Raw genomic sequence first — 57,671 nt, 5'->3', positions numbered from 1 at the left:
TGCGGGTCCGTCTCTACCCGACCACCGCCTTCCCCGAGGAGGTGTGGGACGCCCTGCTCTCCCGTGAGTTCGCTCCCGAACTGCGCGAGACCGTCGTCATCGACACCCCCGAGAGCGTCCAGCCGCTCGACCGTTCCGCCCTGGAGCGCATGGGCCGCACCGAGGAGCAGGTCTACACGGAGGCGATCGCCCGCTCGGTGGCCGAGGAGGTCGAGGTCAGCGAGGTGGAACTCGGCGGCGTGGCGATCATCCACATCGGCGGAGCCCAGCCCTACACCTCCGCCCAGGCCCACGTCCTGTCCCGTCACCTGGGCGAGGCGCCCCACGGCGCGCTCGTCGCCTTCCCCGTGCCGCAGGTGATCCTGGCCAACCCGTTGGGCAAGGGCGACCCGATCATGGCGATGGACCGACTCCAGGAGCTCGCCGAGCGGTTCGTCTCCGACGCGGACCGGCCGATCAGCGCCCAGCTGTTCTGGTGGCACCCGGATTCGGCCGCGCGGGCCGAGGACGGGGTGCCCGACCTGCGCCCGGTGGGAGTCGAGATCGACCACGAGGAGCGGTCGGTGTCCCTGTACACCTCGGACGAGGAGTTCGGTCCGATGCTCGACGGGTTGATGGGGCAGGACTGAGGGACCTCCCCGGTGTGGCCGGATCCGGCCGCGCCTCCGCCCGCCCTCATAAAAATATTTCCGTATTATTTTTTCATGGCACGGACGGCTGATCACGAACGGCGGCGGCACCAGGTCGCCGAGGCCCTCATGGCGACGGTGGGGGAACGAGGGCTGGCCCGGACCACCCTCGCCGACGTCGCCGACCGTGCGGGGGTGTCCGTCGGACTGGTCCAGCGCTACTTCCGTTCCAAGGCGCAACTGCTGCGCTTCGGCGTGGAGCACATGTACCACCGCGCGGAACAGCGCCTGCGCGAGGTCTCCGCCGGCCCGGAGCCCGTCACCTCGGTGCGCGACTGGCTGGACCGGGCCACCGAGACCCTGCTGCCCCTCGACGAGGAGCGGGTCCGCGAGCTCACCGTCTGGCTCGAATTCCTGCCCGCCACCCTGGCCGACCCGGAGATGGCGCGCATGCACGGGGAGGCCACCGGCGCCCTCCTCGACGCCCTCTCCGAGGCGCTGGAGATGGCGATCGACCAGGGTGAACTCCCCGAAGACCGCGACCCCCGGGCCGAGGCGCGCGCCCTCGTCGCGTGCGTCGACGGACTGACCCTGCATCACCTCGTCACCGGTGAGGCCTTCGACGCGGAGACGATTCGCGCCGCCCTCACCACCCACCTCGACCGGCTCTTCGCGGGGCGCGAGAGCCCCTGAACCCCCGAACCCCTTGGACCCCCGACTCCGAAGACGGTGATCATGACCTCCCCGCCCGATGCCACCGGTGTGCCCGAACCCTCCGCGGCCCCGAGCGCCCCCGCCTCCGAGCCCCCGGTCACCCCCTCCCGGCGTCTGCCCCTGCTCGACGTCCTGCGCGGTGTCGCGATCCTGGGCACCCTGGCCACCAACGTGTGGCTGTTCACCGCGCCCGGCGGTGAGGCCAACATGCTGTTCGGCGAGGAGCTGAGCCCGTTGGCCGCCGCGCTGGCCGACCCCTCCCCGGGCACCGTCACCCAGGGCGTCCTGTTGCTGTTCTCCAACGGCAAGTTCCTGGCGCTGCTCACGCTCCTCTTCGGAGTGGGCCTGGCCATCCGGTTCCGGTCCGCGGAGCGGAGGGGCGAACGCCGGCCCGGCCCCTACACGTGGCGGGCGCTGTTCCTGTTCGTCGAGGGCCTGGTGCACTTCACCCTGGTGTTCGCCGCCGACGTCCTCATGGGCTACGCCGTCACCTCCCTCGTGGTGGCCTGGCTGCTCAACCGCTCACCACGGGTCCGGGACGCGGTGATGTGGTGCTCGGCCGCCCTGCACCTGGCCGTGATCGGCCTGCTCACGGTCGCGTTGGCGTACCTGCCGCAGCCGGGCGAGCAGTCGGCCGACGGCGGGGTCCCGACCGAGGTCGTCGACCTGTACGCACACGGCACCTACCTCGAACAGATCGCGTTCCGTTTCGACAACGCGCTCGCGATGCGCTCCGAACCGATCATCACGTTCGCGTTCATGGTGTTCATGTTCCTGCTGGGGGTGCGCCTGTTCCGGGCCGGCGCCTTCGAAGCCGGTGAGACCGGGCGGCGGCTGCGCGACCGCCTGCTCGCCTGGGGGATCGGAGTGGGCGTCCCGTTGAACCTCGCCACCGCGCTGGCCGGACCCGAGTGGTTCTTCGTGGAGCGCTATGTCGCGGCCCCCGTCGTCGCCCTGGGTCTGGTCGGCGCGATCGGGTGGCTGGTGGACCGGGCGGACCCGGCCGGGTGGGGGATCGTCTCCCTGTCCTCCCTGGGGCGCGTGGCGATGACGGGTTACGTGGCGCAGAACCTCATCTGCGTGCTCGCCTGCTACGGCATCGGCCTCGGCCTGGCCGCCCGCTTCGCCGACACCGGGCCGTGGTGGGTGATGGGGCTGTGGGCGGCGGTCTCCGCACTGCTCCTGATCGGTTCCACCCTGTGGCTGCGCCGGTTCCGACTCGGTCCGTTGGAGGCGTTGCAGAAGGCGGTGCTGGGCCGGATCCCCGCCCGCCGCCCCTGAGGCCCGGTGGTGTGCGAGACGACCCGCACACCACCGCCGACCGTTCAGCCGTCGGACCCCCGGGCCCGCCACGCCGCCTCGAACATCTCGTGCGACGGGGCGAGGGGGAGCTGGGCGGAGGTGGGGGAGACGAGCACCTTCTTGTCGGTGAGCACCGCGAAGTGGGTCTCCAGCTTGGCCGCCTCCAACGGCAGGTCCGGTGCCTTGGGCGCCACCCATCCGTCGAGCGCGAACAGGGTCCGCCCGGCCCGAGGCCGCTTGCCCTGCTCCACCGCGCCCGTCTCCAACAGCCGCGCGACCGCCTTCTTGTGCCGCGCGGACGACCAGCCGTTCCACCGGCGCACGTTCTGGTCGGTGGGCCGGGACAGGGTGATCAGCTGGAGGTACAGCGCCGCGGCGTCGGCGTCGGCGCCCAGGTCCGCGGCGACCTCCTCCACCAGCTCCGGAACGCTCAGTCGCGGGTCGGCCTCGTATCCGCCGACCGGGACCGGGGTGTTCCCGGTCCGTTCCACCAGCCGCCCCAGCGACCCGTCGCAGATCTCCTTGAGGCCGCGCAGCTCCAGGGCCAGCCCGTCCTTGTCCTCGGGCCTCTCGAAGGCCCGGGAGGACAGGGCCTTCTCCGTCGTCTCGTACACGCCGGACTCGAAGAACCCGGCGGTGCGGACGTAGAGGCGCTCCCTTCCCCTGCCGCGGTCCGGCATGACCAGCAACGGCCCGCCGTACACCTCGGCCGTCCCGCGTTCGGGGTCATGGGATTCGTGCGGCGCGCAGGGGAACCGCTCGTACCCGGTCGCCTCCAGCAGCGGAAGCACGTCGTCGACCCGGAAGAGGGAGCCCACCGGGAGCAGGAACCCGGGGGCCCGCAACCGGTCGACCAACCGCCGGTACAGCTCCGGCACCCCCGCGGCGCACGGGTGGCCCACCGGCAGCCGGGCGGACGGCCACGCCACGAGCGAGGTCGCCACGCGGTACGGGTAGCGGGTGATCGGGTCGTAGTGGAAGACCCGGCCGCCCGGCCGCCCGTCCCCGGACGCCGAGAACAGGGCGGGGGTGTTGTACGTGTCCTCGGCGATGACACGATCCATGTCGACGGTGCAGAAGTCGGAGGAGGACGGGTCCATGAGCGTCTCCGCCCACTCCCGGCCCAGCTTGAGCTCCTTGTCGAGCAGGGAGACGGCCTCCTCGTCCAGCACGGCGCGCACCCCGACCAGCTCCGCCCACACCCGGGCCGCCCGCTCGGCGGCGCGCACGTCCCCGTCCGGCTCCCACAGGTCGGCCGGGTCCTCGGGGACGGCCGCGCCCAGGAGTCGGTTCAGGCCGTCCGGGCCCAGGGCCCGGACCGCCTTCTCGTACTCCTCGGCGAGGTGCTTGCGCACGGTGCCGCCCGGCTTCGCGCCGGGGAGCCCGAGGCGGCCGTTCAACACCAGCGCTGCGAGGGGCTCCGGGGCCCCGGTCCGGTCGATGAACGCGCGCACGGCCCGCTCCCCGGCCCGGACCGGCCCCCGCCCGCCGAGGAGTTCCAGGAGGCGCCGGACACGCGCGGACTGGTCGAGGTCCACGGACACCGTGTCCGTCTCGGTCGCGCCCTCCGGCACCGGCTCCCCGGCCTCTTGGACGAAGTGGTACAGCCCTCCGGGTCGCAGCGGCTCTCCCGGGGAGGGGGCGGGCCCCGGACGGGCGGTGCGGCGCGTCACCTTCCGGCTCCCGGTGACGACGGTGCCGCCCCGCTCGCACAGCGGCGCGAGCGCGCGGCCCGGGGCCAGACCCCTGCGCCAGCGGGTGCCCCGCTCGGCGAAGGGACGGTCGGCCCAGACGCGCAGGAGTTCGGTGAGCGCCCCGCGCGCCTCCTCCGAGGAGGTGACGGCCAGCCGCCACAGGGCGGCGTCGATCCGGTCCAGCAGGAATCCCCAGTGCCGGGAGGGCACGGGCGGGGAGACCCGTCGGGTCGCCTCCGTGATGTCCCCGCGCAGGAAGGCGCCGTCGGCCGCGACGGCGGTCAGCGCGGCGGGGGCGCCCCCTTCCGGGAAACCGGGCGGGAGCAGGCCCTCCAGCGCCGACCGCAGGGCGTCATCGGAGGTCCGGGCGGGCGGCACCAGCTTCTCCACCTCCACGGTGGAGATGAGCCGCGACAGCGCGGCGCGGCGCCCCTCCAGGTCGGCCGCGCGCAGGACGAGTTCGACGAGCCCGCCCGGGCCGTCGATGAGGCGATCGTCGGTGACCTCGGGCAGCACCCGGGCGAGGGCCTCGCGGACGGCGGTCCGGCGGACGCCGTCGTCCCCGGCGGACCGGGCCGCCCGGATCAGCTCCCGGGCCGGATCGGTGTCGGCCTTCCGCAGCGCCCGCGACCCCTCCGGGTCGCGCGGGACCAGGAAGTGCCAGAACGCCGGCGGGGGATAGAGCATGCGGTCGCCCGCGCCCTCCGGGTCCCCGGACTCGCTCTTGAGGTGGGAGTACACCTCCCACCACGGGCCGTCGTCCTCGGCGGCCTGGCATCGGGTGACGCGGAGGTGCGTGCGCCGCCGCTCCATGAGGAGGCCGTGGTCCCCGCCGGGCATGCGGATGACGCCCCAAGGGGCGTGGCCGAGATCGTCGCGGGTGGCGCACCTGCGACCGTCGACGCCCTCGACGACCGTCCGCCGGTCCTCGCCGTCCCCCTCGGAGTACACGCGAAAGCCCGTGAGTCCGTCGGCCGCGCCGAGGGGGGAGTCCGCCATCCCCTCCGGCAGCGGTGCCAGGGTCGACCGGTCGAGGACCCAGGAGCGGTCCCCGGCGGGAAGGAAGGACGGTCGGGAGTACCGGCCGGTGGGCGTCCCGTCGGCCGGGTCGAGTTCCTCGAAGGGTCCTCCGCCCGGGTCGTCGTCGGAGAGGACCCGCCAGAGGGTGGTGCCGTCGCTCAGCAGGTCCGGCGACGACCCCACCCCCGAGGCGTCGCCGGGGAGGGTGAGGCGGTCCGTGTCGTGGCGGCCGCGGTCGTCGCCGAAGGTGTAGCCGAGGGCCGGCCGGTCGGAGTGACCGGAGTAACAGCTCGCGTCGAAGCCCGTGTCGGCGAGGACCCGGTCGGGGTCCGAGCACCAGAAGGCCCGGTGGTTCCGCCAACCGTCCGCGTTCCACGTGACGAGGAAGTCGTCGCCCACGCGGTGGACCGCGTACCGTGCCACGCCCTCGGGGATGGCGTACGACGCCCGCGCCGTCCCGCCCCGGGGGTCGACCGCGACGGCGGTCGAGCGCCCGTAGACGGTGAGCACCGGCCAGGTGGAGCTCATACCGGTGACGGCCTCGCCCCGGGCGGCGAACTCCGCGACCACCTCCTCGAACGCGGGCCAGGTGTACTCCGCGGGGACACCGAACCGCAGCGCCCGGGCCAGGGGCACGGCCGGGTCCGGTCCGTCGGGGAGGCGCCCGGCTCGGGCGAGCGCCACGGTCGCGGTGTGGTCGAGCGTCCCCTCGACGGCGTCCATCGCCTCCTCACCGGCCCCCGGGGTGCCCGAGGTGAGGGCCCGGACCAGGGTGTCCATGCGCTTCGCGGCCTCCGCCGGCAGACCCGGGACGTCGGCCCAGTCCGACGCGTGGTCCGGGGCGGTCCCCTTCGGTCCCGGCGGAGTCGGGTCCGTCGCCGAGGTGTGGCGGACGAACCGGGGGTCGGCGGCCAGGGCCGAGGACGGTCCGGGGCGCCACCCCCAGGAGCGAGTCTCGGCCTTCGGGGCGGGATCGGCCACCCGTATCCCGGCGGCCAGACAGGCGTCGAGGAACGCCAGGTCCAGGAGGGGGCGGTACCGCCCCGGGTCCACGGCGACCTCGGTCCCCTCGGCCGCGATCCGCTCGGCGAGGCGGGGGAGCAGCGCGTGCAGTTCCGGGGCCATCGGCTGGATCTTCAGGTACCGGCCGTCCACGACCTGGGAGTACGTGCGGGGGAAGGAGGACAGCCAGGCCGTGTACCCGCCTTCGGGCACGGCCTCGCCGTCCACCAGGTCGTCGAGCAGCCCCAGGGAGTCCAGCAGCCGCAGCCAGGCACCGCCGTCGGTCGTCGCCTCCGGGAACAGGTTCACCAGGGCCGCCCGGTCGGCCTCCTCCGGCGGGTGCTTCGCGAACACCTTCGCGGCGGCGTCCAGCAGTTTGTCGGAGGCCCGGGCCCCCGGAGCGCGCACGGTGAGGAGCCGCCCCAGCCGCCGGCCGACCTCGTCGGGGCCGTGCCCGGCGTGCGCGGCCGCCGACCGCAGCCGGGTGACCAGGTCGGCGGGTAGGTTCGCGGAGCCCCGGGCCCAGGCCTCCAGGAAGGTCAGGAACTCCCCGTACGCCTCCTCGGCGGGCAACAGATCGGTCAGCCGGTCCCAGTGGAGGCGCACCTCCTTGGCGGGCAGTGCGCCGTGCCGGGCGAACAGCAGCGGGTTCTCGACCGCGTGCACCACGGACACCGGAAGCCGGTGCCGCGCCTCGGCGTCCCGGGCCGCGGAGTAGGCCGCCCCCGCCTTCCTGGAGTGACCGGGGGCCAGCCGGTGGCCGATGGTGTCCCAGAGCCAGGGCAGGTGGTCGAGGGGCAGGCCGGCCCGTGAGGACCGGGACTCGATCCACTCCAGGTCTCCGGCGAGCTCGCGGGAGGACCGAGGCAGCTTCTCGAAGAACTCGGCTGCGGCCTGCGCGTTGGCCGGGTCGTTGAGGCGGACCCAGTCGAGGTAGAGCGTCGATCGGGAGGCGTGTTCCGGAAGGGAGGGAAGAGGGTGGGGCATACGGGGAGTATTCCAGCGGGTGCGGACACCGGCGCGGTCCGGCCGGGGCCGGGTGACGACCCCGGGGCGTGGAACACCCGCGCACCGGGGCCGGATGACGCCCCCGGGCCCGCCGGGGGTTCGCCGGCGGGGGCCCCGGGCACGGGGAGTGAACGATCCACCCGCGAGGACAGGGGGAGACCATGGACACCGTCGAGGCGGTCGAGGCCGTGGGAACGGCGATCGAGGTGGCCGGTGTCGCGGTGATCGTCGTCGGTATGGTCGCGGCGACCGCCGTGTTCTTCCACCGGCTCGTCCGCCGCGTACCCTTCGCCGAGGTCTACCGTCCCTACCGGCAGGGTTTGGGCCGGGCCATCCTGCTGGGCCTGGAGTTCCTGGTGGCCGGGGACATCATCCGCACGGTCGCCATCGAGCCGACCTTCGGCAGTGTCGGCGTGCTGGCCGGGATCGTCCTGATCCGCACGTTCCTCAGCTTCTCGCTGGAGGCCGAGCTGGAGAACCGGTGGCCCTGGCAGCGGCGCCGGACGGCCGCCGAACCGCCCTCCGCGCGGGAGCGGGGGTGAGCCGGTCGGCGGGGCCCAGGTCGATCGCGGTGTCCTCGGTGGCACCGCCCCGGGGCAGAATGACCACGACGGGGCAACGGAGGTTTTTCGGCCGCCCCTCCGGGCCCCGGGGGGCCGGTTCCTCGACGGTGAGGATCGGCGCGTCCCTGACCCTGCTGAGCGACGCCCGCCAGGGCCGCAAGGGAGGCCTGCCGCCCTGGAGTCTGCTGATCATCGGGTCCGCTGCCTCATGGGCAGCCAACGTCGCGGTGGCCGGCCCCACGGTGTGGTCGCGGATCATCCACGCCTGGCCGAGCTTCGCTCTGATCGGTGCGTACGCACTGCTCATGAGCGAGTTCCGCACGGCCGCGCGCAGCGTACGCACCCCGAAGACGCCTCCCCGGTTCCCGAAGCCCGAGGGCAGGCGGAGGGGACAGGGCTGTACGTCGTCCGCGAACGGCATGTCGGAACACTCGATGGGGGCGAACCGAGTCACCCTGCGCCGCCTGAAAACCAGGTACACGCATGGCGATGGGCCCTGGATCACCGGAAGAAGCACGGGTCACCGCCCACGGGCGACCAGATTGCGACAGCCTTCGGCCGTAAGCCTCGGTGGGGCAGGTTGATCAGCCAGTGGGGTCGCCAAAGGCGGTTCGATCACACCCTGCTCAACCTCGGGAGCGAAGCGAACAGATGCGAGTTGAGTGTTCACGATCAAGAAGTCGAGAGCGATACCGCTACTTAGCGTGCGCTGGGAAGCCTTCTTGGTCCCCTATGAGAAACGCGTGGTGTCTCCGTACTCCGGGCTCGCTATGTCGAAGACTCCCACGAGGTCGTGTGAGGGTTCCAGGTCCCGGCAGCGGTCCGGTTCAGCAGCGGGTCGAGGAAGGGCTCGGTGAGTGCGAGCGCCTGGTCCAGGGCGCCGGCCGGCAGTGCCAGGGCACGTCCCGCCTCTGCGGCGTAGCCGGGCTCCCACAAGCCGCGGTCCGGGACGGAGAACCTGCGGGGGAGTGCCAGGCCCCTGCGTTCGGCTTCGGAGTACAGGGCATGGCGCTGTTCATCAGCAGGCAGGGGCGTCCGGCTGACGACGGAGACCAGGTCGACGAGGTCTTTGAAGCGGGTGGAAGGGCGTTGCTCCGGGCCGTGCCGTTCCAGGATGGCGCAGGTCTTGTCGGCGATGTGATCGACCAGAGGGTAGACGCGGTACCCGGAGCGTTCCAGGCCGGGGACGTCGAGGGGTGGAAGGGGCGGGACGTCCTCGGCGATCCCGGTCATGCGGATATTCTCGGCGACGACGTCCACGTGGAACTTCGTCCACACGGTGGTTCCCAATCGGGAGGTGACGGGCACACGTACACCGTTGGCACCGTCGGAGATGGGCGTGGACCGTCCCGTCTCGAAGCGGAACCAGTCCCCGAGGTCTTGCGCGGACGCTGCCCGCAGGTCGTGCTCCGCCGCCTCGCGCCCGGTGTTCCGGTAGATGTCGATGTCGACGGTTCGGCGTACCGCTAGTTCTCGGGCCAGCAGCGCGGTCGCCCCTTTGACGATCCAGTCGTTGTCGACCAGGTAGAGCCGGGCGAGCAGTCGGTCGTAGGCGAACTGACGCTGCAACTCCGACAGCGGCCATGGACCGTGGGGGTGCGCCTGCGAACGGAGACGGTCGGTCAGAGCACGGCGGAAGGCCGCCGGGGTCTTGTAGGGCAGCGTCATGACGAGAAGGTCTCGGTTTTCGTTTCGGAGATCTGCTTGAGCCAGTGTTCGCGTTCGGGAGCGGCGGCCAGGTCGAGGAGCCAGCGGAGCAGGGCGGGTCCGTCTCCGCGACGCAGGCCGAACCGCCCCGCGTGTCCGGACAGTGCACGGGCCACCGATGCGGGGTCGTCGTCACCGGCGCGTAGAGCGTCCGCCGCGATATGCCCCACCGCTCCCGGGTCCTCGCGGGCGGACAGCAGGTCCGAGACGATGCGCCGTGGCCGGGTCAACGGCAGACCGTCAAGAGAGGTCCAGTCGGTGTCCGGGAGGCGGCCTCGGTGCAGTCGCAGGTCCGGGCGCCGGGATTGTCTGCGTTCGGGCAGTGTGAACTCGTGGACGTCGGCGGGAAGGTGCCCGAGCCCGTAGAGCGCGGCGGCTGAGCGGTGGGAGACGACGCCTTCTTCCGGTGGGCGTTCCCAGGCCGGTGTGTCCGGGGAGAGTTGCAGCCATGCGGCACGCAGTTCCAGATGCTCCGGTGGTGGGCCGCCTCTCAGCCGGTAGACGCCGTGGGCCACGCGTTCCACGGTGGCCGCGTCCGAGGCATGGCGGGCGAGGGTGCTCCAGGCCATCCCTGTGGCCTCGGCCTGGCGGCGGGTGAACAGCCCCCACTGCTCTTCTGCGAGGTCGGCCAGTGAAGCCATCGTTGTTGAGCGCGACATGACTGCATCGTATAGCCCAAACGCTACATATCGCAGTAACAAGTTTTGAGATGTACTGCGAAGCTACCACTTGCGCTATACGGTGCAGCATTGCTGGACATGCTCTCGTGTGATCCGCGTCGTGAAGCGGTTGGAGGCCGGCGCGGAGTGTGATCGCGCTGTTCGGAAGGCTCCCATGATCCGTTTCGCCTTGCTGGGGCGGGTGCTGACGGAAGACCTACAAGATCCTGCGGCGTCATGGCAGTGGCAGTGGAGACGGGCGCGGCAACCGGTGGAGGGTCGAGGCGAGATCGTCGCGGAGTTCTTCGACATCGGCCGGAGCCGGGCCGTGGCGTGGCAGCGGAGACCGGAGTCGGCACGTCTGTTGGAGGCTTTGGAGGGCCCGGTCCGCGGGTTCGACGCCGTAGTGGTCGGCGAGCCCCAACGCGTGTTCTACGACAACCGGTACGGGTTGACGTGTTCCGTGTCGGGTGTGATGGAGGCGATCCGCCGCACATGCTCCGCGTGGCCGCGCGGCGGGGGAGCGGTTCGTGTCCGAGTGGGAGTCGAAGGCCCCGGGTCCGGATCTGCGGTGACGTTCTGCGTGCCGTGGCCGTGCGGGTCGGTACAACGCGAGGTCCCCAGGTCGGCGACCCGGGGACCTTCGGTGTCCGGTGTTCAAGGAGGGCTCGAACCCCCTGGTCCTTGAGGTCGGGGGAGAGGAAAAGCGCAGATGAACAATGCCGTGACCAGGGAGAGAGAGGTCCGTCCCACCGTTTCGTACGGGTTGAAGCGGGGTCTTTCGGGTTCGCCGGAAACCCGGCCGCACCGTTGCCGCACTTCAGGGGGTGGGTCCTGCCCGGGAATTTCCAGGGCGGGGTCTTCGTCGTGAGGCGGCTCGATGAGGTCTCCCCGCCGGTGGGACTCGTCGCCATGATCGTCGAAGCCGAGGCGATGCCCGGGAATGATAGCGAACCAGCTTTTTCGCTACGCTTGTCGTCGATTGGTGGGTTATGATTCCCGGTCGGTCGAGGAGCGATCGCCGCTCTGCGTCATTGGCGACTCCATGTCAGAATCCCTTCCACGTATGAGCAGAAAGAATAGATGGCGGCATGTTCGAATCTCCCAAAGATCATCTGCGGAACATCGATAACTCGACCGCGAAAAGCGCGGAGCACCTGAGAAATATCGATCGATCGTCCGCGAACGCCGCCCGGTCAGCGGCCCAGAACACGAGTCTTTTGAAGGGAATCGCCTTCACCAGTGGTGCCAGCATGGTCTTCAACGGCATCACCGCCGCGAACACCGCGCGAATGGCGAGGACGCAGGAGCAACAATTCGCACTCCAACGAGAGCAGCATGCGCTTCAGCAGGCCATAGCCGAACAGACCGCCCGGCATGAGTTCTCGATGTGGCGGCAGACGCCGGAGGGTGCGGCGTTCGTCGACTGGCAGCGACGTGCCGCTGTCCTCATACCTTTCCTGCGCAACCGCGAACGGGTCTGGAACGCCGTGTGGGCGGATGCGATCAGGCGAGCACAGGACGAGACCCCCCCTGACGAGAGGCAGCGTTTCGCGAGTCATCCTGCGCGATTGCGGCAGACCGGACTCAAGGTCGCTTTCCTCATCAGTTTCGCCCTTTCCGGCTTGTTCGCGCTCATGATGCTCTTCCAGATCATGAACGGGGCGCTTTCGGAGTCCCTCTCGCAGGCCGCGGACAACGACCGATTCACCTACGCGGAATGCCTTGAGATCCTCGACGACCCCGACAACTTCATCATGAGCGAGGCCGACTGCGAGGCCATCAACCCCAACCCCTCCGGACCGATCGTCCAACGAGCCGTACCACTGGTGCTGTTCGCCGGGCTGGGGATCACGTTCTTCGTCATGCGCAAGGTCAGACAGCGAGCGGCGATGGCCGATCCGATCGTGGAGAACGAGACCGCGGCAAGGATCGCCAAGTGGGGGTTCGACCCGCTGACCACGCGGGGCGCGTGGTACCCATGGCACGAATCGCAGGGATTCACCGGCTACCCCGACCACATCGAACACATGGTGCACAGCGGCCCCTCCCAGCGCCCGCAGCCCTCACAGCTCATTCCGCTCCAGGTGCCGACCCCCAGGTCGCCGTCCCAGGGGCTCCCCGACGAGGTCAACGGTGTCCTGGCTTCGTTCCAGCAGGAGAACGAGAGCTTCTCCCCCTGACCGCGAAGAGGTGGCACCACACCTCGGGACACCCTCGTCAGAGGCGAAGCGCGTCCTCGGGGAGCCGGTGACGTCTCCAGGGCCGGGGCGGGGTGGGCGCGTCGGCGCCGGCCGCCGCTTCGGGCCCCGGGGCGGCCGGTTCCTCGATGATGAGGATCGGCGCGTCCCTCGCCCTGGATCGACCCCTGCGATCCGGGCAACGAAAAGGCCCTGCGAACAGGGCCCTCGTTGGTGTCCGAGGGGGGACTTGAACCCCCACGCGCTTCCAGAGCACGAAGGAGAGTAAGAGCAGGTGAGACCGCGTATGAGCAGGCGTTACCGGGGGAGGTCAATCCCCGTTCATACCGGTTGAATCGGGCTCTGTCGGGTTGGGTTGCAACCCGGTTGCACCCCGGAAGAGTTGCAACCCGGTTGCACCCCGGAAGAGAGGTCTTGTCCCGCATCACTGGGGCAGGGCCTCTGTCATGTCCGGGGACAGTCACCTCAACAGGTCATCCCGGACGACTCGCCCCTGTTGGGTGCCCCCTTGATAAGGCCCCCTCACTGTCAGGCCCTCTCTGTGGCTCTCAGGCCCTCTCAGGTGGACAGTGGTCAGCGTTGCCAGCAAGGCCCCTCTAGTAAGGCCCCTGTGTGTACAGCGTGCCCTCTGCGTGCTGCCTCTCCTGTGCTTGTGCTGAACACGTGCTGACCTTTCCTGTCGCTGCCCTCACTGACTCCTGACGAGTCCACAGCTTCCAGACCTGCACACGTGTTGACCTTGTGTCCTTGAGTGCTGCTACGCGCTGACGTGGCTTCTCACAGGACCATCTATCCGTGTTCACTCCTGAGGAGAAGAACAGGCACAAGAAGCCCTGTCCATGCAGGTAAGCAACAAGGTCCAAGAAGAACACCACACGCTCAAGGGCTTTTCATATGTGCTGTTCTTGGCTGTGGTCTCTCTGAGAGAAGAGGCAGAAGATGTCAGCCTCAGGCAGAGATATAAAGCCCGAGGAGAGAGTCAATGCGCAGGCCGAGGGGAGATATCTTATAAGGCCCCGTTGCAAACCTGGGGTAACACCTATTAGAAAACTTCTCAGACCCCGCCGGGGTTGGGTTTTCTATGTGAATACGAGTCTGGAGAAATTAGTAGGATCTTCCCATGGCTGGATTTTTACTCCTTCCTAGACCTCCTTGCTTGGATGTCCTTGTGATCTGGATGGATCTAGGTGATGATGGGGAACATGGACTTCAGCAAGTATCCCAGCATGTCAGATGGTGACTATCCCATTGTCGGGGCAGGCGAAGACATTCCCCTATATGTCGGCCCCCTTGATGTAATCAGAGAGGGAGAATCCTACTCTGGGGAAGGCGTCCTGCGCTGGACGTGGTTCCCGTTCCCCCAAGTTGAATATGAAGTCTTCTGTGATCAGGTTGAGGCCGGGCGGATCTTCTATGAAGATGACTTCAAGGTGAAGATTCCAGATCAAGCTGACTTCTCGCGTACGCAAGAACAGAAAGAACGGACCAATGATACTTTTGTAGTCCACAGTATTGGCCACATGGGAAGCGTGGTTGAAGGGTCTGAGGCTGGCGTTGAAAAAGTACAATTCTTTGTTCCCAACATGCTCAATGTTTACGGGTCGCCCCTGACGGATGGGAAAGGTGCCTGGAAGGGAAAAATTGAGCTTCACGGAGGCGACTGGGAGGTCACTCTTGAAGCTCGGCGTGATTTGAACATTCAGGAGAAAAAGATCAAAAAGGAGGGGAGGTATGTTGTGACTCACGTCGGTTACCTGTCACGTTCAGACGGGTATGCCATGGAGGATGGGGAAGTGACCCGGGCTCTGCAACTACTGAAGTACTGCCTGAGCTTCGGGGTTGGCCGATATATTTCTCCAATGCTGGCAACGGGATATCTGGATGGCGAAATTGTGTGGCGCGACTTCCGCGTTCCAGAGATTTCTGAATGGCGCGCAACAATACCGGCAATCGACACATTTAATAGCAGTTCACTGCAAGAGCTTTTCGCATGTTTTGCGAAGCTCTGGGGAGATGAGTTCGAACGTGAAGTTCTGATTCGCGCAGTTCAGTACAGCATGGCAGCGAATAATCCTCATCCAGTTGAGATTGCGACATCAATCGCGCAATCAGCACTAGAGATGCTTGCGTATGAGAAATTCGTGGAGGAAGAAAAAAAATTTAAGCCTGGAGATTTCGAAAGAAGAGGGGCAGGGCTAAAGATTGAAGAACTTTTGGATGCCATGGAGATACCGAATGAGATAACTGATCAGTTTGAACAGCTAAAGGAAGTTTCGAATCACGAAAATTGCCAAGGAGTCCTCGGGCCAAGCGTTATTGCTTGGATGAGGCAAGGTGTGATTCATCCATCACGAAATAAAGTAAAACATTCCGCCAGGGCATGGATTGAAGCATGGGAGCTAATTCGCCATTATCTACTCTTGGTAGTGCTGCGGAGGATTGACTATCATGGTTTTTATAGGAGTCCTACTGATCAAGATCCCCAAACCGGAAAGATGGACAGGGTTCCTTGGGCAGTAGCTAAGAAATAGATAGATCCCGTTGAAGGCTGGGCCTTCTGTCAGCATACGAGTCTGGGGTTTTCATTTTTTGAAGACTACATACGCCTTGACCAGGTCCTATGAGTTTCTGCCGGGGTGGAAAAACTGATGGTTGAATACAGAAACCCACCAAGGGGGCGGGGCCAAGGTGGGCATTCTGCTTGAGGGGGTGAATCTGGGGGAGTTAGAGTCGCCCGTCCTTCACTTCCTGAAGGAAGTTCGTCCATTCGGGAGAGTTGAAGCTCAGGTGTCCGAGTTCCCTATTCTGGGTATCCCGAATCAGAACACTGTGAGAGCCTTCCTTGACTTCCACACAGCTAGTTTCTCCCTGGCTGTAGCTGGACTTATGCCACTCGTTCACAGTGCTTCCTTTATTTCGGTCATCTTCGCTAGAGAGGCGTCGGGGGGTAGAGCCCACGACAGAAGCTTATTATACGCGACTTCTAGCCTGCGCACTTGCGGGGCCTCATCGGTGATGTGCTCTCCTGTGGTGTGTTCTGAGCACACAAGGGGACTTCGGTCACCAATGTATATGAGGCGGAAGGCTCCTGCTGTCCAGGTGAAGTCATTCAAGCCTAAGGGTAGTAGCTGAATTGTCACTCCCTCTGCTGTCGCCTCTTTCGTCAAGCGCTCAAGCTGTTCTCTCATGACATCAGAGCCCCAACCCTTTGGGTCAAAACAAGTTCGGGGATGACAGCACTTAGCATGAGTGAATCATCCGTGCGAAGTCGTTCACGCCAAGCCTTGCGGGCTGCGATGGTTTTTTGGATGCGGGCCTCATCGGCCATGGGGACTGTGTGGGAGATGAGAACTCGGGCGTACTCTTCTGTCTGAAAGAAGCCCGGAACTACGAACGGGTGAAAAAAGCGGATTTCCTCTGCTTCCTTCTCGTACTCGCCAGACTGTTCGTACCAGCCTGACCCGCTCTCTGAGCGTTCCACATCACGCCACATCCTGAGCAAGGCCCCGTTTGTACCAAAGGCGGAGTCCATTGCTTCCACGATGCCCTGTTTAGGGGAGCGGACAGCACGCTCAACCTTGCTGTGGTAGGTCGCTGAGTAGTTGGTCAACTTGGCTAAATGCTGGAGGGACCAACCTTCTTGCCTGCGCAAACTCCTGACGTGGTCCCCAAAACTGACCCATGCGGGTTGCTTCTGGTCCGCCATGTACCAAGCGTGTCACAGCAGTGGTACACGCTTGTACTCGATAAGCCCATTCGTGATCGTTCTGTATCCCACCTTCCAAGGGCTCTATGCAGGTGGCAGCCTCAACGGCATGACCAGTACAAGCCCGTTGAAGGAAAGCGTGACGCCCGGGGACATCCGACATTGGCAGCTTCTCAAGTTGAAGGAGTTGCAAAAGGGACTTATGGGGCGACAGGTGATTGCTGTTGTCCGTGCTCAGGACCTCAACGCCCTTGAGTCCGACAGCCCCGGAGACTGGCAGGCCGGGGAGTCCCCGGAACTGCATGTGTCCATTCCGGGTACCAAGAGCCCTGTTGTCGTCAGGGTGTCGGAAGACCTCTATGTGTGGCAGCGCGCGAACGGGGAAGAGCGCGCCTGTCCGGTGGTTCTCTACCCCAAGGCCCTTGAGATGGTCATCTACACGGTGAACGTGTCATGAGAGCCGTGATGGTCGGTAGACAGGTTCAGGCCCTTACCGGCCTGTACAGAGCCCTTGAGAAGAACAGGGTTCCCGGAGCTTCCTTCAGCAGAAGTGAAACGGACCCCGCCGTCTACACACAGGACACCTGTACTCGGGTCCGTGAAGGCATGTTCTTCATCAAAAGGGTTTCCCCCTATGGCGCGGTTCTCGAAACCGCTTCCATCTCCGTTGACCGGGTAACCATGGCTGCCGCAATGGTCCATGCCATGACAACCCGTCCGGGTATTCCCGAGTAAGGGAGAGCACATGTCACGAGACTCCCGAGAAACGTCCCTCGCTTGGCTCCGTGATGAGTTGGCCAAAGCCGGGGTCCGAAGCTACATCCTCCCCGCGAACAACACACAGGATCCGAGCCTGCATTGTGGCTGGGGAGAAAGCATGGTCACCGTGAACATGTGCTACGGAAGCTATCTCTTCCGTGACTCCTCTGAGCAGTGGGTGAAGGTTCCCGGGAATCGCGCCCAGGAGTGCGCGGACAAGATCCTTGCAGGAGGAAATCGGGGAGGTGGTAGAGGGATCTAGCAACCTGGCTTCCTTCTGAGGGATTTCCGGCCTTGAAAGCGGTCGGTTCTATTAGGCGTGCCCTGATTCAAAAAAGGTAAGAAAAGCCTCCCTTCGAGGCTAGGTGTCATCGGATTCCGAGTGAGGGAACCTCAGGGTGCAGGAAGAAGGTTCAGCGGTTCAGCAGAGACTTCACGTGGTCTCGGATCGGATGTTCAAGATGGGAATGGAAACCGGCTCGGATGCCACTCATGACCATCTCTGCCATGTAGAGCTGAACTAGGAATCCCTGCTTGCCCGAGAGGACATCAGAGAAGACTTCACGGACACGGTCAGCGGTAGGGGGATGGCTGAGGCTGTACGTCAGGAGGGTTGCAGCATCAAGGCCCACAGGGGCGAACCCGTAGCCCTCCCAATCAACAATCACTAGATCAGGTGTCGAGAGGAGGTTAACCCAATGAAAGTCGCCATGGCTTGCACACCACTTCAGTCCTGTGGTGTCAACGGTAGCCCCGGCGACCTTGCGAATTCGGGAGAGAACTCCGAACTTTGCCCTTCCCGGGCCTGCCCCCTCGGACATCTGGATAATGTCGTGGGCTTTCCGAAGCTGACGCCACCACTCGTCCGAGACATTCGGAGCTTCCGTGATGGCTGGTTCCTTGGATATGGGGCTTGCTTCGATGTACTCGAAAGCCTCTCCCCGGACCTGCCGGATATTCCCCTGTTCGGGGTCTGTCTCCTCCCACTCGGTTCGGTTGATGATCCGAGGCATGGGAACCCTGTCGGTCAGAACTTGGGCTTCCTCGTTGGCGTTCGGACGAACCCAAGTGGTCGCATCCTTAACCAGGGCTACACGAACCCAATATTGATCTCCGAAACCAGATTCGGCACGAACGGAAGCAGTGACATCAAGAAGGCCAATCCTCACAGGTCCGCTCTTGATCAACCCCATGCGGGAAAGAGCCTGATTCAAATGCTGCTCAGTCATCTTCATGGTCGCGCTCCGCCTTCCTTCTGTGAAGTTGCAGGCAGGCTAACACTCGAAAGAGCGCCATACACGCGAGAAGGGTTAATCAATGAAGAACGAGACGACCAGGTACACGGGCACGCACGAGAAGGACGAGTCCGAGGACAACACGAACATCCTGGGGTCGTGCTCCTGCGGCTGCGGTGAGAACGTCGGCTGGTGCAACGGGTCGGTCTAGTCCCCGGTTCTCCGGAACTGATGATCTGGCCTGACTCCTGAAAGGAGGGTTCTCCGGCCTTCCCCGGTTGGGGAACCCTCCCCGGGTTCGGGTATCGTCCCTATGACAACCACAAATGAAGCGGCCCCGGTAGGCGCGCCAACGCCAGTCCGGGGCCTTACTCTCAACCTGCTATCACCAGGAAGAAGAGCTATGAGCGACCTTATCAGTCGTGCCATGGCAGCGTTCGCCGCTACGCTGCTCTCCCTTGCCTAACCGGGCGTGTCCCTAGAGGCCCTGACAGCCTCTCAGGAGGCTTCCGAGAGGGAAGGCCTTCCCCCGGCCTTCTCAGGCCCTCACAGGGCCTCTGAGTGCCCCTTGTGCGCTACCCGGAAGAGGTCTGCCCGTGTGCGTGGCTATTCCCGGCCTGTGAAGCCCTACGCCTTCGGCTCTGCTGAGTGGTGGGAAGCGCACAACGCTTCCAAGAGGCCACAGGCGTTCATTGTGAACGACAGGCCTTATCGGCAATACGTTTCATAACCTCATGGCATAACAGAGGCCCTGACAGTTGGCGCTGTCGGGGCCTTCTCTGATCGAAAAACAAACTCGCTGAGATCACCTCAATGGAACACTTCAAGTACCCGGAACAAAGTGAGGATACTTGGATATGTGGAATTGGTGGTTCCATGACATGGCCACCTCTTGAGAAGGTGGCCTAGTTTCCAGGGCTCGGAGACCTTAAGTCGGAGAGTTCGTGTCTGTAAAACAAAACGGCCAGGGGGATGCCCTGGCCGTATGTGTTAATAACTTGCTTGGCGCTTGGAGCTTGAGGCTCCAAGCTCAATAATACTTACTTACTCCTTCCTTCTTAGACACCGCTACACGGTGGACTCCTCAGCCATCGTGCATCCCCAGCAGATGCAACCCTCCTCATGGGTGCACACATCTCGGTCGGCCTCTGGTTCTTCCCTGCCTTCCCCAACCTGATGGGTTGCAAGTGCCCTCCTGAGTGGGGCATCTCCAAGGTCAACCACGTCAACGATCTCCAGTGCCAGAGAGTCCGTGAGCGCCCGGAAGCCATCGTTCTTCGTCCCTGCAAGCTCATCCACAAGAACACATGGAACCGAGAGCGCCAGGCGTGGCGCGCGTCCCTTCTTGCCCCTCTGTGTCAGCACCCCAGACTCTAGAAGGATGTCGAGTTGTCCATAGAGGTTGTGCCCGTTTCCACTGAACCCTAGATCTTGGGAGATCCTGGTGATTCCGACTTGGGACAGGTTGGTTCTCCCGTTGATGTGCCACGAAATCGCAGTGCTCAGATGAAGCGCGTTTCGTGTGCAGTCTTCCCCGTTGAGTAAGCCTCTTGGCTTCTTGAACTCCTGGAATACCATTCTCTGCCAGAGGATGACTGCGTCTGCGTAAGCTCTGTCCAGAAGTCTTCTTGTTTGGATTTCCATGGGTTCCCTTCTTTAATGATTCACTCGGTTGGCTTCTAGCCAGTTCTCAACGTCGTTCTCCCTGAACCTGAGGTGCTTCCCGACCAGGAACCCGGGGAGGCCCCATTTCCTCCACTCGCTGTAGACGGTCCGCTTGGGGATGTTCAGGTGGTTCGCCAGGTCCTCCACGCTCAGGAGCGCGTTGCGGGTCTTGGTCTGCATGGGCCTCCATCTCGATGTCCCACCGTGGTACACGGCGTTGTCCATGTCCTGTGTGCCATGACTCTAGGACTGACACCTGGCATGCGTCAAGTGCTGTGTGCTACTGTGCTTCGCATGAACCGGGAAGAACTTGATCCGAGTGTGTACGGCTGGAAGCTTCCGGAGGGTTGGCGTCTCTATGCCTACGAAAGGGGTGGAGAGCCTGCGATCCTCGTTGGTCGCTTCGACGTGGGGGAGGGCTGTTACGCCCTGGTGGAGGCGCACGTACACGCGCCGTTCAACGGACCCACACGTGTGACCGTCATCGCTGAGACCACCGAAGCCGCCAACCAGAGCGACGGCGTCACGGTCGAGATGATGCGGGGCGTTCCGCTGGGGGAGGCACGGCGGGTGATCACGGAATGGGTGCATCGCATCCGTGCCGAGGTCTCCCCTGAAGACTCTCCGGCCCCTCTGCCCGCACGGGTCGAGTCCCCCAGGGACTACGCCATGGTGGCCAGGGAGTACGTCCGCCTGATGGATGCGGGCGAACGTCGTCCCATTGAGGTCATGGCCCAAGCATGGGGGGTCTCCCGGAACACGGCCAGCGCGCGTGTCCGACGTGCGCGGAACAGAGGACTGCTCATGCAGATGGGGAGCACCACAGGGCGTCTCAGCGCGAAGCTCACGGAAGCCGCTGAGGAGTTGCTGAGGGAAGACGAGTAGCCCCGCCTCCGGAACGCTGAACAGTCACAAGAGAAGAAGGAGTGTTGTGCCTCGCAAGAGATCGAACGGTGACGGAAGCGTCTCCCCTCGAACCCTCAAGAGCGGCAAGACCGTCTATGACGTGTGGGTCTCGTACACCAACCCCGTCACGGGGTTGAAGGAGCGCTACAGCAAGAAGGGGTTCCCGACCAAGACGGAGGCTGAGAAGCACCGCCGGGCGAAGGTCGCCGAAGCTGAGCGTCAGGCCCTGGTCAACCCGTCAGACCAGCCGCTGAGCGCCTACCTGGACGCCTGGTTGGAAGCCCACCGCATCAAGCAGCAGACCAGAGCGGGCTATGAGCGCAAGATCCGACTCCACGTGAAGCCCCACATCGGGAAGGTGAAGCTCGGGAAGCTCACGGGGGTCATGCTGACGAAGCTCTACAGGACCCTGGAGGAGAAGGGGAGCCCCTACCCGGCCAAGGGTCCCCTGAGCGCTCGGAGCATCCGAGAGGTCCACACGATCCTCTCAGCGGCTCTCAACCAGGCCGTGAAAGACGGCCTCCTGGTGGTGAACCCCGCTGTTCAGGCCAAGCCCCCGACGACGAAGGAGGCGGCTCCCCCGGAGTTCTCCGTCTGGTCGGGGGAGGAGCTGAGGGCCTTCCTCCACGCGGAGAGGGACACGGCTCACTATCCGGTGTGGCACTTCATCGCCTCCACAGGTGTTCGGCGTGGCGAAGCTCTCGGGCTTCGCTGGCAGGACATCGACCTTGAGGCCAAGACGGCGGTGATCCGTCAGACGGTTGGTGTCATCGAAGGGAGGATCATCCGGGAGCCGCTGCCCAAGAGCAGCAAGCCCCGTGTGATCGACCTGGATGAGAAGACGGTCAAGGTCCTCAAGCGGCACAGGGTCGCTCAGGCCAAGGACCGCTTGGAACTCGGGTCACGGTGGCTGGATGAGGGCCTGGTCTTCGCCAAGGGCTCCTACCGCCTGAGGAAGGGCACCTTCGCCGGGGGACCCATGCACCCCGACAGGGTGTCGCGAGTGTTCGACGCCCGTATTCACAGGCACGGGCTCACGGACATCCGGCTTCACGACCTGAGGCACACGTGGGCGACCCTGGCTCTCAAGGCCGGGGTTCCCGTGAAGGTGGTTCAGGAGAGGTTGGGCCACGCCAACCCGTCCATCACGATGAACATCTACGCTCATGTGCTCCCGGGCATGCAGGCCCGTGCCGCCGACCAGGTGGCGTCCCTCTTCGGGTGATCCGCTCCGCTCGCACCCTCCGTTGTGATCCGGGCATGAAAAAAGGCCCTGCGAACAGGGCCTTCGTTGGTGTCCGAGGGGGGACTTGAACCCCCACAGCCTTAACGGCCACTAGCACCTCAAGCTAGCGCGTCTACCTATTCCGCCACCCGGACCGGTGGTGTTCGGCGGGTCTCCCGCCGGACAGGTCAACAATAGCAAAGGTCCGGAGTGCCACGAACCGCTTTTCGGGCCGGGGGTGATCGTGACAGTGTCGGGTGCGACGAGCACAGAGGCCATGGTGGAACGGGAGCGTCCGATGACACGGGAATCCGAGGGTCCGAGCACGGCGGAGGTCGAGGTCGTCGACCTGTGTCGAGAGCTCATCGCCTTCGACACGTCCAACTACGGCGACCACTCCGGGCCGGGTGAGCGCAAGGCCGCGGAGTACGTGGCGGGCAGGCTCGACGAGGTGGGGGTCGAGTCGACCGTCTATGAGAAGCACCCCGGGCGCAGCAATGTCGTGGCGCGGATCGAGGGTGTGGACTCCGACCGTCCGCCCCTGCTGATCCACGGGCACCTCGACGTGGTCCCCGCCGCGCCCGAGGACTGGACGCATCACCCGTTCGCCGGTGAGATCGCCGACGGGTGCGTGTGGGGCCGCGGCGCCGTCGACATGAAGAACATGAACGCGATGGTCCTGGCGATGCTGCGGCAGCGGCTGCGCGAGGGGCGGCGCCCGCCGCGCGACATCGTCCTGGCCTTCCTCGCCGATGAGGAGGCGGGCGGTACCTGGGGCGCCCAGTACCTGGTGGACGAACACCCGGACCTGTTCGCCGACTGCGACGCGGCCATCAGCGAGGTCGGCGGCTTCTCGTTCACGGTGAGGGAGAACCGCCGTCTCTACCTGATCGAGACCGCGGAGAAGGGCATCGCCTGGATGAAGCTGACCGCGCGCGGCACCGCCGGGCACGGTTCGATGGTCAACCGGGACAACGCGGTCACCGAGTTGGCGGCGGCGGTCGCCCGGCTGGGCGCGCACGAGTTCCCGGTGCACCTGACCCCCACGGTGAGAACGTTCCTGGAGGAGATCTGCGAGGAGTTCGGGATCCCCTTCGACGAGAACGACCTGGACGCCACGGTCGCCCGACTGGGGCCGATCGCCCGGATGATCGGGGCGACGCTGCGCAACACGCTCAACCCCACGGTGCTGGGCGGGGGCTACAAGGCCAACGTCATCCCGGGTGAGGCCACCGCCCAGGTGGACGGCCGCTTCCTGCCCGGGACCGAGGACGACTACTTCGAGCGGATCGACCGGCTGCTCGGCCCCAAGGTGAGCCGGGAGTTCATCCACCACCTGCCGGCGGTGGAGACACCCTTCGAGGGCGGGCTGGTCGACGCGATGTCGGCGGCGCTGCTGGCGGAGGACCCCGGGGCGAAGGCCGTCCCCTATTGCCTGTCGGGTGGAACGGACGCCAAGAGCTTCTCCCGGTTGGGCATCCGCAACTTCGGCTTCGCCCCCCTGCGGCTTCCCCCGGAGCTGGACTTCGCCGGCATGTTCCACGGTGTGGACGAGCGGGTGCCGATCGACGGACTGCGATTCGGGGTGCGGGTCCTGGATCGGTTCATCGAGATGAGCTGATCCGCCCCCACCTGCGGTGATTCGCCCGGCGGCCACTGCCGAGAAAGTTCTCGGCAGTGGCCGCCGTTCTCGTGCGTCATCACTGAACGTGATGCTACGGTGGCTGTGAGTTCAGGGATGCGATGGCTCAAGCACGTTTCACCGTGCTTCCGTGGCATTCGATCCGAGCGGCGCCGCCGTGCGGGACCGTCCAGCAGCAGGGAAGCGAGGGGCATCGATGGTGCTCACGGGCCGGGAGTGGTCGGTATCGACCGTCCGCGCTGCCCGTGGTGACCGTGCCCTGTACCGTCTTCTGCTCCTGTCCGGCATCGTCGCCGTGGCATGGCTGGCCGGAGTGGGTGTCGCTCACGGTGACACCGACTCCGGCCGTCTCGTGGAACGGGTCCTCGGTTCCGAGGGCGTCGTCGAGAGCACCGGCCGTTCCGCGGCCGACGAGGTCGGGACGACCGGTAAGGCGGCCAAGGCCGCCGCCGGCACCCTGACCGGCACCATCGTTCCCCAGGCCGCGGCGCTTCCCGCCACGGCCCTGGAGGAGACCGGCGTCACCGGGACCCTGGAGGGCTCCTCCGCGGTCCGGGTCGTCGAGGACACCGCGCGGGCCGTCGACGGCACCGCGCACAACGCCGGCCGTCTGGTCGAATCCGTCGCCACCACCGGCCACGACGTGGTCGGCTCCGCCGACGGCGCGCTGCGCGACGGTGACCTGGTCGGCACCGTGACCACCGGCCTGGCCGAATCCACCGGGAGCCTGGGGGCACTCGACGGCGTGAACACCATGCCCGTCGAAATCCCCCTGACCGGTGGACCCGACACCCCCGCCGCCGTGGCCAGGTCCGCGGTGGACCGTGCGGTCGGGTCCGCCACGGACGCCGTCGAACCCTCCAGGCGCACCGCGCCCGGCTTCGACCGGCTCTTCGCCGCGGGCGACTTCCGGAGCCCGTCCCCCGGCACCGCCGAGGACACGGACGCTCCCGTCGCCGACGACGACCGGGGTGAGCGCATCCGCCTCATCGCGGGCGGCTCCCACGGTCCGAGCGGCGGGGACGCCACCGGTGCGTCCGCCCCGTCGTTCCCCGCGCCCGGCGCGGCCGGGTTCCTGATGGCTCGGGCCGCTCACATGGCCCCCCGGGCCCAGCGGGTCGCCCTTCCCGGCGACCCCACTCTCGTCGTGCGCGATGCCGCCGACGACCCCACCTTCTCCCCCGACTAGCCGCGCCTTCACCACCGCGGTCGGTCCGGTGCGCCCACGCGCCCTCCCAACCCGCTGACTTCTCGAAGGCGTGCCCCCGAACGGGTCCCTTCTCCGGAGTCGGACGACCGCGGTCCACGCAGCAATCACGACCTCTCGCTGACAAGGACACGCGATGACCCATCGAACCCACGCCAGGATCGCGGCTCTGACCGCCGCCGGACTCCTCGCACTCGCCCCGGCCGGATTCTCCTGGGCCGACACCGGCACCAGCGGTAACGGCTCCATCGGCGGCGGGAACCAGATCCACGCCGACGTCGACGCCCCCGTCAACCTGTGCGGCAACTCGCTCGCGCTCCTGGGCGTCGCCGGCGCCCAGTGCGCCGACGGCGACGCCTCGACCCAGGACAGGGGCGGGAGCAGGGGCGGGGAGGGGCACCCGCCGCCCCTGCCCGGCTACGCGCCGGAACCGTCGGAGGGACCGTCCGAGGGCCCGTCGGAGGGCCCCTCCGAGGGACCGTCCGAAGGCCCCTCCGAGGGACCGTCGGAGGGACCGTCCGAAAGCCGCTCCGAGGGACCGTCCGAAGGCCCCTCCGAGGAGCCGGAGGAGAGCGAGAGCCCTTCCGGGCCGCCGACCGACTCCAGCACCTCGCGCGAGCCCTCCGAGCCCGGCCCGTCCCAGGGCACCGAGCTCCCCCTGACCGGGGGGTCCGGTCTGCCCGCTCTGATCATCGCCGCGATCGCCGTGGCCGTCGCCGGGACCGGTCTGGTCCTGGCCGGTCGTCGACGATCCCGAGCCTGATCCCACGGCTTCCCGGGCCGTTTCCACGGCCCGGGGGTTGACGCGAGTCCCGTAGCACCGGCCGAGGCCATGTGCGCGGGGTTCACGTCAGCCACCGCCCCACCAGGGCGGAGCTGACCGACGGGGCGCGCGCGTCCGTCCGCAGCCGGTGGACGGCAACGCGGCGCAGCCCTCAAGCACCGGCCGACACGCACCGCCCAGGTGCGGGGCCGACCGGATGATCCCCGGCCTTGGCCGAAGGCCCGTACCCCACCCAGGGGTGTGGAACGGCCTGTGGACCGAGCACACACACCTTCTCAATCAGTACCTTTTCGAAAGGACTTCCCACATGGCTAAGTGGGTCAGGACCTCTGCGAAGTCCGTCCTGCTGGCGGCGGGTTTCGTCGCTCTGGGCAGTGGCGTGGCCTTCGCCGACAGCGACGTCGCGACCAGCGGCAACGGCTCCATCCTCGGTGGTAACCAGGCCGTCGCCAACGCCGACGTCCCGGTCAACGTCACCGGCAACGCGATCGGCGCCGTGGCCGGTATCGCCGGCGCGTCGACCACCGGCAGCGACGCCGCCGTCATCGACCACCACCACAACGAGATCGCCACCTCGGGCAACGGTTCCGTCCTGGGCGGCAACCAGCTGGTGATCGACGGCGACGTCCCCGTGAACGTCACCGGCAACGCGATCGGCGCCGTGGGCGGCGTCGCCGGAGCTTCGAGCACCGACTCCGACGCGGTGGTGCGGCACGGCGGCCACAAGCACGGCCACAAGCACGGCCACAAGCACGGCCACAAGCACGACCCCGACGTCGCCACCTCCGGCAACGGCTCCCTCGTCGGCGGCAACCAGATCGTCGGTGACCTGGACGTTCCGGTGAACATCTCGGGCAACGCGATCGGCGCCGTGGGCGGCGTCGCCGGTGCGGCGGCCACGGACGCCGACGCCCTGGTGCGGGACGGACACCACCACCACAACCACCACCACAACCACAACCGCGACCACTACTCCGCCGCGGGCGACATCACCCCGGTCGACCTGGTCGCCGAGGCCGCGGAGAGCGTGCGGCTCCTGCCGGACACCTCCGGTGTGGACATCGGCACCCTCCAGCAGTCCGCTCCGGTCCGTGAGCACCAGTCGATCGCGACCTCGGGCAACGGTTCCGTCCTGGGCGGCAACCAGCTGGTGGCCCACCTGGACGTTCCGGTGAACGTCGCGGGCAACGCCGTCGGGGCCGTGGGCGGCGTCGCCGGCGCGGCCTCCACCGACAGCAGCGCGGTGGTCAAGGAGGCGCACGAGGACATCGCGACCTCGGGCAACGGTTCCGTCCTGGGCGGTAACCAGGCCGTTCTCGACGGGGACGTCCCCGTGAACGTGGCCGGCAACGCGGTCGGCGCGGTCGCCGGCATGGCGGGCGCGAGCTCCACCGGCGACAACGCGACCGTCGTCCACCACAGCGCCACCGAGCACCAGTCGGGCGTCCTGGACGTGCTGCCCGCCGCCCAGCGGCTGCCCGAGATCCCGGTCTCGGAGATGCTGCCCGCGGAGTACACCGTGAGCGAGACGGCCCAGCAGGCGGTCGCCGAGCACGCTCCGGAGCACGCGGCGGAGCTGCCGGAGGCCCCCGCCTCGGTCGACCCGGTCGGTCAGGTCCTGGGCGCCGTGGGTCTGGGCCTCTAGCGGCCCTGGGGAACCGGTGGATCGGGTCCGATCCGTCGCCGGTGGGGTGAGGCGCCTCGTTCCGTGAGGAACGCGGTGGACTGCGAGGTGCCGAACACCACAGACCCGGATGGATCCGGACGTCCGGATCCCGTCGCGACACGAGCAGGGTGTCGCATCCGTCGCCCGAGCACGGGGTGGATCGCCTCCGCACTCCCGTTCCGTGAGGAACGCGGTGGACTGCGGGTGGGTGGAGGTGTCCGCCTTCGGCTCGGTGCGTCAGTCGAGTCCTCCCGGGAATATCCGGGAGGACTCGCCGCTTTCTGGGGGGTACGGGCACCCGGGCCTTCGTCAAGTGTGATGGAAGTCACTTCGGGGTCGTGTTCCGGGTGATCGTCGGAGTCGGAGACCGCTCTCGAACGAGCGCGGCCGGCACGCGTTGTGCGCGCTACGGGCCGGTAGCGGTGCGGCGAGCGCTTATTCTGCGGTTGCCGGTGGGTGAAGAGCCCGCTCTCCGCGGTGGCGGCCCCGTGCACACGGGTGCCCCCGCCCCACCCACCGACGGGGGATTGCCTGGAGTTTCGGTTACCGTCGGTTTCCACGGGAGCCGAGGGACCGCGGCCGACAGATCACGCAGAGGCTAGACGTAGACGTAGGGGAACACGTGCCACCCACCAAGGGCAGCGCCGGCAAGAACGGCTCGCAGGACAACGGACGACAGGGCTCGGGGACCGCTCTCGTCATCGTCGAGTCGCCCGCCAAGGCGAAGACCATCGCGGGCTATCTGGGCCGCGGTTATGTCGTGGAGTCCAGCATCGGGCACATTCGCGACCTGCCCACCAAGGCCGCCGAGATCCCTGCCAAGTACAAGGGACAGCCCTGGGCACGTCTGGGCGTGGACGTCGACGGGGACTTCGAGCCCCTCTACGTCGTCAACGCCGACAAGAAGTCCCACGTGCGCAAGCTCAAGGAGTTGATGGCCGAGGCCGACGAACTCCTCCTCGCCACCGATGAGGACCGCGAGGGAGAGGCGATCGCCTGGCACCTGATGGAGGAACTCAAGCCCAAGATCCCGGTGCGCCGCATGGTGTTCAACGAGATCACCAAGGAGGCCATCCAGCACGCCGCCGGCAACACGCGCGACCTCAACACCCGTCTGGTCAACGCCCAGGAGACCCGGCGCATCCTGGACCGCCTCTACGGCTACGAGGTCTCCCCCGTGCTGTGGAAGAAGGTCATGCCCAGGCTCTCCGCGGGCCGGGTGCAGTCCGTGGCCACCCGCCTGGTGGTCGAGCGCGAACGCGAGCGGATGGCGTTCACCCCCGCCGAGTACTGGGACCTCAAGGCCGTCTTCGACGCCTCCGGCGCGGGCGTCCCCGCCGGGGACCCCACCGACTTCCCGGCCACCCTGATCTCGGTGGACGGCGTCCGCACCGCCGTGGGCCGCGACTTCACCCCCCAGGGCACGGTCCGCCCCGACCGCACCGTCCGCCAGCTCGACGAGGCGGCCGCGCGGGGGCTGGCCGACCGGCTGTCCGGCGCGTCCTTCGGCGTGACCTCGGTGGAGCGCAAGCCCTACCGCCGTTCGCCGTACGCGCCCTTCCGCACCACCACCCTCCAACAGGAGGCCTCGCGCAAGCTCGGTCTGTCGGCCAAGCAGACCATGCAGGTCGCCCAGCGGCTCTACGAGAACGGCTTCATCACCTACATGCGCACCGACAGCACCACGCTGTCGGACAGCGCGGTGCGCGCCGCCCGGTCCCAGGTCCAGCGCCTGTACGGTGCCGACTACCTGCCGGAGAAGCCCCGCGTCTACGCCAAGAAGGTCAAGAACGCCCAGGAGGCGCACGAGGCCATCCGCCCGGCCGGCGACGAGTTCCGCACGCCCTCCCAGGCCGGACTGAGCGGCCCCGAGCACCGGCTGTACGAGCTGATCTGGAAGCGCACCGTCGCCTCCCAGATGAAGGACGCCGTCGGAGAGTCCGTCACCGTCAAGGTGCAGGGCGCCTCCTCGTCCGGTGAGATCGCGGAGTTCAGCGCGACCGGCAAGATCATCACCTTCCACGGCTTCCTCAAGGCCTATGTGGAGGGCTCCGACGACCCCGCCGCCGACCTCGACGACCGCGAGCGCCGGCTGCCCCCGGTCGCCGAGGGCGACCCGCTCACCGCCCTGGACCTGGCCGCCGAGGGGCACAGCACCCGCCCGCCCGCCCGCTACACCGAGGCCAGCCTGGTCAAGGAGCTGGAGGAGCGGGAGATCGGGCGCCCCTCCACCTACGCCTCGATCATCGGCACCATCCTCGATCGCGGGTACGTGTTCAAGAAGGGCACCGCCCTGGTGCCGTCCTTCCTGGCGTTCGCCGTGGTGCAGCTGCTGGAGCGGCACTTCGGCAACCTGGTCGACTACGCGTTCACCGCTCGGCTGGAGGACGTGCTCGACGCCATCGCCCGCGGCGAGACCGAGAGCCTGCCGTGGCTGCGCCGGTTCTACTTCGGCGGTGACACCCCCCAGGGGGACCGGGAGACCGGGCTCAAGGAACTGGTCGGCGATCAACTCGCCGACATCGACCCCAAGGAGGTCAGCTCCCTGCCGCTGCCGGGCACCGACATCGTGCTCCGGGTCGGCCGCTACGGCCCCTACCTGGACCGCGAGGGCGTCCGCGTCAACGTGCCGGAGGACCTGGCGCCCGACGAGCTCACCCGGGAGAAGGCCGAGGAGCTGTTCGCACAGCCCAGCGGTGACCGCGAACTGGGCACCGACCCGGAGACGGGTCACGTCGTCGTGGCCAAGACCGGGCGGTTCGGCCCCTACGTCACGGAGATCATCGAGGAGCCCGAGAAGGTCGAGGGCAAGAAGGCCAGGGCGACCGCCAAACCGCGCACCGCCTCGCTGCTCAAGTCCATGACCCTGGACACCGTCACCCTCGACGAGGCGCTCAAGCTCCTGTCGCTGCCGCGTGTGGTGGGGGAGATCGACGGCGAGGAGGTCACCGCCCAGAACGGCCGGTTCGGCCCCTACATCAAGAAGGGCTCCGACAGCCGCTCCCTCGCCGACGAGGCGCAGATGTTCACGGTCACCCTCAAGGAGGCCGAGGAGCTGTTCGCGCAGCCCAAGCAGCGCGGACGCCGGGCGGCCACCCCGCCGCTGCGCGAACTCGGCAAGGACCCGGTGTCCGGCGCCGTCATGCTGATCAAGGACGGCCGGTTCGGCCCCTACGTCACCGACGGGGAGGTCAACGCCTCCCTGCGCAAGGGCGACGAGGTGGAGTCCATCACCGACGAGCGCGCCTCCGAGCTGCTGGCCGAACGCCGGGCCAAGGCCCCCGCCAAGAAGAAGGCGCCGGCGAAGAAGGCCCCGGCCAAGAAGACGACCACGACGGCGAAGAAGACCACCGTCAAGAAGACACCGGCCAAGAAGACCGGCACGCCCCGCACGACCGCCAAGGCGACCGACGAGGCCTGAGCCGCGTCCGCCGCACCGCCCCGGCCCGGAGGGAGACCTCCGGCCCGGGGCGGTTCGCGTCGCGTTCACAGCGGGTGTCCGAGTCGGTACGATCTCCATGTCCACTTTCGCTCCCGGTAGGGGAAGCCGTACCCCTATTCGGGGATGATCTTCCGTACTACGCTGGGTGTGGCCGGTGGGAACACCGAAACGCATGTGATCCCCGAACGCTCCACCGAATTCCTCTGCGGACGACGGCCACCCTTCCCCTCCCCCTCACGAATAACCTTGAGCGCTATGAGCAGACCTGCATCCCCGGGAGCGCCGTCCGAGGCGCACAACGTCCTCGCGATCACACCCTTCCGAAGGCTGTGGATCTCGCTCGTGCTGTCCGGACTGGGAGATTGGCTGAGCCTGCTGGCCCTGGTCTCCTTGGCCGCGATCTTCACGGCCGACGCCCCGGTCCTCGTCCGATACCTCGCCATCGGCGGCGTGCTGGCGGTCAAACTCGCCCCGTCCGTCCTGTTCAGCCCCCTCGTCGGGGCCCTCACCGATCGGCTCGACCGGCGATGGACCATGGTCGCCGGCGACGTCCTGCGCGGCCTGCTCTACGTCTCGGTCCCCGTGGTGGGGCTGCTGGCCCCCGGCTTCGCGCTGCCGTGGCTGTTCATCGCGGCCCTCCTCGCGGAGATCGTCGAGCTCCTGTGGACCGGCGCCAAGGACTCCGCGGTCCCCAACCTGGTGCCCCGCAAGCTGCTGGGCCAGGCCGACCGACTGGGGCTGTTCACCGCCTACGGCACCGCCCCGATCGCCGCCCTGCTGTTCGCCGGCCTCGCCTCGATCAGCAACGTGCTCGGCGTCCTGGTGCCGTCGCTGGCCTCACCCGAGGCGGACATCGCGCTCTACCTCAACGGCCTGCTCTTCTTCGTCGCGGCCGGTATCGTCGCCGGCCTGCCGATCCCCGCCCACCGTTCGGCCAAGGACACCCTGAGCCCCACCCGGGACGCCCGGATCCTGCCGGCCGTGTTCCAGGGCCTGCGCGGCTCCGGTGACCCCGTCCTGCTGCGCGGGCTGTCCGTGGGCCTGATCGCCACCGTCGTCGCGGTCGGCGCCGTCATCGGTGTCGGTCGCCTCCACGCGGAGGGCCTCGACGCGGGGAACGCCGGCTTCGGCGTCCTGTTCGCCGCCGTCCTGGGCGGCATGGGCCTGGGCGCCATCGCCGGCCCCCGCGTCCTCAAGCTGTTCAGCCGCCGTCGCCTGTTCGGGCTGACCGCGATCCTCGCGGGGGTCGTCCTGCTGTTCACCGGCGCCGTCGGGGACATGGTCCTGGCCGCGGTCCTCGCCCTGGTCCTGGGCGTCGTCGCGGGCATGGCCTGGGCGACCGCCCTGACCGTGGTCACCCGCGAGATCGAGGACGAGCACCGGGCCGCGGTGCACGCCCACCTCAACGGCGCCGCACGCTTGACCCTGGTGCTGTCCACGGTGCTCGCCCCCGTCGCCGCCGGGTTCATCGGCGACCGCGCCCTCCCGCTCGGTCCGCTCACCTACGACCTGCGCGGTGGCGCCGTCGTCCTGATGGCGGTCGGTCTGCTCGGCATCGCCGCCGCCGTGGTCGCGCACCACCGGGTCAACCGGAACGACCCCGAGGCCGGCCCCGGACTGCTCCCCGAACTCTTCGCCGCCCTGCGCGGCGTCGAGATCACCGAGCCCGTCGCCGAGGACGACAAGCCCTCCGGCGCGTTCATCGTCGTCGAGGGCGGCGAGGGCGCGGGCAAGTCCACCCAGGTGCGCGAACTCACCGTGTGGCTGCGCGACCAGGGATTCGAGGTGGTCAGCACCCGGCAACCGGGCGCCACCAAGCTCGGCATGCGCCTGCGCGGCCTGCTGCTGGACCGCGAGAACTCCCACATCACCCCGCGCGCCGAGGTGCTGCTGTACGCCGCGGACAAGGCGGACCACGTCCAGCAGGAGATCCTGCCGGCGCTGCGCCGGGGCGCGGTGGTCATCAGCGACCGCTACACCGACTCGCTGCTCGCCTACCAGGGCGCCGGGCGCGACCTGGCGGTGTCGGACATCCGCGACATCAGCACGTGGGCGGTGCAGGACCTGGTGCCCGACCTGACGGTCCTGCTGGACGTCCGCCCCGAGGAGGGACTGTCCAGGCTGAGCGGCCCGGCCGACCGGATCGAGTCGGAGTCCGCCGAGTTCCACGACCGGGTCCGCAAGGGCTTCCTCGACCTGGCCCGGGCCGACCCGGACCGCTACCTGGTCCTGGACGCCCGTGAGCCGCGCGAGCGGGTCACCCGCGAGATCCAGAAGCGGGTACGGGCGCTGCTCCCCGACCCGGTCCCCAGCGCCTCGGAGGCCGTCACCGGCATGATCCCGGTCATCAAGAACGACTGATCCGCGCGAAGCGACGTGTGGGGCCCGGGGGCGAACGACCCCGGGCCCCACACGTTCCGGGGTGATCACCGGGAGCGGTCCTGTGGACAACGGCCCGTCCGTCACCCGGGACTCCTATCCTTGGATTCTCAAGCCGTGACGGATCTCGTGGGGGTGGAGTGTGACGGTCTTCGACGACCTGGTCGGTCAACGGGCCGCGGTGGACCACCTGCGGCGGGCGGTGGCCGGGGCGGACGACCTCGTCGCCGGGGGACGGGGCGCCGGGATGACCCACGCCTGGCTGTTCACCGGCCCACCCGGGTCGGGGCGGTCCGAGGCCGCCCGCGCCTTCGCCGCCGCCCTCCAGTGCCGTGACGGCGGCTGCGGCCACTGCGACTCCTGCCACCAGGTCCTCGCCGGCACCCACCCGGATCTGCTGTACGTGCGCCCCAGCGGGCTGAGCTTCGGTGTGGCGGCCACTCGCGACCTGGTCCTGCGCGCCGGTTCCAAGCCCTCCGGCGGGCGCTTCCGGATCGTGCTGTTCGAGGACGCCGAACGCGCCACCGAGGCCGCGTCCAACGCCCTGCTCAAGGCCGTGGAGGAACCCTCGCCGCGCACGGTGTGGCTGTTGTGCACGCCCACCCCCGACGACCTCCTCGTGACCATCCGGTCCCGCTGCCGGTCGGTCACCCTCACCACCCCGGGCACCGGCGAGATCGTCGAGGCGCTGGTGCGGGACGGGACCGTGGACGAGCCCGCCGCCCGGGCCGCCGCCGTCGCCTCGGCAGGCCGGGTGGACCGGGCCCGCCAACTGGCCACCGACCCCGAGGCGCGCCGCCGACGCGAGGAGGTGCTGTCCATCCCGGCCCGGCTCGACGGCATCGGCGCCTGCGTCACCTCGGCCGCCCGGCTCTACGAGATCGCCGAGGAGGAGTCCAAGGCGATCACCACCTCCCTGGACGAGAGGGAGAAGGGCGAACTCAGGGCCGCCTTCGGCGAGGGCTCCACCGGCAAGGGCATGGCCAAGGCCATGCGGGGCTCGGCGGGCGCCATGAAGGACCTGGAGGAACGGCAGAAGCGCCGGGCCACCCGGATCAAGCGCGACTCCTACGACAACGCCCTGTTGGACCTGGCCGCCTTCTACCGCGACGTGCTCACCCTCCAGCTCGGCGCGCCCGTCCAACGCTCCACCGGGGAGCGCTCCGGCGACCTGGAGCGGATCGCCCGTTCGAGCACACCGGAGACGACCCTGCGCCGCGTCGACGCCATCATGCTCTGCCGCGACCGGATCGCGGCCAACGTGCACCCGCAGATCGCGATGGAGGCCATGACCTCGGCGCTCCTCCTCGGCTGAGGCGCCGGACGGGGCGACCCCGCTCCGACGATACGGTGACCAACGGTGCCACCGCCCCGTCGTGACCGAACCGACGGCACGGCCGTCACAGGCGGGGTGGAACCGACCGAGGGTCGATGACGAAGGGTGGACACGGGTGGCGACGAGGCTGCGGACATCGATGGCGGTGACGCTCACCGGCGTGGTGCTGCTGGTGGGCGGGTGCACCGTACCGGGTGCGGGAGAGGGCTCCGAGGAGCCGACGGAGTCGCTCGGCGCGCTGGTCGACTTCACCGACCAGGAGCTGGACTGGGGCGACTGCGACAGCGGCCCCTCCGAGGCGGAGTGCGCCGTCTACGAGGTGCCCCTGGACTACGACGAGCCCCAGGGCGAGCGCATCGGGATCGCGGTCAAGCGGATGCCCGCCACCGGCGACGACGTCATCGGCTCCCTGCTGGTCAACCCCGGCGGTCCGGGCGGTTCCGGGTTCGACTACGTCGACCACGCGCCCTACATCGTCAGCGACCGGGTGCGCGAGCGCTTCGACCTGGTCGGGTTCGACCCGCGCGGGGTCGGCCGCAGCTCGCCGATCACCTGTCTGTCCGCCGCCGAACTCGACGAGTTCATCGGTGCCGAGGCGGAGAGCGTCGACGGTGACGGCGACATGTCCGAACTCACCGAGGCCGGAATGGCGCGGATGGAGGAGAGCAGCCGCGGGTTCGTCGAGGCCTGCCGGACCAACGCCCCCGAACTGATGCTCAACGTGGGCACCGTCAACGTCGCCCGGGACATGGACGTCCTGCGCGCCCTGCTCGGCGACGAGAAGCTCACCTACCTGGGCGCCTCCTACGGCACCCACATCGGCGCCCACTACGCGGACCGGTTCCCCGAGAGGGTGCGCGCGCTGGTGCTCGACGGAGCCGTCGACCCGAGTCAGGACCAGCTCGACCTGAGCGTGGCCCAGGCCACCGGCTTCGAGACCGCGCTGCGCGCCTTCGTCGAGGACTGCCTCACCCGCGGTGACTGCCCGCTGGGCGGGGAGGACGACTCGGTCGCCGACGGCGTCGCCGCCCTGGACGCGTTCCTGACCTCCACCGCCGAGGAACCGCTGACCAACGGTATGGACGATCGGGAGATCAACCGGGCCCGCGCCGAACTCGGTGTGCTCGCCGCCCTGTACTCCGAGAGCTGGTGGGAGCGGGTCCGCCAGGGACTCGACGACGCCATGAACGACGGCGACGGCACCGTGCTCCTCCAGCTCGGCGACGACCTCTACAGCCGCAACGACCCACGGGATTACGAGAACTCCACGGCCGCCCTCATCGCGGTGAACTGCTCCGACTCACCCAGCCCTCGGGAGGTCGAGGACTACGCCGAGGCCGCCGCGGAGGCCGGCGAGGAATCGCCGATCTTCGGCCCCACGTTGGCCTGGGGCGCGCTGCCGTGCGCGTTCTGGCCGGAGGAGGCCGTCTTCTCGGAGGGCCCGTTGGACGGTGAGGGTGCCGCGCCGATCATGGTGGTCGGTACCACCCGTGACTCCGCCACCCCGTACGCCTGGGCCGAAGCGCTCGCGGGGCAGCTCTCCTCGGGGTTCCTCGTCACCCGCGACGGTGACGGCCACACCGGCTACCAGATGGGCGACGCCTGCGTGGACCGGATGGTCGACGCCTACCTCATCGACCTGGAGGTCCCCCGGGACGGGATGGCCTGCGCCTGACCACCGCGCGGGGTGCCGGGTCGCAAAGGTGTACCCGGCACTCCACGAAGACGCTAAACTGGTGATCGCTCGCCGCGTGAACGCACGCGGCGACGCGCCGCCTTAGCTCAGTCGGCAGAGCGATTCACTCGTAATGAATAGGTCGTCGGTTCGATTCCGACAGGCGGCTCCAGCGCAAACGCCACCCCGGTCCGGGGTGGCGTTTCGCGTGGGTGGCCAATCGGGTGACCAAATGCCTACTCGGCGAAGAGGTCCCCCATGACGTGCGCCCCCTCCGTGACCACCGGTCGCGGCTCCTCGCGGTAGACGAGTTCGGTCGTGGCCGTGCCGCTGTGCCCGACCAACCGCGGCCCCTCTCACCGGAGGGCACGATCGACACGTGAAGTGGCCCAATGATTACCGCGAGTGTCCGGTGGCCGGGGGTGAAGACGGGTAAGGGCAGCGCATGAGCCTGTTGTTCATGCTGTCGGCACTGGTGGGAACGGTGCTCGTGCTGGCCGGTGGCTCCTACGCCCTGCGCTGGATCATCGCCTCGATCAACGAGCGACTCACGCCCGCCGAGGCCCCGTCGGAGCCGGTCGACCCCGCTCCCGAGGCGCAGGTCGGCGGGTACGTTCCGGCCCCGCGCACGCCGGGCGAACTGCCGTCGGAGCTGCGCGCCCGGGTGCGCGACCTCGTGGCGCTCGGACGGGCGGAGGAGGCGGTGCGGCTCGTACGGGACCACGTCGACGGAGACGAGGAGCGGGCGCGCGGGATCATCGCCCGACTCGGCGGAGACGACACCGGCACGCCCGCCCTGGAGCGTTGATCACGTTCGGGAGCGGCTCTGGAACCGAGCCCACACGACCGTGACCAGGAACAGGATCGCCGCGATGACGGTGAGCCAGAACAGCCCCTTGATCACCACCCCCACGATCGCCAGGATCAACCAGAGTGCCAGTAGGGCCAGGATGAGATAGATCATGTGCTCCCCCGAGGATGCGTGTTCTGTGGACGCACCTACCCAGCGGAGGATGAGATACGCCACGCGTGTCCGGTGTGGCGGGATGTGCGGATCGCTTCTGGTGGGGTATGGGGAGGTCATGAGTCTGGAAGAAGCATCACGCCAACTGGAAGCCGCGATCCACGACGCCCGGGTCTCCTTCGACTGCATCCTCCTGGAGGAGCTGGATCGGGCGCACGTCAACGCCATCACCGCACGGGCCGCGGTCGACGCGGCCGAACAGGCGATCCGGGTGGAGCTGGAGAGGAAGACCGAGGAGGAGAGGGAAAGGTCGGACTCCTCCTCACAGGAATGAATCGACCGGATTTTTTTCGAACTTATTTTCGAACAGCGGGTATGCTCATGACATGCCCGATCAGTCGCTGAGTTCGGACTGGCCCGCGAGTGTGCACCCACCCGGGTCGGACTCCTTCGAGCGGACGGCCGCGGTGTGGCTGCTCGATCTCCTGCCCGCCGACTACCGGCTGCACGGGGTCCTGCGGCGACACCCGGTCGCCCTCTCCCGGTTGGCGCTCCACTACGTCTCCGCGTCCCTGGCGGCCACCCGCGAGGGCTACCGGACCGCCCGGGTGGAGTTGCGCGACCACATGCCGCCGCACGCCCTCGAACAGGTGATGCGCGCCTACACGGAGGAAGGGCGGCGCACCGCCGCCGTCCTTCGAGCCGTCGAGGCCGTCGACGCGGCCCTGCGCTCCCATCGTGACGGAGAGGTCTTCGAGGAGGGCGCGTGAGAGCCCGGTCAGGCGGTCACCCGGACCACCACGGCGACCTCCTCGCCGGTGTTGACCAGGTGCTGGTGTCCGCCGAGGGCGGTGCCGACCACCCGGGCCCGGCCGGGGGAGAGCTCGGCCGCCGCGCGCATGCGCCCGTCGGCCCCGGACGAGATCAGGTGCGCCCGACCGCTCACCAGGAACAGCACCTCCATGCCGGCGGGCCTGGTCGACTGCGGGACCGGGCCGGACACGAAGCTGTTGGGCTCCAACGCCACGGTGCTCACCCGGAGCCGGCCGCTCGCGTGCCGCCGGGCGACACGGGGCGCGGGCTGCCAGTGGCCGCGCCGGGTGGGCCACAGCGTGGGCCGGACCAGGACGGCGGCGGCACCCCGCGCGGCGGAGACGAGGCGGCCGATCGTGGGCAGACGGCGTTCGGCCAGGTGGGAGTAGCCCGAACGACGGCCTGCGTCCACCACGTCGCCGATGCCCTCCACCGACACCGCGCGCGAGGCGGGGCGGACGTCGAGCGACGTGCGGGCGTGCGGGGCGGAGGTGCGTACCGCGGTGGAGAGAGCCTGCTGGGCCATCGTGAGAGGATCCTTCACGTGGGCGCCCCCCGGACGCGGGGTGGCGCGGATGTCGTCGGTGGGCCCCGTCGTGTGCGGAACGGGGCGGGCGGCACGGACACCTCGAAGGGTGTCGATCACCGCGCGGAAGAGCGCCGGACACCCGGACCGCGTGAGAACGCGGTACGACGGGCGGGCCGTGGGCCTACGGGCGTGGAACGCCTCGGGAACGGCTCAGCGACGACAACACGGACACGCCGCACGGACCAGGTGGCAGGGGGCCGAGAGGGCCCTGCGAGCCATGGCGTCGGTGCGGGTGCGCGGATGCATGGTTGTAAGGAGACCAGCAAAGGCCGGGGGGAGTCAAGCGATCGCGGAGAATCGCGTGTGTCGCCCGTCTCACCCTCATGTGTTGCGGGCGGCGCCGTGTGGTGGTGACATGTGGAACCCGAGTACGGCGTGAGAGCACCGCCGGAAAGGCGTCCTCCCCCGAACGCAGTGACAGGAGTGGCCGTGTCGGCTTGCGCGCCCGGAGGGTCCGATTGAACCCCGATCCGGCGGGGCGGTGGGCGCGCCTGCTCGTGCGGGTGCTCGTCGTCGTGGCCGCCGGGATCATGGCACTGGGGTTCCTCGGTCCGGGCGAGGCCCTGCTGGTCTCCTCCTTGACGGCGCTGACGTTCGTCCTGCTGTGGTTGCGCGGCCGCCCGCGCCGCGGGTCGGTTCCGGATCGTTGACCTCAGCGGGTCTCATACGCGTTTTTCGGCGAAGCGCCGGGTCCCGCGCCGGCGGCGGCGTAGATTCTGGATCATGACGGACCGGGAGCTCCTCCATACCCTGCGTGCCGACGGGCCACCATCGGCGGAGGCCTACGAAAGGCTGCTCGACGCGTACGGGGAGGAGCTGTTCCGGCGCTGCATCCTGGCACTGGGCGATCGCGACGCGGCGCACGTGGTGCTGCGGGACACGCTCATCGTCGCCTGCGCGCACATCGGGCGGCTGACGGACGCCGACCGGCTGGGGGAGTGGCTGCACGCGCTGACGGAGGTCGAGTGCGTGCGCCGGATGTCCTACGGGCATCGGCTGCCGGGGGAGTGGGTCCTGCCGGAGAACACCGGGCTGGTGCGGATCCGTGTGCTCAAGGGTATGGCCACGCCCGAACTCGACGGTTACCGCGCACACGTGGCCGCCCGCGCCGACCGGTTCGACGGTGAGGGCTTCCCCCTCGGCCCGGGGTCGGTGCCCGCCTCGCACGGACCGGCCCTGGTGGGCTCGTTCGGCCTGATGGTGCTGGTGTTCCTGGTCGCGGCCGCCTGCGCCGGGTACCTGTTGACGCGGACTCCGGAGGCCGAAGGCCCCCCGGGCGACCCGGTCGGTCTGTTCGCCCGATGACGCGCCGCGGGTCCTCGCGGACGCCCGTGGGGATCCGGTCGGCCCGGGGCCGACCGCGCGGGGAGCGCCGTCGCCCCGAGGTCCTCTTCCGACGGCGGTGCGGAGCGACAGGTCGGCCCGGCGGGAATGCCGCCGGGCCGTCGTCGCACCTGCCGGGTCGAGGTGGTCCTACTTCTCCGAGTCGGAGATGTGGGAGGAGTCCCCGTGCACGCCGGCCTCTTCGGCGCGCTTGACCGAGGCGATGATCTCCTGCTCGGCCTCGTGGCGGCCGACCCAGCTCGCGCCCTCGACGGACTTGCCGGGCTCCAGGTCCTTGTAGACCGTGAAGAAGTGCTCGATCTCCAGGCGCTCGAACTCGTTCACGTGGTGAATGTCACGCAGGTGTTCCATGCGCGGGTCCGTGGCCGGAACACAGAGCAGCTTGTCGTCGCCGCCGGCCTCGTCGCGCATGCGGAACATGCCGATGGCGCGCGCGCGGATGAGGCAACCCGGGAAGGTCGGGGCCTTGAGCAGAACGAGCGCGTCCAGCGGGTCTCCGTCCTCACCGAGCGTCCCGTCGACGAAACCGTAGTCCGCGGGGTAGGTGGTGGAGGTGAACAGCATGCGGTCGAGACGGATGCGACCGGTCTCGTGGTCCACCTCGTACTTGTTGCGCTCCCCCTTGGGGATCTCGATCGTAACGTCGAATTCCATGCTGACCTCGGCTCCCAATGCGACTAATGTCGCCGTATAACAACAACGTCAGGCCGCGACGCCGAAGGAAGGGCGGGTGCCCCGGTGCGACGGGTACGAGGTGAGGCTTTCCTCACGCTGGCCCTGCTCAACATATTCGTGCTGATCACCGGGTTCGTCGCCCTCGATGTGATCGAGGCCCGACCACTCCCCGCGGTTCCCCATCCGGTCACGAACGCCGAGGGTGTGGCCGCGGCGGAACCCGCGTCCTCGTCCCCGGCGGACCCGGAACGGATCGCGGACGTACTCGATGATCCCATGTCGGCTTTCGGGCTCGCGGAGGGCCTCTCCGGTTTCGTCGTGGACGGCGCCACCGGAGCCACGCTCTTCGAGCGGGACGCGGACGCCCCCGTGACCCCGGCCTCGACCACGAAGATCGCCACGGCCGTCACGATCCTGGACACGGTGGGCCCCGACCACGTGCTGACCACCACGGCCCACTTCGACTCGGCGAGGGGGATGGTGGTGCTGCGCGGGGTGGGGGACACCACCCTGACCACGACCGTCGACTCCGCAGCTTACCCGCAGGTAGCCACTCTGGAGGAGCTCGCGGTCCGCACCGCGGCCGCCTTGGGCGCGCAGGACGTCGGCACGGTCTCGATCGGTTACGACGACTCGCTGTTCACCGGTTCCGCGCTCGGCCCGGGCTGGAAGCCCAACTACGTCACCGAGGGCAGCACGGCCCCCGTCCACGCGCTCATGTACGACAGCGGCCAGGTCTCTCCGGACACGAGCACCCGCTGGCCGGACCCGCCCCTGGCCACGGCCGAGGCGTTCGTCAACGAGTTGAAGCAGGCGGGGGTGACCGTCGAGGGGACGCCGAGCGAGGCGCCCGCCGTGGGCGACCCGATCGCCTCGGTCGACTCGCCGCCGATGTCGGTCCTGGTCGAGTTCATGATGTTGGAGAGCGACAACAACCTGGCCGAGTCCATGGCGCGGATCGCGGCCTTGGAAACGGGCGGTGAGGGCTCCTTCGCCGGCGGCGCGGAGGCCACTCACCGGGTCATGGCGGACCTCGGGATCGAAGGGGTCGAGGTGGCCGACAACAGCGGGTTGAGCACCGAGAACAGGATCACCCCGAACGCCCTCGTCGAACTGCTGTTCCTGGCCTCCGAGCGACCCGACCTCAACGCGGCGATCACCGGCCTGCCCACCGGGAACTCCACCGGGACCCTCGCCAAGAACGGGCGGTACTCGGCGTACGGCTCGACCGGGGACGCCGCCGGGATGGTCCGCGGCAAGACCGGGACCCTCAACGGGGTGAGCACGCTCGCCGGAACCGTCCACGACCAGGAGGGCAACATGTTCGTGTTCGCCTTCATGGACAACAGTCCGGGCGCCTCCGGTGTCCGGCTCGACACCCTCGCGGCGGCCCTGGCCCGCTGCGGCTGCTCCTGATCGTTCCACCCTCGGTCACCCTCGCGGGACCGAGGGTGTTCCTTTTCGGCTCCTCAGGGGTAACCCCGGGACTACCCCGAATTGGCACCCTGATCCCCGTGCCGGCGCGCTCTACGTGGGTAGGCTGCGAATGTGACTGTGATCGACTGGGACGTAGCCGTCAATACCGGTGTCCGCCTCGTGCGCCCGGGGCCGCAGGTGGATCTCGCCGACGCACGGCAGGCCGTGGTGCAGTTGCGCGAGCTCTCCAACGTGGCCGCCGGACATGTGCGCGACTTCACCGGGATGAACCCCCTCGAACCCGCGGGCCCCGCGGTGATCGTCGACCGGCCGGGATGGATCCGGGCCAACGTCGACGGGTTCCGCGTGGTCATCGAACCCGTACTCGAACAGATGAGCGCCGGCCGCCTCGGCGACGGCGCCGCCGCGAGCCTGACCTCCGCCGTGGGCTCCCGTATCACCGGGGTGCAGCTCGGCGCGGTGCTCGCCTACCTGGCCGGGAAGGTCCTGGGCCAGTACGAGCTCTTCCTGCCGCCGGATCCCGACGGCACCCTGCCCACCGGGCGGCTGACCCTGGTCGCCCCCAACATCGTCAACACCGAACGCGAACTCGACGTCGATCCCCACGACTTCCGCCTGTGGGTGTGCCTCCACGAGGAGACCCACCGCATGCAGTTCACCGCGACGCCGTGGCTGCGCGGACACGTGCAGGACCTCATGCGCGAACTCCTGCTGTCGTCGGAGATGGACGCGGGTGACCTCATCACCCGGTTGCGCGCCGCCGGCGAGGCCGTCGCCGACGCCGTGCGGGGCGGCGAGGGCAACCTCCTCACCGCCATCCAGAGCCCGGAACAGAACGAGATCATGGACCGTGTCACCGCCGTGATGAGCCTGGCCGAGGGCCACGGCGACTACGTCATGGACGCGGTCGGCCCGAGTGTCGTGCCGTCGGTCGAGCGGATCCGCGCCCGATTCCAGAAGCGTCGGGAGGCGGCCAACCCCCTCGACCGGCTGATGCGCCAGCTGCTGGGCATGGACATGAAGATGCGCCAGTACGAGGAGGGCGCCGCCTTCGTCCGCTCCGTCGTGGCGCAGGTCGGCATGGCCGAGTTCAACAAGGTGTGGACCTCGCGGGAGACCCTGCCCACCCTGGCGGAGATCCGCGATCCCGACGCCTGGGTGAACCGGGTCGTGCGCCCGGCCGCCATCACCGAATGAGCGGTCCGCCGCCCGCCGTGGCCGCCGTTCGCTCGGCGGTCCGGCGGTGTCTGGCCCCGCTCCCCGCCGACACCACGGTGCTGGTGGCGTGCAGCGGCGGGGCCGACTCCCTGGCGCTGGCCGGCGCGGCGGCCTTCGAGGCACCCCGGCTGGGGCTGCGGGCCGGGGCGGTCACCGTCGACCACGGCCTTCAGGAGGGGTCGGCGGAACGGGCCGGAAAGGTCGCCGCGACCCTCACCGGGCTCGGCCTGGAACCCGTGGTCGTCCGCACGGTCGAGGTGACCGGGCCGGGGGGTCCCGAGGGTGCCGCCCGGACCGCCCGGCACGCCGCGCTCACCGAGGAGATCGCGGCGCGCTCCCCGGCCGTGGCGCTGCTCGGCCACACCCTCGACGACCAGGCGGAGACGGTCCTGCTCGGGCTGGCCCGCGGTTCGGGCGCCCGTTCCCTGGCGGGGATGGCCCCGCGCAACGGGCCCCTCCTGCGCCCCATGCTCGACCTGGACCGGGGCACCGTTCGGGCGGCCTGCGGCCTCATGGGTCTCGAACCCTGGGAGGACCCCCACAACGGGGACCCCCGGTTCGCCCGTTCCCGGGTGCGCCACGAGTCGTTGCCCACCCTCGAACGGACCCTGGGGCCGGGCGTCACGGCCGCGCTGGCCCGCACCGCCGCCCTGCTGCGCGCCGACGCGGAGGCGCTGGACGTGCTCGCCGCCGACCTGCGCGCCGAGGCCGAGGCCGACGGGGGAGGATCGCGCGCGGCGGTGCTCGCCGAGGCCCCCGAGGCGTTGCGGACCCGGGTACTGCGCCGGACCGCGATCGACGCGGGTTGCCCGGCGGGCGCCCTGACCGCCCGGCACGTGCGCGAGATCGACCGCCTGGTGGTCGCCTGGCGCGGCCAGTCCCACATCGACCTCCCCGGCGGGGTGCGCGCCCGGCGTGTCGCCGGTCTCATCCGCTTCGATCGTTGACGACGCGGACACCGTGCCGTACCCGGCGTGTCACGCGATGTCCCCCACGCGACCCTTCGCGTCCGGCCCCGGTGGGTCCGGTCGGCGTCTCCGGGACGTTCGGCACGTTTATCCTTGTTGCCGCAAACGGGGAACCCAGCAGCGAGGACAGTGAGCGTGGACGCTAAGGACATGGGTCGGGACCTGGAGAAGGTCCTGGTCACCGAGGAAGAGATCAAGACACGCCTGGCCGAGCTCGGAGAAAGCATCGACGCCGACTACGCGGGTCGGGACCTGCTCATCGTCGGTGTCCTCAAGGGCGCCGTCATGGTGATGGCCGACCTGGCCCGGGTACTGCACACGCCGGTCTCCATGGACTGGATGGCGGTGTCCTCCTACGGCGCCGGCACCACCTCCTCCGGCGTGGTCCGCATCCTCAAGGACCTGGAGACCGACATCAAGGACCGGGACGTCCTGATCGTCGAGGACGTCATCGACTCCGGGCTGACCCTCTCCTGGCTGGTGGGCAACCTCAAGTCGCGCGGGCCCCGCTCGGTGGAGGTCTGCACCATGGTCCGCAAGCCGCTGGCCTACGAGGTCGACCTCGACGTCAAGTACATCGGCTTCGACCTGCCCAACGAGTTCATCATCGGTTACGGGCTCGACTACGCGGAGAAGTACCGCAATCTGCCGTTCATCGGCACCCTCGCCCCGCACGTCTACGAGTAGCGGGGAACAAGCGGCGGGGGTGCGGTCGTTGCTCTCATGACGGCCCCCGCCCGGCTACAGCCGGCAGCGGTGTGCCCGTTCGACGGGCCGAGGTGTACCGTCGATGCGATCCCGGCGAATACGCGGGGAACGCACGTGTCCGATAGAGGTCCTGCCTCGGAAAGTCCTCCGGTGCGGGCGGCCTGGTCAGGAGGGACGGACCCGACAGGGTTCCGCTCACATGAATCTGAAGCGCTTTTTCCGCGGCCCGTGGATATGGATCCTGGCCGTTCTCGCCATGCTCCTCCTCGTCTTCAACGTGTTCGATCTGGGCGGGGGCCCACAGCCGGAGGAGACCGACACCTCCACCGTTCACCGGCTCATCGAGCGGAACGAGGTGGACAACGCCGAGATCGTCGACCGTGATCAGCGCATCGTGCTGACCACGACCGAAGGCGAGATCTACGAGGCGTACTGGGTGGCCGGTCAGGGGCTCCAATTCGCGGAGATGCTCCAGGCCTCCCTGGACGAGGAGGGCACCAACCTAGAGTCCTACGAGGTCTCGGTCGCCACCACGCCGCTGTGGACCACGGCGCTGTTCAGCTTCCTGCCGATCCTGCTCATCCTCGCCATCTTCTGGTTCGTCTTCAGCCAGATGCAGGGCGGCGGCTCCCGGGTCATGAACTTCGGCAAGTCCAAGGCCAAGCTCATCACCAAGGACACCCCGAAGAACACCTTCTCCGACGTCGCCGGCGCGGACGAGGCCATCGAGGAGCTCCAGGAGATCAAGGAGTTCCTCCAGAACCCGGCCAAGTTCCAGGCGATGGGCGCCAAGATTCCCAAGGGCGTGCTGCTGTTCGGTCCGCCCGGTACCGGCAAGACCCTGCTCGCCCGCGCCGTCGCCGGTGAGGCCGGGGTGCCGTTCTACTCCATCTCCGGTTCGGACTTCGTCGAGATGTTCGTCGGTGTGGGCGCCTCGCGTGTGCGCGACCTGTTCGAGCAGGCCAAGGCCAACGCCCCCGCCATCATCTTCATCGACGAGATCGACGCCGTCGGCCGCCACCGCGGCGCCGGCATGGGCGGCGGCCACGACGAGCGCGAGCAGACCCTCAACCAGATGCTGGTCGAGATGGACGGCTTCGACGTCAAGGGCGGGGTCATCCTGATCGCGGCCACCAACCGCCCCGACATCCTCGACCCGGCCCTGCTGCGCCCCGGCCGCTTCGACCGGCAGATCGTCGTGGACCGCCCCGACATGGACGGCCGTCGCGACATCCTCAAGGTCCACTCCAAGGGCAAGCCGATGGCCGAGGACGTCGACTTCGACGTCATCGCCCGCCAGACCGCCGGCATGACCGGCGCCGACCTGGCCAACGTCATCAACGAGGGCGCCCTGCTGTCGGCCCGCGCCGACAGGGAGACCATCACCCACGCGGTGCTGGAGGAGGCCATCGAGCGGGTGATGGCCGGTCCCGAGCGCAAGAGCCGGGTCATGTCCGAGCACGAGAAGAAGATCATCGCCTACCACGAGGGCGGCCACGCCCTGGTGGGGCACGCGCTGCCCAACGCCGACCCGGTGCACAAGATCACGATCCTGCCCCGCGGGCGCGCCCTCGGCTACACCATGTCGGTGCCGACGGAGGACAAGTTCCTCACCTCGCGCTCGCAGATGATGGACCAGCTCGCCATGATGCTCGGCGGTCGCGCCGCCGAGGAACTGGTCTTCCACGAGCCCACCACCGGTGCCGGCAACGACATCGACAAGGCCACCAACCTGGCCCGCAACATGGTCACCGAGTACGGCATGAGCGAGCGCCTGGGTGCCCGCAAGTTCGGTTCGGGGAGCACCGAGCCCTTCCTGGGCCGGGAGATGTCGCACGCGCGCGAGTACTCCGAGGAGATCGCCTCCATCATCGACGAGGAGGTGCGCCGCCTCATCGAGTCCGCGCACGACGAGGCCTACGAGGTCCTGGTCGAGTACCGCGACGTTCTCGACGACCTGGTCGTGGCCCTGTTGGAGAAGGAGACGCTCACCAAGAGCCAGGTGCTGGAGATCTTCGCGCCGGTGCGCAAGCGCCCCACCCGCGGTTCCTACACCGGGTACGGCAAGCGCCAGCCCTCCGACCGGCCGCCGGTGCGCTCCAAGAAGGAGCTGGCCGTGCTCAACGGTGCCGAGGTGCAGGGTCAGAGCACCGGGAACGGGCTGCCGCACGGATCGACCACCGCCATCGAGGGAGACGACGCGTGACCGACACGGCAGACCTGCCCCCCAGACCCGTGGACCGGGAGCGGATCGAACGCGCGGTGCGAGAGATCCTCATCGCCATCGGCGAGGACCCCGACCGCGACGGTCTGCTCAAGACGCCCGAACGGGTCGCCCGCGCCTACGAGGAGCAGTTCGCGGGCCTGGGGCAGAAGCCCGGCGACGTGCTCACGACGGTGTTCGAGGCCGGCCACCAGGAGATGGTCCTGGTCAAGGACATCGAGCTGTACTCCACGTGCGAACACCACCTGGTGCCGTTCTACGGCGTGGCGCACGTCGGGTACATCCCGGGGGCCGACGGCCGCATCACCGGTCTGAGCAAACTGGCCCGCCTGGTCGACGTGTACGCGCGCCGGCCCCAGGTCCAGGAGAGGCTCACCGGCCAGGTGGCCGACGCCATCATGGACCACCTCAACCCGCGCGGCGTCATCGTGGTCGTGGAGGCCGAACACCTCTGCATGACCATGCGCGGTGTGCGCAAACCCGGGGCCAAGACCGTCACCTCCGGGGTGCGCGGGATCTTCCGCGGCAGCGACCGCACCCGGTCCGAGGCGATGAGCCTCATCCTGGACCGTCGCTGACGCGACCGCGGTACATCGGAACACCCGGGGGAGGGGCCGAGGGCGTACGCCCCCGACCCCTCCCCTTACGAATAGGCTGATCCCCATGGGGCCGAAATACACACTTCCGGGCCTGCCCGATCGAGGGCGGTGCCTGGTCATGGGGGTCGTGAACGTCACCCCCGATTCCTTCTCCGACGGCGGAGCCTGGTTCGACCCCGAGCGGGCGGTCGAGCACGGCCTGCGGTTGGTCGACGAGGGAGCCGACATCATCGACGTGGGCGGGGAGTCCACCCGCCCGGGCGCCCAGCGCGTACCGGTCGAGGAGGAGCTCCGCCGAGTCGAGCCGGTGGTGCGCGCGCTCTCCGCCCGTGGAGTCGCCGTCAGTGTGGACACCATGCGAGCCGAGGTCGCCGAGCGTGCCGTCGGGGCGGGCGCCGTGCTCGTCAACGACGTCAGCGGTGGACTGGCCGACCCGGCCATGGCCCGGCTCGTGGCCGCTTCGGGTGTCTCCTATGTGTTGATGCACTGGCGTGGGCATAGTCATGACATGCAGAGCCGTGCCGTGTACACGGATGTCGTCCAGGAGGTCATCGATGAGCTCCACGATCGTATGGAGGCCATGATCAGTGCAGGCGTCGACCCGGGTCAGATCATCCTCGACCCGGGCCTCGGATTCTCCAAACGACCCGAACAGGCCCACAACTGGGCGCTTTTGCGACACCTGGACCGGTTCCACGGGTTGGGCAGGCCCGTCCTGGTGGCGGGATCGCGCAAACGCTTCCTGAGCCGACTGCTGGGCGACCCCAAGGGTGAGGACCGCCCCTTCCCCGACTGTGACGCGGCCACCGCCGCCCTCACCACCCTGGCGGCCGACCGGGGCGCTTGGGCCGTGCGCGTCCACGACGTGCGCGCCAGCGCCGACGCGGTCCGGGTGGCCGCCGCCTGGTCCGACGGGGGCGGGAGCCTTGCCGAGGGCCGCTTCGACGACGAGGTCGCCACGGGGCGGGGCCGCCGGTGAGATCTCGCCAGGAGGTCATGGAGCGCGTGGCCGAGGCCAACGCGCAGTTCTACAGCGCCATCGAGAACGGCGACATCGATCTGATGCGCAGTGTGTGGGCGGAGGAGCACGAGGCCCCCGACCTGGTGTGCGTCAACCCCGGGTGGCCGTTGCTGCGCGGTCGCACGGAGATCATGCGGGCCTGGTCGCTCATCATGGCCAACGTCACCTACATCCAGTACGTGCTCACCGAGACCCACATCGGTGTCGGCGGTGACATCGCCATGGTGACGTGCGAGGAGAACGTGCTCACCGCCGAGGACGGCGACCCGGGGTTCGTCGCCGGGGGACAGGTCGTCACGACCAACCTGTTCGTCGACACGGCCCAGGGATGGCGACTGTGGTCCCACCACGCCTCTCCGGTGCTCATGGGCGAGGACGACGAGGACGAGGGCGGGGAGTGATGACCGACCGCATCGTTCTGCGCGGGCTGCGGGCACGCGGGTACCACGGGGTGTTCGACTTCGAGCGCCGAGAAGGGCAGGACTTCGTCGTCGACGCGGCCCTGTTCTTGGACCTGTCGCCCGCGGCGGCCTCCGACGACGTGGCGGACACCGTCCACTACGGGCTGTTGGCGGACCGGCTGGTCGCGATCGTCACCGGGGAGCCCGTGGACCTCATCGAGACCCTGGCCGAGCGGTTGGCCGCCGAGTGTCTGGCGGACCCCCTGGTGAAGGGGGTGGAGGTGACCGTGCACAAGCCGTCCGCGCCCATCGAGCACGAGTTCGCGGACGTGGCGGTGACCGTCGTGCGCGGTGCCGTGCCCGGGCACGTGGCGATCGGAGGTGCGCCGTGACGCGCGCGGTGCTGGCCCTGGGATCCAACCTCGGCGACCGGTGGGCGACCCTCCAGGGCGGCGTGGACGCCCTGCTGACCGGAGAGGGCGCGCCAGCCCCGGTCGCGCTGTCACCGGTGTACGAGACCGCTCCGGTGGGCGGCCCGGACCAGGGCGCCTACCTCAACGCGATCGTGGTCGTGGAGACCGAGGGGACCCCGGAGGAGCTGCTGGAGCGCGCGCAGGCGGCGGAACGGGCCTTCGGTCGGGTCCGGGAGGTCCGGTGGGGGCCGCGCACCCTGGACGTGGACGTCATCGCGTTCGGGGACACGCGCTCCGACGACCCCCGGTTGACCCTGCCGCATCCGCGCGCCCACCTGCGGGCGTTCGTGCTGCGTCCGTGGCTGGACGTCGACCCCACGGCGCACCTGCCGGGACGGGGGGCGGTCGCCGACCTGCTGGCGGCCGTCATCGCCGAGGAGCCGGAGGAAGAACAGGAACCGCACCTGCGGGAGGATCTGCGGCTGAGCCCGCCCGGGGGGAGTCCATGACCGAGGAGGAGGAACGGCGGCTGCACCCCACCGGGTGGCGGACGCCGACACTGCTCGCGATCGCCGGCGCGCTCCTCGGGGCGCTCTTCACCACGGTGCTGCCCGGACTGCCACCGATGCCGTGGACGGCGATCCCGACCCTGCTGTTGCTCGCCCTCGCGGAGGGCTTCACCGCCGGGCGGACCCGTCGTCGGATCCGGCGTGCGCCCGGCACGGAACCCATCCCGCCGCTCAGCGCGGCCCGCCTGGTCGCCCTGGCCAAGGCGAGCGTGCTGGCCGCCTCGCTGTTCGGCGGCTTCTTCGCGGGCGTCGCGGTGATGGTCGTGGAGAACCTGGGACTGCCGGTGCATCGCGAGGTGTTCCTGACGGCCCTGGGAACGGCGCTGGCCGCCGGCGTGTTGGTGGTGGCCGGGCTGTACCTGGAGTACGCCTGCCGGGTGCCCGATGACGAGGACCGCGACGACGACCGCCCCGAGGCGGTCTGACCGCTCCCGGACCGCCTTCGGACGGGGACCGGCGTCGGATGGTTGACTGGGCCCGTGGACACCAGCGAATCGACACCGTCGCCGACCCCGCCGACCCCGCCGCCCCCGTCGCGGGGGCGTCCGCTCGACGCGGCCTTCGCCGCGCCCGAGGGCCTGGAGTGGCATCGGGTGTCCCCGGCCCTGGCCTGGTACCGCAGGCTGATCGTCGGGGCCCTGTGCCTGTCCTCGGGACTGGCGGGCGTGCTGCTCCTGTTCCTGTGGGCGGATCGGCTCTGGGCCGCGGTCTGGGCCGTGGCGGCCCTCATCGTGTTCGTCGGCGGCTGGATCCTGGCCGGTCGGTTCCGACGGTCCTGGGGGTACGTCGAGGGGCCGGCGGAGCTGTACCTGACCTACGGGGTGCTGATCCGGCAGTTGGTGGTCGTCCCCTACGGGCGCATGCAGGTGGTGGACACCACGGCCGACCTCCTCGAACAGGCGTTGGGCATCGCCACGGTGCGGGTGCGCACCGCCGCCAGTACGGCCGACACCCGCGTGGTCGGCCTGCCGTTGATGGAGGCCGTCGCCCTGCGCGACAGTCTGGCCGCCCGCAGCGAGACCTTCTCCACGGGGTTGTAGATGCGCGAACACGATCGTCCCCGCCTCCCTCCGCCCGGACCCCCGCCCGCGCACGCCCCCGGGGCGGGCCCCGTGCCCCATCCGCCACCCGGACCGGCGCGGGGTCCGTACCCGCCACCGATGACCCCCGGCTACGGGCCGCCGGTGATGCTGCCCCCGACGATGTGGCAGCGGCAGCCGCCGATCCCGCGCCGCCCCGAGGAGGACGTCACCACCGGGGTGTTCCGGGCGCACTGGCTGATGGTGCCGTTCCGGGTCCTCGCGGCGACGCTCGCCTTCGTCGCCCTGGTCGGCCCGATCCTCACGTCCTTCGGTGTGGCGTGGGTCGTCATGCTGACCTTCGCCGTCGTGTTCGGCTCGCTGGCCTACGCCCTGCCCGCCTGGTGGTACGGCAGTTTCGGGCTTCGGGAGGACCATCTGGTGGTGCACAGCGGACTGTTGATGCGCGGCTCGCGGGAGATCCCGCTGAGCCGCCTCCAGGCCGTCGACGTGATCCGACCGTTGGTGGGCCAGGTGTTCGGGCTGGCCGAGCTGCGCATCGAGCTCGCGGGCGGCGACAACAGCGCGGTCCGGTTGACCTACCTGAGCCGCGACGTCGCCGAACGGATGCGCGTCGCGGTCCTGGCGCACGCCGCCGGACTGCCCGGGCGGGCCCCGGAGGCCCCCGAGTGGCCCTTCTACCGATTGCCGTTCCTGCTCCTGCTGGGTGCGCTCACCTTCCGAGTCCCGGTGCTGCTGGCCTCCATCGCGCTGGCCGCGCTGGCCACCGCAGGGGTGATGTTCACCGAACTCGGGGTGCTGGGCGCGCTCGTGCCGCTCACGCTGGGCCTGCTCGGCTCCTTCTGGGGGCCGCTGGCCCGGTACACCGATTACTACGCCTCGATCTCCTCGGACGGGCTGCGGCTGCGCTACGGGATGTTCCAGCGGCGGATGCAGACCGTCCCTCCGGGCCGGGTGCAGGCGGTACGGGTGGTGGAGCCGCTGCTGTGGCGGGCGCTGGGCGTGGCCAGGGTGGAGGCGACCGTGGCCGGTTACGCGGGTGCCCGCCAGGGCGCTTCGGCTGCGCTGCTGCCGGTCGCGCCGCGGCGCCGTGCCTACGCCCTGGTCAACGAGTTGTTCCCGGAGAGCGAGGTGGCGTACGTGCCGCTGGTGCCCGGTCGGGAGGGCTCGCGTTCGCTGGTGGGCGTGGACGAGCACCTCTTCGTCACCGTCTCGGGGCTGTTCTGCCGCTCGACGGAGGTCGTTCCGATGGAACGGGTGCAGGCCCTGCGGCTGACCGCCGGCCCGCTGGCCCGTTTCACCGGACGGGCGACGGTGGGCGTGGCGGTCCCGCCGGGGCCGGTCCGGGCCAGGGCGGAAGGCCGCGAGGTGGCCGAGGCGCGGCGCCTGGTGGACGAGATGATCGACCTCGGCAGGCGGGCGCGGGTGACCGCCGCGGGACCGGAGCGCTGGGCGACACGGGCGACGATGAGCCGGTCCGACACCCCCGGAGAAGTCTGATGTGGTGTGCATCACATTAGGGGTCGAAATTGCTGCCACTAATGGCTCACATATCCGACATGGATGCTCACTAGGGGTTGTTTTTCCAGCTCACGGCTGCAACACGCCCGCGTGTTCTGGCCCCTAACGGTGGTCGAGTATGGCTAAATGGTGACTGAACACGTTGAGTGTTCGTGCTTATACACATGGTCAACGTTATCGACCGATCGGCGCCCCCGCCGCTCGGTCCGACGGGAGAAAACACATGCTGAAGAAGGCTTTCGCCGCCAGTGCCATCGTCGCCGCCGCCGCGGGCGTTCTGTTCACCGGCGCTCCGGCCATGGCCAACAGCAACGTCTTCACCTCTGGCAACGGCAGCATCCTCGGTGGCAACCAGCTGGTCGCCGACCTGGATGTGCCGATCAACGTCTGCGGCAACGCCATCGCCATTCTGGGCGTGGCCGGCGCCAACTGCGTGGACTCCGGCGCCAGCGTCAAGAACTGGTAGACGCCGCGATCCGACCCTGGCGGTCGGGGGTGTTCCGGTCGGAGACGTCCCGACCGTGCCGACCGAGGGGTCGAGGGGACTTTCGCATCGGGCGCCGCTCCGTGACGACGGGGCGGCGCCCTTTCGCGTGCCCGGGGGGCGGGCCCGGCGGGTCCGCCCCCGTCCGTGTCCCACCCCCCGCCCCCGACCAGGGGCGGGGCGCCGGGTCGGCGACGGGGGAGGACTATCGTGTGCTCAGGCGTCACGGGAGGACCGGACGCACTCATCACGAGGGGGCATCGGCATGGAGACCACGCAGGGGCGGCCGGCCCGGTTGCGGGTCGGCGTCATCGGGCCCGGACGCGTCGGATCCGTCCTGGGAGGCGCGCTCGGTCGCGCCGGTCACAAGGTCGTCGCCGCCTCGGCCGTCTCCGAGGCCTCCAAGGAGCGCGTCGCCGACCGGCTCCCCACCGCACGCCTCCTCGAACCCGCCCGTGTGGTCGAGGCCGCCGACCTCGTTCTGCTCACGGTCCCCGACGACGCCCTCGCCGAGCTCGCCGAAGGCCTCGCCGGCACCGGCGTCGACCTGCGCGGCAAACTCCTCGCCCACGCCAGCGGCGCCCACGGGTACGGCGTCCTGGCCCCCGCCACCGCGGCCGGGGCCCTGCCGCTGGCCCTGCACCCCGCGATGACCTTCACCGGTCGAGACGAGGACATCGACCGACTGGCCAACTGCGCGTTCGGGGTCACCGCCCCCGACGCGCTGCGACCCATCGCCGAGGCCCTGGTCGTCGAGATGGGCGCCGAACCCGTCTGGATCGCCGAGGACAAGCGCACGCTCTACCATGTGGCCCTGGCCGGCGGCGCCAACCACCTCGTCACCCTCGTCGCCGACAGCGCGGCCCTGCTCTCCGCCGCCGGGGTCCCCGAACCCGGACGGATGCTCGCCCCCCTCCTGAGCGCCTCCCTGGACAACGCCCTGCGCCTCGGCATCCACGGACTCAGCGGACCCGTCCTGCGCGGCGACGCCGGCACCGTCTCCGGGCACATCGAACAGCTGCGCGCGCACGCCCCCGAGAGCGTCACCGCCTACATCGAACTGGCCCGGCTCACCGCCGACCTGGCCCTCACCGCCGGGATGCTCAAGCCCGAGGACGCCGAACGACTCCTCGACGTCCTGCGCCGCTGAACACCACCCGCGGCCCATCGGCCCGGCGATCCACCACCGACACGTCACGGACATCCCAGGGAACCTCCATGAGCGCACCCACCGCCCACGCCGCGCCCGTCGTCGCGCGCACGCCCGACGAACTGCGCCGCGCTCTCGCCGACGCCGGTCGCGTCGCCCTCGTCCCCACGATGGGCGCCCTCCACGAGGGCCACCGCAGCCTCATGCGGATCGCTCGGGAGGCGGCCGACACCGTGGTGGTCAGCGTCTTCGTCAACCCCCTCCAGTTCGGTCCGAACGAGGACTTCGACCGCTATCCGCGCGATCTGCCCGCCGACACCGCCGCCTGTGCGGCCGAGGGCGTCGACGTCGTCTTCGCTCCCGAGGCCGAGACCATGTACCCGACCGGCCGTCCCGTGGTCACCATCGACGCCGGCCTCATGGGCGAACGCCTGGAGGGCTCCTCCCGCCCCGGACACTTCACCGGCGTCCTCACCGTGGTCGGCAAGCTCTTCCACCTGGTCCGCCCCGACCTGGCGGTCTTCGGGGAGAAGGACGCCCAGCAGATCGCGCTCATCCGCCGCATGGTCGCCGACCTCGATCTCCCCGTGGAGATCGTGGGAGCGCCCATCCTGCGCGACGCCGACGGCCTCGCCTCCTCCAGCCGCAACGTCTACCTCTCCGCCGGGGAACGCGCCGCCGCCCTGTCCCTCTCCCGGTCCCTCGCGGCGGCCCGCGACGCGGCCGCCGGAGGACCCGCCGCCGCCCGCACCGCCGCGACCGCCGTGCTGGAGGAGGCGGCCGGGGGGACCCCGCCGGTCGACCTCGACTACCTCGCCCTCATCGACCCGGCCACCTTCGCGGAGATCGCCGACGATCACCGCGGCGGCGCGATCCTCGCGCTCGCCGCCCGGGTCGGCACGACCCGCCTCATCGACAACACGTCGATCGTCTTCTGAGCCGCTGCACCCTGTGGAAGAGATCCCCATGAGCACAGCCACCCCGACCCGGCTCGACGCGCCCGCGCCGAGCTGGGCCGTCACCGCCGACGTCGTCATCGTCGGTTCCGGCATCGCCGGCCTGAGCACCGCGCTCGGCCACCTGCGTCGCGCCGGGAACGGGCGGGTCGCGCTCGTGACCAAGGACCGGCTCTCCACGGGTTCCACCGCCTACGCCCAGGGCGGTATCGCCGCCGCCATGGCCCCCGGGGACGACCCCGTCGCCCACATGGTCGACACCCACCTGGCGGGCGCCGGACTCTCCGACCCGTACGCGGTCCACGTCCTGGCCACCGAGGGCCCCGAGGCCCTGCGCCGGCTCATCGCGCTGGGCGCGGAGTTCGACCGCGACGCCGCCGGCGGACTGGCCCTGACCCGGGAGGGCGGTCACCGCGCCGATCGGGTCGCCCACGCCGGCGGCGACGCCACCGGCGCGGAGATCCAGCGCGCCCTCGTCACCGCGGTCCTGGCCGATGAGCGCATCGAGATCATCGAGCACGCCGTCGCCCTCGACGCGCTGCACGATCCCGCCACCGGAGCGGTCTGCGGCATCACGCTGCACGTCATGGGCGAGGGCACCCGCGACGGTGTCGGCGCCGTCCTGGCCCCGGCCGTGGTCCTGGCCACCGGTGGACTGGGCCAGATCTTCGCGGCCACCACCAACCCGCCGGTCTCCACCGGGGACGGGCTGGCCCTGGCGGCCCGGGCCGGCGCCCGTCTGCGCGACCTGGAGTTCATCCAGTTCCACCCCACGGTGCTCTGGCTCGGTCCCGACGCGCGCGGTCGTCAGCCACTGGTGTCGGAGGCGCTGCGCGGTGAGGGCGCCTACCTGGTGGACGCCGCCGGAAACCGGATCATGGCCGGTGTCCACGAACTCGCCGACCTGGCCCCCCGCGACGTGGTCGCGCGGACCATCGCCCGCGTCATGGCCGAGCAGGGCGTCGACCACGTGTACCTGGAGGCCCATCACTTCGGTCGGGAGACCTGGGAGACGCGCTTTCCGACCATCCTCGCCTCCTGCCGCGAACACGGCATCGACCCGCTGAACGAGCCGATCCCCGTCGCCCCCGCCGCCCACTACGCCTCGGGCGGGGTGGAGGTCGACATCGAGGGCCGCACCGGGGTCCCCGGTCTGTGGGCCGTCGGCGAGGTCGCCCGCACCGGCGTGCACGGCGCCAACCGGCTGGCCTCCAACTCGCTGCTCGAAGGTCTGGTGTTCGCCGACCGGATCGCCGCCCGACTGGCGGCCGAGGCCCGACCGCTGCCCGCCGAGGGCGTGCCCGCCCCGACGGTGACCGCGCTGCCCGACCCGTCCGTCGTCCCCCGGGTGCGCACCCTGATGTCCCGCCACGCCGGCGTGCTGCGCACCGGAGAGGGCCTGCGGACCCTGGTCGCCGAACTCGACGCCCTCGGCGACACCGAGAGCGGCCCGGCCCCCGACACGGCCTCCTGGGAGGCCGCCGACCTGCTCACGGTGGCCCGTCTCGTGGCCGCCGCCGCGGCGTACCGCACCGAGAGCCGCGGCGCCCATCAACGCGCCGACCACGCCGAGCCCCGTCCCGAGTGGCGGATCCGCCCGGTGATCGTCCGACTGGAAGGGGACACCCCCGTGGCGACCGATGAGAACTGGACCCCCTCCCTGCCCCCCGCCCTGACCGCCGAACTCGACGCCATCGCCTTCCCCCTCGCCGAGGGCGGCCCGAGGGCCGATACCCGCGCCGAGTTCACCCTGCCCTGGACCGCGCCGCACGAGGGCCATGTCGACCTGGTCCGCCGGGCGCTGGCCGAGGACCTCACCGGTGGGTCGGGCCTCGACGTCACCACCGTCGCGACCATCCCCGCCGATCAGGTGCGCACCGCCCATGTCGTGGCCCGGGCCGACGGCACCGTCAGCGGACTGCCCCTGGCCGAACTCGTGTTCTGGCTGGTCTGTGACGGTGCCCTGGACGTCTCCAGGTCGGCGGTCGACGGGGACGCCGTCAAACGCGGCGACGTCCTCATGACCGTCACCGCCCGCACCCGTGATCTGCTCACCGCCGAGCGCACCGCCCTCAATCTGCTCACCCACCTGTCCGGAATCGCCACCGCGACCCGGGCCTGGGTGGACGCCGTCGCCGGCACCGGCGCCCGTATCCGTGACAGCCGCAAGACGCACGCGGGTCTGCGCGCCCTGGAGAAGTACGCCGTGCGCTGCGGTGGCGGGGTCAACCACCGCTACTGCCTGGGCGACGCCGGGCTCATCAAGGACAACCACGTGGTCGCCGCCGGGGGCGTCGGCGCCGCCGTCCGCGCCGTCCGGGAGCGTTTCCCCGACGTCCCCCTGGAGGTGGAGGTCGACCGTATCGACCAGATCGAGGAGGCGTTGGCGGCCGGCGCCGAGGAGATCCTGCTCGACAACTTCACCGTCGACGAGCTGACCGAGGCCGTCGC

50 protein-coding genes, 2 tRNA genes and 1 pseudogene (2 of these 53 running past the window's edge) are annotated in these 57,671 nt (G+C 69.1%); 41 read left to right on the top strand and 12 right to left on the bottom strand.

The genetic code is table 11. From position 1 onward, the window contains the following. The 3 genes from PWG71_RS13950 to PWG71_RS13940 all read left to right on the top strand — a co-directional run. Window positions 1-629 carry the 3' portion of a hypothetical protein gene (locus PWG71_RS13950; RefSeq protein ID WP_274810115.1) on the top strand. 541 nt of this gene lie to the left of the window's left edge, so 629 of the gene's 1,170 nt are visible here — the last part of the coding sequence; the start codon falls outside the window, past its left edge; the stop codon is at window positions 627-629. 75 nt (window positions 630-704) lie between these two features. After that, window positions 705-1,322 carry a TetR/AcrR family transcriptional regulator gene (locus PWG71_RS13945; RefSeq protein WP_274810114.1) on the top strand — a complete coding sequence of 206 codons (618 nt, stop codon included), beginning with the start codon at window positions 705-707 and terminating at the stop codon, window positions 1,320-1,322. 42 nt (window positions 1,323-1,364) lie between these two features. Beyond that, complete coding sequence (locus PWG71_RS13940; RefSeq protein WP_274810113.1) at window positions 1,365-2,624, top strand: DUF418 domain-containing protein; 1,260 nt, start codon at window positions 1,365-1,367, stop codon at window positions 2,622-2,624. A gap of 44 nt (window positions 2,625-2,668) precedes the next feature. On the opposite strand, the gene PWG71_RS13935 is transcribed toward PWG71_RS13940, so the two are convergent. Then, complete coding sequence (locus PWG71_RS13935; RefSeq protein WP_274810112.1) at window positions 2,669-7,348, bottom strand: hypothetical protein; 4,680 nt, start codon at window positions 7,346-7,348, stop codon at window positions 2,669-2,671. A 182-nt stretch (window positions 7,349-7,530) separates the two neighbouring features. Between PWG71_RS13935 and PWG71_RS13930 the strand changes: the two genes are divergently transcribed. Next, the gene (locus PWG71_RS13930) at window positions 7,531-7,911 is read left to right on the top strand and encodes a DUF1622 domain-containing protein (RefSeq protein WP_274810111.1); all 381 of its coding nucleotides are present in this window, start codon (window positions 7,531-7,533) and stop codon (window positions 7,909-7,911) included. Window positions 7,912-8,700: 789 nt separating this feature from the next. On the opposite strand, the gene PWG71_RS13925 is transcribed toward PWG71_RS13930, so the two are convergent. Together PWG71_RS13925 and PWG71_RS13920 are read right to left on the bottom strand one after the other, a co-directional pair. Then, window positions 8,701-9,600: a nucleotidyl transferase AbiEii/AbiGii toxin family protein gene (locus PWG71_RS13925; protein WP_274810110.1), complete on the bottom strand. Its 900-nt coding sequence runs from the start codon at window positions 9,598-9,600 to the stop codon at window positions 8,701-8,703. Then, window positions 9,597-10,298: a type IV toxin-antitoxin system AbiEi family antitoxin domain-containing protein gene (locus PWG71_RS13920; RefSeq protein WP_274810109.1), complete on the bottom strand. Its 702-nt coding sequence runs from the start codon at window positions 10,296-10,298 to the stop codon at window positions 9,597-9,599. The genes PWG71_RS13925 and PWG71_RS13920 overlap by 4 nt, the downstream gene beginning before the upstream one ends. Window positions 10,299-11,389: 1,091 nt before the next feature. Between PWG71_RS13920 and PWG71_RS13915 the strand changes: the two genes are divergently transcribed. Continuing rightward, on the top strand, window positions 11,390-12,481 hold the full coding sequence (locus PWG71_RS13915; RefSeq protein WP_274810108.1) for a hypothetical protein: 1,092 nt from the start codon (window positions 11,390-11,392) through the stop codon (window positions 12,479-12,481). Between the two features lie 1,220 nt (window positions 12,482-13,701). Next, window positions 13,702-15,030 (top strand): hypothetical protein, encoded by a 1,329-nt coding sequence (locus PWG71_RS13910; protein WP_274810107.1) that lies wholly within the window; start codon window positions 13,702-13,704, stop codon window positions 15,028-15,030. Between the two features lie 193 nt (window positions 15,031-15,223). Here the strand turns inward: PWG71_RS13910 and PWG71_RS13905 are convergent, their stop codons facing one another. Beyond that, complete coding sequence (locus tag PWG71_RS13905) at window positions 15,224-15,400, bottom strand: DUF397 domain-containing protein (protein ID WP_083924355.1); 177 nt, start codon at window positions 15,398-15,400, stop codon at window positions 15,224-15,226. After that, window positions 15,397-16,205 (bottom strand): annotated as a pseudogene (locus tag PWG71_RS28810) (helix-turn-helix domain-containing protein). Before PWG71_RS28810 ends, PWG71_RS13905 begins: the two are co-directional and overlap by 4 nt. A gap of 52 nt (window positions 16,206-16,257) precedes the next feature. Here PWG71_RS28810 and PWG71_RS13895 point away from each other — a divergent pair. Then, window positions 16,258-16,662, top strand: coding sequence for a hypothetical protein (locus PWG71_RS13895; protein WP_274810105.1), 405 nt, complete (start codon window positions 16,258-16,260; stop codon window positions 16,660-16,662). Window positions 16,663-17,377: 715 nt separating this feature from the next. On the opposite strand, the gene PWG71_RS13890 is transcribed toward PWG71_RS13895, so the two are convergent. After that, a complete protein-coding gene (locus PWG71_RS13890) occupies window positions 17,378-18,199 on the bottom strand; it encodes a phosphotransferase family protein (protein ID WP_274810104.1) in 822 nt (273 codons plus the stop codon). Between the two features lie 82 nt (window positions 18,200-18,281). On the opposite strand from PWG71_RS13890, the gene PWG71_RS13885 reads away from it, so the two are divergent. Beyond that, window positions 18,282-18,410 (top strand): hypothetical protein, encoded by a 129-nt coding sequence (locus tag PWG71_RS13885; RefSeq protein ID WP_017601711.1) that lies wholly within the window; start codon window positions 18,282-18,284, stop codon window positions 18,408-18,410. An 857-nt stretch (window positions 18,411-19,267) separates the two neighbouring features. Here PWG71_RS13885 and PWG71_RS13880 read toward each other — a convergent pair. Beyond that, window positions 19,268-19,843, bottom strand: a complete 576-nt coding sequence (locus PWG71_RS13880; protein WP_274810103.1) for a hypothetical protein — start codon at window positions 19,841-19,843, stop codon at window positions 19,268-19,270. A gap of 12 nt (window positions 19,844-19,855) precedes the next feature. Beyond that, a complete protein-coding gene (locus PWG71_RS13875) occupies window positions 19,856-20,044 on the bottom strand; it encodes a helix-turn-helix domain-containing protein (protein ID WP_274810102.1) in 189 nt (62 codons plus the stop codon). Between the two features lie 114 nt (window positions 20,045-20,158). Between PWG71_RS13875 and PWG71_RS13870 the strand changes: the two genes are divergently transcribed. Beyond that, on the top strand, window positions 20,159-20,749 hold the full coding sequence (locus tag PWG71_RS13870) for a hypothetical protein (protein WP_274810101.1): 591 nt from the start codon (window positions 20,159-20,161) through the stop codon (window positions 20,747-20,749). Window positions 20,750-20,795: 46 nt separating this feature from the next. Continuing rightward, window positions 20,796-21,995 (top strand): tyrosine-type recombinase/integrase, encoded by a 1,200-nt coding sequence (locus tag PWG71_RS13865; RefSeq protein WP_274810100.1) that lies wholly within the window; start codon window positions 20,796-20,798, stop codon window positions 21,993-21,995. A 67-nt stretch (window positions 21,996-22,062) separates the two neighbouring features. Here the strand turns inward: PWG71_RS13865 and PWG71_RS13860 are convergent. Beyond that, window positions 22,063-22,150, bottom strand: a tRNA-Leu gene (locus PWG71_RS13860). Between the two features lie 143 nt (window positions 22,151-22,293). Here PWG71_RS13860 and PWG71_RS13855 point away from each other — a divergent pair. The 10 genes from PWG71_RS13855 (at window position 22,294) to PWG71_RS13810 (ending at window position 36,934) form a co-directional block, all read left to right on the top strand. Next, a complete protein-coding gene (locus PWG71_RS13855; protein ID WP_274810099.1) occupies window positions 22,294-23,616 on the top strand; it encodes a M20/M25/M40 family metallo-hydrolase in 1,323 nt (440 codons plus the stop codon). Window positions 23,617-23,833: 217 nt separating this feature from the next. Beyond that, complete coding sequence (locus tag PWG71_RS13850) at window positions 23,834-24,826, top strand: hypothetical protein (protein WP_274810098.1); 993 nt, start codon at window positions 23,834-23,836, stop codon at window positions 24,824-24,826. Between the two features lie 154 nt (window positions 24,827-24,980). Beyond that, window positions 24,981-25,607, top strand: a complete 627-nt coding sequence (locus tag PWG71_RS13845; RefSeq protein WP_274810097.1) for a chaplin family protein — start codon at window positions 24,981-24,983, stop codon at window positions 25,605-25,607. A gap of 328 nt (window positions 25,608-25,935) precedes the next feature. Further along, window positions 25,936-27,273, top strand: a complete 1,338-nt coding sequence (locus PWG71_RS13840; protein ID WP_274810096.1) for a hypothetical protein — start codon at window positions 25,936-25,938, stop codon at window positions 27,271-27,273. A 643-nt stretch (window positions 27,274-27,916) separates the two neighbouring features. Further along, window positions 27,917-30,715, top strand: a complete 2,799-nt coding sequence (topA, locus tag PWG71_RS13835; RefSeq protein ID WP_274810095.1) for a type I DNA topoisomerase — start codon at window positions 27,917-27,919, stop codon at window positions 30,713-30,715. Between the two features lie 276 nt (window positions 30,716-30,991). Then, window positions 30,992-33,097: a dTMP kinase gene (gene tmk / locus PWG71_RS13830; RefSeq protein WP_274810094.1), complete on the top strand. Its 2,106-nt coding sequence runs from the start codon at window positions 30,992-30,994 to the stop codon at window positions 33,095-33,097. Window positions 33,098-33,257: 160 nt separating this feature from the next. Continuing rightward, window positions 33,258-34,430, top strand: coding sequence for a DNA polymerase III subunit delta' (locus tag PWG71_RS13825; protein WP_274810093.1), 1,173 nt, complete (start codon window positions 33,258-33,260; stop codon window positions 34,428-34,430). A 160-nt stretch (window positions 34,431-34,590) separates the two neighbouring features. Beyond that, the gene (locus tag PWG71_RS13820; RefSeq protein ID WP_274810183.1) at window positions 34,591-36,126 is read left to right on the top strand and encodes an alpha/beta hydrolase; all 1,536 of its coding nucleotides are present in this window, start codon (window positions 34,591-34,593) and stop codon (window positions 36,124-36,126) included. Between the two features lie 96 nt (window positions 36,127-36,222). Next, window positions 36,223-36,298: transfer RNA gene (locus tag PWG71_RS13815), tRNA-Thr, on the top strand. A 273-nt stretch (window positions 36,299-36,571) separates the two neighbouring features. Then, on the top strand, window positions 36,572-36,934 hold the full coding sequence (locus tag PWG71_RS13810) for a hypothetical protein (RefSeq protein WP_274810092.1): 363 nt from the start codon (window positions 36,572-36,574) through the stop codon (window positions 36,932-36,934). Here the strand turns inward: PWG71_RS13810 and PWG71_RS13805 are convergent, their stop codons facing one another. Continuing rightward, window positions 36,935-37,090 carry a hypothetical protein gene (locus PWG71_RS13805; protein WP_274810091.1) on the bottom strand — a complete coding sequence of 52 codons (156 nt, stop codon included), beginning with the start codon at window positions 37,088-37,090 and terminating at the stop codon, window positions 36,935-36,937. It lies immediately after the preceding gene. A 118-nt stretch (window positions 37,091-37,208) separates the two neighbouring features. Between PWG71_RS13805 and PWG71_RS13800 the strand changes: the two genes are divergently transcribed. Together PWG71_RS13800 and PWG71_RS13795 are read left to right on the top strand one after the other, a co-directional pair. After that, window positions 37,209-37,424 carry a hypothetical protein gene (locus PWG71_RS13800; RefSeq protein ID WP_274810090.1) on the top strand — a complete coding sequence of 72 codons (216 nt, stop codon included), beginning with the start codon at window positions 37,209-37,211 and terminating at the stop codon, window positions 37,422-37,424. Window positions 37,425-37,476: 52 nt separating this feature from the next. Then, window positions 37,477-37,860 (top strand): hypothetical protein, encoded by a 384-nt coding sequence (locus PWG71_RS13795; protein ID WP_274810089.1) that lies wholly within the window; start codon window positions 37,477-37,479, stop codon window positions 37,858-37,860. Between the two features lie 8 nt (window positions 37,861-37,868). Here PWG71_RS13795 and PWG71_RS13790 read toward each other — a convergent pair whose 3' ends face one another. Next, window positions 37,869-38,429: a hypothetical protein gene (locus tag PWG71_RS13790; RefSeq protein WP_274810088.1), complete on the bottom strand. Its 561-nt coding sequence runs from the start codon at window positions 38,427-38,429 to the stop codon at window positions 37,869-37,871. Between the two features lie 521 nt (window positions 38,430-38,950). Here PWG71_RS13790 and PWG71_RS13785 point away from each other — a divergent pair. Then, the gene (locus tag PWG71_RS13785) at window positions 38,951-39,142 is read left to right on the top strand and encodes a hypothetical protein (protein WP_274810087.1); all 192 of its coding nucleotides are present in this window, start codon (window positions 38,951-38,953) and stop codon (window positions 39,140-39,142) included. A gap of 73 nt (window positions 39,143-39,215) precedes the next feature. Then, on the top strand, window positions 39,216-39,797 hold the full coding sequence (locus tag PWG71_RS13780; protein ID WP_274810086.1) for an RNA polymerase sigma factor: 582 nt from the start codon (window positions 39,216-39,218) through the stop codon (window positions 39,795-39,797). A gap of 168 nt (window positions 39,798-39,965) precedes the next feature. Here the strand turns inward: PWG71_RS13780 and PWG71_RS13775 are convergent, their stop codons facing one another. Beyond that, entirely contained in the window at window positions 39,966-40,490 is a 525-nt protein-coding gene (locus PWG71_RS13775) for an inorganic diphosphatase (RefSeq protein WP_274810085.1), read from the bottom strand. 84 nt (window positions 40,491-40,574) lie between these two features. On the opposite strand from PWG71_RS13775, the gene dacB reads away from it, so the two are divergent. The 17 genes from dacB to PWG71_RS13690 all read left to right on the top strand — a co-directional run. After that, entirely contained in the window at window positions 40,575-41,927 is a 1,353-nt protein-coding gene (dacB, locus tag PWG71_RS13770) for a D-alanyl-D-alanine carboxypeptidase/D-alanyl-D-alanine endopeptidase (RefSeq protein ID WP_274810084.1), read from the top strand. Between the two features lie 138 nt (window positions 41,928-42,065). Then, complete coding sequence (locus tag PWG71_RS13765) at window positions 42,066-43,145, top strand: zinc-dependent metalloprotease (RefSeq protein WP_274810182.1); 1,080 nt, start codon at window positions 42,066-42,068, stop codon at window positions 43,143-43,145. Next, window positions 43,142-44,113, top strand: coding sequence for a tRNA lysidine(34) synthetase TilS (tilS, locus tag PWG71_RS13760; protein ID WP_274810083.1), 972 nt, complete (start codon window positions 43,142-43,144; stop codon window positions 44,111-44,113). Before PWG71_RS13765 ends, tilS begins: the two co-directional genes overlap by 4 nt. A 156-nt stretch (window positions 44,114-44,269) precedes the next feature. Continuing rightward, window positions 44,270-44,821 carry a hypoxanthine phosphoribosyltransferase gene (hpt, locus tag PWG71_RS13755; protein ID WP_274810082.1) on the top strand — a complete coding sequence of 184 codons (552 nt, stop codon included), beginning with the start codon at window positions 44,270-44,272 and terminating at the stop codon, window positions 44,819-44,821. Between the two features lie 220 nt (window positions 44,822-45,041). Further along, window positions 45,042-47,048, top strand: coding sequence for an ATP-dependent zinc metalloprotease FtsH (ftsH, locus tag PWG71_RS13750; RefSeq protein ID WP_274810081.1), 2,007 nt, complete (start codon window positions 45,042-45,044; stop codon window positions 47,046-47,048). Then, the gene (gene folE, locus PWG71_RS13745) at window positions 47,045-47,644 is read left to right on the top strand and encodes a GTP cyclohydrolase I FolE (RefSeq protein WP_274810080.1); all 600 of its coding nucleotides are present in this window, start codon (window positions 47,045-47,047) and stop codon (window positions 47,642-47,644) included. The genes ftsH and folE overlap by 4 nt, the downstream gene beginning before the upstream one ends. Before the next feature lie 85 nt (window positions 47,645-47,729). After that, on the top strand, window positions 47,730-48,644 hold the full coding sequence (folP, locus tag PWG71_RS13740) for a dihydropteroate synthase (protein ID WP_274810079.1): 915 nt from the start codon (window positions 47,730-47,732) through the stop codon (window positions 48,642-48,644). Next, window positions 48,641-49,087, top strand: a complete 447-nt coding sequence (locus PWG71_RS13735) for a nuclear transport factor 2 family protein (protein WP_274810078.1) — start codon at window positions 48,641-48,643, stop codon at window positions 49,085-49,087. The genes folP and PWG71_RS13735 overlap by 4 nt, the downstream gene beginning before the upstream one ends. Next, window positions 49,087-49,479, top strand: coding sequence for a dihydroneopterin aldolase (folB, locus tag PWG71_RS13730; RefSeq protein WP_274810077.1), 393 nt, complete (start codon window positions 49,087-49,089; stop codon window positions 49,477-49,479). The genes PWG71_RS13735 and folB overlap by 1 nt, the downstream gene beginning before the upstream one ends. After that, the gene (gene folK, locus PWG71_RS13725) at window positions 49,476-50,009 is read left to right on the top strand and encodes a 2-amino-4-hydroxy-6-hydroxymethyldihydropteridine diphosphokinase (protein ID WP_274810076.1); all 534 of its coding nucleotides are present in this window, start codon (window positions 49,476-49,478) and stop codon (window positions 50,007-50,009) included. The genes folB and folK overlap by 4 nt, the downstream gene beginning before the upstream one ends. Then, the gene (locus PWG71_RS13720) at window positions 50,006-50,494 is read left to right on the top strand and encodes a DUF3180 domain-containing protein (RefSeq protein ID WP_274810075.1); all 489 of its coding nucleotides are present in this window, start codon (window positions 50,006-50,008) and stop codon (window positions 50,492-50,494) included. Before folK ends, PWG71_RS13720 begins: the two co-directional genes overlap by 4 nt. Before the next feature lie 168 nt (window positions 50,495-50,662). After that, a complete protein-coding gene (locus tag PWG71_RS13715) occupies window positions 50,663-51,109 on the top strand; it encodes a PH domain-containing protein (protein WP_342455975.1) in 447 nt (148 codons plus the stop codon). A gap of 147 nt (window positions 51,110-51,256) precedes the next feature. Next, complete coding sequence (locus tag PWG71_RS13710; protein ID WP_274810181.1) at window positions 51,257-52,609, top strand: PH domain-containing protein; 1,353 nt, start codon at window positions 51,257-51,259, stop codon at window positions 52,607-52,609. 244 nt (window positions 52,610-52,853) lie between these two features. Further along, window positions 52,854-53,096: a chaplin family protein gene (locus PWG71_RS13705; protein WP_274810073.1), complete on the top strand. Its 243-nt coding sequence runs from the start codon at window positions 52,854-52,856 to the stop codon at window positions 53,094-53,096. A 283-nt stretch (window positions 53,097-53,379) separates the two neighbouring features. Continuing rightward, the gene (locus PWG71_RS13700) at window positions 53,380-54,264 is read left to right on the top strand and encodes a Rossmann-like and DUF2520 domain-containing protein (protein WP_274810072.1); all 885 of its coding nucleotides are present in this window, start codon (window positions 53,380-53,382) and stop codon (window positions 54,262-54,264) included. Between the two features lie 68 nt (window positions 54,265-54,332). Continuing rightward, on the top strand, window positions 54,333-55,202 hold the full coding sequence (panC, locus tag PWG71_RS13695) for a pantoate--beta-alanine ligase (RefSeq protein WP_274810071.1): 870 nt from the start codon (window positions 54,333-54,335) through the stop codon (window positions 55,200-55,202). A gap of 28 nt (window positions 55,203-55,230) precedes the next feature. Continuing rightward, window positions 55,231-57,671, top strand: the 5' portion of a protein-coding gene (locus PWG71_RS13690) for an L-aspartate oxidase (RefSeq protein ID WP_274810070.1). Its footprint extends 151 nt past the window's final position; 2,441 of the gene's 2,592 nt are visible here — the first part of the coding sequence; its start codon is at window positions 55,231-55,233; the stop codon falls past the right edge of the window.

This window comes from Nocardiopsis sp. N85 (assembly GCF_028882275.1).
Lineage (GTDB): Bacteria > Actinomycetota > Actinomycetes > Streptosporangiales > Streptosporangiaceae > Nocardiopsis > Nocardiopsis lambiniae.
This window is presented reverse-complemented; position numbering and strand designations above follow the sequence as displayed.

Coding starts and splice junctions, on each gene's coding strand:
- PWG71_RS13945 (WP_274810114.1), top strand. CDS start 705: ATGGCACGGACGGCTGATCACGAACGGCGGCGGCACCAGGTCGCCGAG.
- PWG71_RS13940 (WP_274810113.1), top strand. CDS start 1,365: ATGACCTCCCCGCCCGATGCCACCGGTGTGCCCGAACCCTCCGCGGCC.
- PWG71_RS13935 (WP_274810112.1), bottom strand. CDS start 7,348: ATGCCCCACCCTCTTCCCTCCCTTCCGGAACACGCCTCCCGATCGACG.
- PWG71_RS13930 (WP_274810111.1), top strand. CDS start 7,531: ATGGACACCGTCGAGGCGGTCGAGGCCGTGGGAACGGCGATCGAGGTG.
- PWG71_RS13925 (WP_274810110.1), bottom strand. CDS start 9,600: ATGACGCTGCCCTACAAGACCCCGGCGGCCTTCCGCCGTGCTCTGACC.
- PWG71_RS13920 (WP_274810109.1), bottom strand. CDS start 10,298: ATGTCGCGCTCAACAACGATGGCTTCACTGGCCGACCTCGCAGAAGAG.
- PWG71_RS13915 (WP_274810108.1), top strand. CDS start 11,390: ATGTTCGAATCTCCCAAAGATCATCTGCGGAACATCGATAACTCGACC.
- PWG71_RS13910 (WP_274810107.1), top strand. CDS start 13,702: ATGGACTTCAGCAAGTATCCCAGCATGTCAGATGGTGACTATCCCATT.
- PWG71_RS13890 (WP_274810104.1), bottom strand. CDS start 18,199: ATGAAGATGACTGAGCAGCATTTGAATCAGGCTCTTTCCCGCATGGGG.
- PWG71_RS13885 (WP_017601711.1), top strand. CDS start 18,282: ATGAAGAACGAGACGACCAGGTACACGGGCACGCACGAGAAGGACGAG.
- PWG71_RS13880 (WP_274810103.1), bottom strand. CDS start 19,843: ATGGAAATCCAAACAAGAAGACTTCTGGACAGAGCTTACGCAGACGCA.
- PWG71_RS13875 (WP_274810102.1), bottom strand. CDS start 20,044: ATGCAGACCAAGACCCGCAACGCGCTCCTGAGCGTGGAGGACCTGGCG.
- PWG71_RS13870 (WP_274810101.1), top strand. CDS start 20,159: ATGAACCGGGAAGAACTTGATCCGAGTGTGTACGGCTGGAAGCTTCCG.
- PWG71_RS13855 (WP_274810099.1), top strand. CDS start 22,294: ATGACACGGGAATCCGAGGGTCCGAGCACGGCGGAGGTCGAGGTCGTC.
- PWG71_RS13850 (WP_274810098.1), top strand. CDS start 23,834: ATGGTGCTCACGGGCCGGGAGTGGTCGGTATCGACCGTCCGCGCTGCC.
- PWG71_RS13845 (WP_274810097.1), top strand. CDS start 24,981: ATGACCCATCGAACCCACGCCAGGATCGCGGCTCTGACCGCCGCCGGA.
- PWG71_RS13840 (WP_274810096.1), top strand. CDS start 25,936: ATGGCTAAGTGGGTCAGGACCTCTGCGAAGTCCGTCCTGCTGGCGGCG.
- tmk (WP_274810094.1), top strand. CDS start 30,992: ATGAGCAGACCTGCATCCCCGGGAGCGCCGTCCGAGGCGCACAACGTC.
- PWG71_RS13820 (WP_274810183.1), top strand. CDS start 34,591: ATGGCGGTGACGCTCACCGGCGTGGTGCTGCTGGTGGGCGGGTGCACC.
- PWG71_RS13810 (WP_274810092.1), top strand. CDS start 36,572: ATGAGCCTGTTGTTCATGCTGTCGGCACTGGTGGGAACGGTGCTCGTG.
- PWG71_RS13805 (WP_274810091.1), bottom strand. CDS start 37,090: ATGATCTATCTCATCCTGGCCCTACTGGCACTCTGGTTGATCCTGGCG.
- PWG71_RS13800 (WP_274810090.1), top strand. CDS start 37,209: ATGAGTCTGGAAGAAGCATCACGCCAACTGGAAGCCGCGATCCACGAC.
- PWG71_RS13795 (WP_274810089.1), top strand. CDS start 37,477: ATGCCCGATCAGTCGCTGAGTTCGGACTGGCCCGCGAGTGTGCACCCA.
- PWG71_RS13790 (WP_274810088.1), bottom strand. CDS start 38,429: ATGGCCCAGCAGGCTCTCTCCACCGCGGTACGCACCTCCGCCCCGCAC.
- PWG71_RS13780 (WP_274810086.1), top strand. CDS start 39,216: ATGACGGACCGGGAGCTCCTCCATACCCTGCGTGCCGACGGGCCACCA.
- PWG71_RS13775 (WP_274810085.1), bottom strand. CDS start 40,490: ATGGAATTCGACGTTACGATCGAGATCCCCAAGGGGGAGCGCAACAAG.
- tilS (WP_274810083.1), top strand. CDS start 43,142: ATGAGCGGTCCGCCGCCCGCCGTGGCCGCCGTTCGCTCGGCGGTCCGG.
- ftsH (WP_274810081.1), top strand. CDS start 45,042: ATGAATCTGAAGCGCTTTTTCCGCGGCCCGTGGATATGGATCCTGGCC.
- folP (WP_274810079.1), top strand. CDS start 47,730: ATGGGGCCGAAATACACACTTCCGGGCCTGCCCGATCGAGGGCGGTGC.
- folB (WP_274810077.1), top strand. CDS start 49,087: ATGACCGACCGCATCGTTCTGCGCGGGCTGCGGGCACGCGGGTACCAC.
- PWG71_RS13720 (WP_274810075.1), top strand. CDS start 50,006: ATGACCGAGGAGGAGGAACGGCGGCTGCACCCCACCGGGTGGCGGACG.
- PWG71_RS13710 (WP_274810181.1), top strand. CDS start 51,257: ATGCTGCCCCCGACGATGTGGCAGCGGCAGCCGCCGATCCCGCGCCGC.
- PWG71_RS13705 (WP_274810073.1), top strand. CDS start 52,854: ATGCTGAAGAAGGCTTTCGCCGCCAGTGCCATCGTCGCCGCCGCCGCG.
- PWG71_RS13700 (WP_274810072.1), top strand. CDS start 53,380: ATGGAGACCACGCAGGGGCGGCCGGCCCGGTTGCGGGTCGGCGTCATC.
- panC (WP_274810071.1), top strand. CDS start 54,333: ATGAGCGCACCCACCGCCCACGCCGCGCCCGTCGTCGCGCGCACGCCC.